General features: G+C 39.3%; 51 protein-coding genes. 33 read left to right on the top strand and 18 right to left on the bottom strand.

The window, feature by feature from the left end; all coding sequences use genetic code 11:
- The first annotated feature begins 46 nt into the window (after positions 1-46).
- Positions 47-1543 carry a carboxypeptidase regulatory-like domain-containing protein gene (locus tag VIM94_RS06255; protein ID WP_332038430.1) on the top strand — a complete coding sequence of 499 codons (1497 nt, stop codon included), beginning with the start codon at positions 47-49 and terminating at the stop codon, positions 1541-1543.
- A 113-nt stretch (positions 1544-1656) separates the two neighbouring features.
- Complete coding sequence (locus VIM94_RS06250) at positions 1657-2838, top strand: AIR synthase related protein (RefSeq protein ID WP_332038429.1); 1182 nt, start codon at positions 1657-1659, stop codon at positions 2836-2838.
- A gap of 4 nt (positions 2839-2842) precedes the next feature.
- On the opposite strand, the gene VIM94_RS06245 is transcribed toward VIM94_RS06250, so the two are convergent.
- Positions 2843-3505, bottom strand: a complete 663-nt coding sequence (locus VIM94_RS06245) for an ABC transporter ATP-binding protein (RefSeq protein WP_332038428.1) — start codon at positions 3503-3505, stop codon at positions 2843-2845.
- 437 nt (positions 3506-3942) lie between these two features.
- On the opposite strand from VIM94_RS06245, the gene prfA reads away from it, so the two are divergent.
- The 3 genes from prfA to VIM94_RS06230 all read left to right on the top strand — a co-directional run bounded on the left by prfA (position 3943) and on the right by VIM94_RS06230 (position 6706).
- On the top strand, positions 3943-5019 hold the full coding sequence (prfA, locus tag VIM94_RS06240; protein ID WP_332038427.1) for a peptide chain release factor 1: 1077 nt from the start codon (positions 3943-3945) through the stop codon (positions 5017-5019).
- A gap of 84 nt (positions 5020-5103) precedes the next feature.
- Positions 5104-5922 (top strand): orotidine-5'-phosphate decarboxylase, encoded by an 819-nt coding sequence (pyrF, locus tag VIM94_RS06235; protein WP_332038426.1) that lies wholly within the window; start codon positions 5104-5106, stop codon positions 5920-5922.
- A gap of 10 nt (positions 5923-5932) precedes the next feature.
- A complete protein-coding gene (locus tag VIM94_RS06230; protein WP_332038425.1) occupies positions 5933-6706 on the top strand; it encodes a helical backbone metal receptor in 774 nt (257 codons plus the stop codon).
- Here VIM94_RS06230 and VIM94_RS06225 read toward each other — a convergent pair.
- Together VIM94_RS06225 and VIM94_RS06220 are read right to left on the bottom strand one after the other, a co-directional pair.
- Entirely contained in the window at positions 6703-6906 is a 204-nt protein-coding gene (locus VIM94_RS06225; protein WP_332038424.1) for a Lacal_2735 family protein, read from the bottom strand. The two genes, VIM94_RS06230 and VIM94_RS06225, sit on opposite strands and share 4 nt — an antisense overlap.
- A 141-nt stretch (positions 6907-7047) precedes the next feature.
- Complete coding sequence (locus tag VIM94_RS06220; RefSeq protein ID WP_332038423.1) at positions 7048-7743, bottom strand: DUF4197 domain-containing protein; 696 nt, start codon at positions 7741-7743, stop codon at positions 7048-7050.
- A 174-nt stretch (positions 7744-7917) separates the two neighbouring features.
- Between VIM94_RS06220 and VIM94_RS06215 the strand changes: the two genes are divergently transcribed.
- Both VIM94_RS06215 and VIM94_RS06210 read left to right on the top strand, forming a co-directional pair.
- Positions 7918-11373: a methylmalonyl-CoA mutase family protein gene (locus VIM94_RS06215; protein WP_332038422.1), complete on the top strand. Its 3456-nt coding sequence runs from the start codon at positions 7918-7920 to the stop codon at positions 11371-11373.
- A 250-nt stretch (positions 11374-11623) separates the two neighbouring features.
- Complete coding sequence (locus VIM94_RS06210; RefSeq protein WP_332038421.1) at positions 11624-12238, top strand: MarC family protein; 615 nt, start codon at positions 11624-11626, stop codon at positions 12236-12238.
- Between the two features lie 3 nt (positions 12239-12241).
- On the opposite strand, the gene VIM94_RS06205 is transcribed toward VIM94_RS06210, so the two are convergent.
- Positions 12242-12643, bottom strand: coding sequence for a hypothetical protein (locus tag VIM94_RS06205; RefSeq protein ID WP_332038420.1), 402 nt, complete (start codon positions 12641-12643; stop codon positions 12242-12244).
- 116 nt (positions 12644-12759) lie between these two features.
- Here VIM94_RS06205 and VIM94_RS06200 point away from each other — a divergent pair, with 116 nt between their 5' ends.
- From VIM94_RS06200 to VIM94_RS13150, 4 genes are all read left to right on the top strand, one after another.
- Positions 12760-13206: an Lrp/AsnC family transcriptional regulator gene (locus VIM94_RS06200; protein WP_332038419.1), complete on the top strand. Its 447-nt coding sequence runs from the start codon at positions 12760-12762 to the stop codon at positions 13204-13206.
- A 180-nt stretch (positions 13207-13386) separates the two neighbouring features.
- The gene (locus tag VIM94_RS06195) at positions 13387-13584 is read left to right on the top strand and encodes a DUF1328 domain-containing protein (protein WP_332038418.1); all 198 of its coding nucleotides are present in this window, start codon (positions 13387-13389) and stop codon (positions 13582-13584) included.
- Positions 13585-13695: 111 nt separating this feature from the next.
- The gene (locus tag VIM94_RS06190) at positions 13696-15117 is read left to right on the top strand and encodes a hypothetical protein (RefSeq protein ID WP_332038417.1); all 1422 of its coding nucleotides are present in this window, start codon (positions 13696-13698) and stop codon (positions 15115-15117) included.
- Positions 15118-15384: 267 nt separating this feature from the next.
- Complete coding sequence (locus tag VIM94_RS13150; RefSeq protein ID WP_414707159.1) at positions 15385-15519, top strand: DUF1684 domain-containing protein; 135 nt, start codon at positions 15385-15387, stop codon at positions 15517-15519.
- Between the two features lie 19 nt (positions 15520-15538).
- Here the strand turns inward: VIM94_RS13150 and VIM94_RS06185 are convergent, their stop codons facing one another.
- The 4 genes from VIM94_RS06185 to VIM94_RS06170 all read right to left on the bottom strand — a co-directional run bounded on the left by VIM94_RS06185 (position 15539) and on the right by VIM94_RS06170 (position 18781).
- A complete protein-coding gene (locus tag VIM94_RS06185) occupies positions 15539-16771 on the bottom strand; it encodes an ammonium transporter (protein ID WP_332038416.1) in 1233 nt (410 codons plus the stop codon).
- Between the two features lies 1 nt (position 16772).
- The gene (locus tag VIM94_RS06180; protein ID WP_332038415.1) at positions 16773-17111 is read right to left on the bottom strand and encodes a P-II family nitrogen regulator; all 339 of its coding nucleotides are present in this window, start codon (positions 17109-17111) and stop codon (positions 16773-16775) included.
- 258 nt (positions 17112-17369) lie between these two features.
- Positions 17370-17744: a fluoride efflux transporter CrcB gene (gene crcB, locus VIM94_RS06175; RefSeq protein ID WP_332038414.1), complete on the bottom strand. Its 375-nt coding sequence runs from the start codon at positions 17742-17744 to the stop codon at positions 17370-17372.
- Between the two features lie 5 nt (positions 17745-17749).
- Positions 17750-18781 (bottom strand): SRPBCC family protein, encoded by a 1032-nt coding sequence (locus VIM94_RS06170; RefSeq protein ID WP_332038413.1) that lies wholly within the window; start codon positions 18779-18781, stop codon positions 17750-17752.
- A 408-nt stretch (positions 18782-19189) separates the two neighbouring features.
- On the opposite strand from VIM94_RS06170, the gene VIM94_RS06160 reads away from it, so the two are divergent.
- Positions 19190-20200: a Gmad2 immunoglobulin-like domain-containing protein gene (locus VIM94_RS06160; RefSeq protein ID WP_332038411.1), complete on the top strand. Its 1011-nt coding sequence runs from the start codon at positions 19190-19192 to the stop codon at positions 20198-20200.
- Between the two features lie 6 nt (positions 20201-20206).
- Here the strand turns inward: VIM94_RS06160 and VIM94_RS06155 are convergent, their stop codons facing one another.
- Complete coding sequence (locus VIM94_RS06155; RefSeq protein WP_332038410.1) at positions 20207-21274, bottom strand: branched-chain amino acid aminotransferase; 1068 nt, start codon at positions 21272-21274, stop codon at positions 20207-20209.
- 133 nt (positions 21275-21407) lie between these two features.
- Between VIM94_RS06155 and VIM94_RS06150 the strand changes: the two genes are divergently transcribed.
- From VIM94_RS06150 to VIM94_RS06140, 3 genes are all read left to right on the top strand, one after another.
- Complete coding sequence (locus tag VIM94_RS06150; RefSeq protein ID WP_332038409.1) at positions 21408-21857, top strand: DUF4920 domain-containing protein; 450 nt, start codon at positions 21408-21410, stop codon at positions 21855-21857.
- Position 21858: 1 nt separating this feature from the next.
- On the top strand, positions 21859-22533 hold the full coding sequence (mnmD, locus tag VIM94_RS06145; RefSeq protein ID WP_332038408.1) for a tRNA (5-methylaminomethyl-2-thiouridine)(34)-methyltransferase MnmD: 675 nt from the start codon (positions 21859-21861) through the stop codon (positions 22531-22533).
- 71 nt (positions 22534-22604) lie between these two features.
- Entirely contained in the window at positions 22605-23510 is a 906-nt protein-coding gene (locus tag VIM94_RS06140; protein ID WP_332038407.1) for a TIGR01777 family oxidoreductase, read from the top strand.
- 47 nt (positions 23511-23557) lie between these two features.
- Here the strand turns inward: VIM94_RS06140 and VIM94_RS06135 are convergent, their stop codons facing one another.
- On the bottom strand, positions 23558-24226 hold the full coding sequence (locus VIM94_RS06135; protein ID WP_332038406.1) for a YceI family protein: 669 nt from the start codon (positions 24224-24226) through the stop codon (positions 23558-23560).
- Positions 24227-24376: 150 nt separating this feature from the next.
- Between VIM94_RS06135 and VIM94_RS06130 the strand changes: the two genes are divergently transcribed.
- The 7 genes from VIM94_RS06130 (at position 24377) to VIM94_RS06100 (ending at position 31524) form a co-directional block, all read left to right on the top strand.
- Positions 24377-24964, top strand: coding sequence for a nucleotide exchange factor GrpE (locus VIM94_RS06130; protein ID WP_332038405.1), 588 nt, complete (start codon positions 24377-24379; stop codon positions 24962-24964).
- 30 nt (positions 24965-24994) lie between these two features.
- Entirely contained in the window at positions 24995-26116 is a 1122-nt protein-coding gene (dnaJ, locus tag VIM94_RS06125) for a molecular chaperone DnaJ (protein WP_332038404.1), read from the top strand.
- Positions 26117-26326: 210 nt separating this feature from the next.
- Positions 26327-27256 (top strand): ATP-binding cassette domain-containing protein, encoded by a 930-nt coding sequence (locus tag VIM94_RS06120; protein WP_332038403.1) that lies wholly within the window; start codon positions 26327-26329, stop codon positions 27254-27256.
- Complete coding sequence (locus tag VIM94_RS06115; protein ID WP_332038402.1) at positions 27249-28541, top strand: ABC transporter permease; 1293 nt, start codon at positions 27249-27251, stop codon at positions 28539-28541. The genes VIM94_RS06120 and VIM94_RS06115 overlap by 8 nt, the downstream gene beginning before the upstream one ends.
- Positions 28542-28543: 2 nt before the next feature.
- Positions 28544-29449 carry a mechanosensitive ion channel family protein gene (locus tag VIM94_RS06110; RefSeq protein ID WP_332038401.1) on the top strand — a complete coding sequence of 302 codons (906 nt, stop codon included), beginning with the start codon at positions 28544-28546 and terminating at the stop codon, positions 29447-29449.
- Between the two features lie 6 nt (positions 29450-29455).
- A complete protein-coding gene (locus VIM94_RS06105) occupies positions 29456-30355 on the top strand; it encodes a DUF6268 family outer membrane beta-barrel protein (protein WP_332038400.1) in 900 nt (299 codons plus the stop codon).
- Positions 30356-30357: 2 nt separating this feature from the next.
- The gene (locus VIM94_RS06100) at positions 30358-31524 is read left to right on the top strand and encodes a sigma-54 dependent transcriptional regulator (protein WP_332038399.1); all 1167 of its coding nucleotides are present in this window, start codon (positions 30358-30360) and stop codon (positions 31522-31524) included.
- Here VIM94_RS06100 and VIM94_RS06095 read toward each other — a convergent pair.
- Positions 31519-32121, bottom strand: coding sequence for a hypothetical protein (locus tag VIM94_RS06095; protein ID WP_332038398.1), 603 nt, complete (start codon positions 32119-32121; stop codon positions 31519-31521). The two genes, VIM94_RS06100 and VIM94_RS06095, sit on opposite strands and share 6 nt — an antisense overlap.
- A 99-nt stretch (positions 32122-32220) precedes the next feature.
- Here VIM94_RS06095 and VIM94_RS06090 point away from each other — a divergent pair, with 99 nt between their 5' ends.
- The 5 genes from VIM94_RS06090 (at position 32221) to VIM94_RS06070 (ending at position 36858) form a co-directional block, all read left to right on the top strand.
- On the top strand, positions 32221-33099 hold the full coding sequence (locus VIM94_RS06090) for a PPK2 family polyphosphate kinase (protein ID WP_332038397.1): 879 nt from the start codon (positions 32221-32223) through the stop codon (positions 33097-33099).
- Positions 33100-33129: 30 nt separating this feature from the next.
- On the top strand, positions 33130-34551 hold the full coding sequence (locus tag VIM94_RS06085) for a M20/M25/M40 family metallo-hydrolase (protein WP_332038396.1): 1422 nt from the start codon (positions 33130-33132) through the stop codon (positions 34549-34551).
- A gap of 133 nt (positions 34552-34684) precedes the next feature.
- Positions 34685-36043 (top strand): MATE family efflux transporter, encoded by a 1359-nt coding sequence (locus VIM94_RS06080; RefSeq protein ID WP_332038395.1) that lies wholly within the window; start codon positions 34685-34687, stop codon positions 36041-36043.
- A 17-nt stretch (positions 36044-36060) separates the two neighbouring features.
- Complete coding sequence (locus VIM94_RS06075; RefSeq protein ID WP_332038394.1) at positions 36061-36291, top strand: hypothetical protein; 231 nt, start codon at positions 36061-36063, stop codon at positions 36289-36291.
- A 3-nt stretch (positions 36292-36294) separates the two neighbouring features.
- The gene (locus VIM94_RS06070; RefSeq protein ID WP_332038393.1) at positions 36295-36858 is read left to right on the top strand and encodes a phosphatase PAP2 family protein; all 564 of its coding nucleotides are present in this window, start codon (positions 36295-36297) and stop codon (positions 36856-36858) included.
- Here the strand turns inward: VIM94_RS06070 and VIM94_RS06065 are convergent.
- Genes VIM94_RS06065 through VIM94_RS06055 form a run of 3 tightly spaced genes read right to left on the bottom strand, consistent with a single transcriptional unit; the run spans position 36855 to position 39813 of the window.
- Complete coding sequence (locus VIM94_RS06065) at positions 36855-38483, bottom strand: ArnT family glycosyltransferase (protein WP_332038392.1); 1629 nt, start codon at positions 38481-38483, stop codon at positions 36855-36857. The genes VIM94_RS06070 and VIM94_RS06065 overlap by 4 nt on opposite strands.
- Positions 38476-39099 carry a lipid-A-disaccharide synthase N-terminal domain-containing protein gene (locus VIM94_RS06060; RefSeq protein ID WP_332038391.1) on the bottom strand — a complete coding sequence of 208 codons (624 nt, stop codon included), beginning with the start codon at positions 39097-39099 and terminating at the stop codon, positions 38476-38478. Before VIM94_RS06060 ends, VIM94_RS06065 begins: the two co-directional genes overlap by 8 nt.
- Complete coding sequence (locus tag VIM94_RS06055) at positions 39100-39813, bottom strand: glycosyltransferase family 2 protein (protein ID WP_332038390.1); 714 nt, start codon at positions 39811-39813, stop codon at positions 39100-39102.
- Between the two features lie 125 nt (positions 39814-39938).
- On the opposite strand from VIM94_RS06055, the gene VIM94_RS06050 reads away from it, so the two are divergent.
- The gene (locus tag VIM94_RS06050; protein WP_332038389.1) at positions 39939-40892 is read left to right on the top strand and encodes an NAD-dependent epimerase/dehydratase family protein; all 954 of its coding nucleotides are present in this window, start codon (positions 39939-39941) and stop codon (positions 40890-40892) included.
- Here VIM94_RS06050 and meaB read toward each other — a convergent pair.
- Entirely contained in the window at positions 40870-41952 is a 1083-nt protein-coding gene (gene meaB / locus VIM94_RS06045) for a methylmalonyl Co-A mutase-associated GTPase MeaB (RefSeq protein ID WP_332038388.1), read from the bottom strand. The two genes, VIM94_RS06050 and meaB, sit on opposite strands and share 23 nt — an antisense overlap.
- 100 nt (positions 41953-42052) lie before the next feature.
- On the opposite strand from meaB, the gene VIM94_RS06040 reads away from it, so the two are divergent.
- A complete protein-coding gene (locus tag VIM94_RS06040) occupies positions 42053-42481 on the top strand; it encodes an organic hydroperoxide resistance protein (RefSeq protein WP_332038387.1) in 429 nt (142 codons plus the stop codon).
- A 21-nt stretch (positions 42482-42502) separates the two neighbouring features.
- Here the strand turns inward: VIM94_RS06040 and VIM94_RS06035 are convergent, their stop codons facing one another.
- Positions 42503-43081: a DUF2911 domain-containing protein gene (locus VIM94_RS06035; protein WP_332038386.1), complete on the bottom strand. Its 579-nt coding sequence runs from the start codon at positions 43079-43081 to the stop codon at positions 42503-42505.
- Positions 43082-43254: 173 nt separating this feature from the next.
- Between VIM94_RS06035 and VIM94_RS06030 the strand changes: the two genes are divergently transcribed.
- From VIM94_RS06030 to VIM94_RS06015, 4 genes are all read left to right on the top strand, one after another.
- Positions 43255-43800, top strand: a complete 546-nt coding sequence (locus tag VIM94_RS06030; RefSeq protein ID WP_332038385.1) for an RNA polymerase sigma factor — start codon at positions 43255-43257, stop codon at positions 43798-43800.
- A complete protein-coding gene (locus VIM94_RS06025; protein WP_332038384.1) occupies positions 43784-44398 on the top strand; it encodes a hypothetical protein in 615 nt (204 codons plus the stop codon). The genes VIM94_RS06030 and VIM94_RS06025 overlap by 17 nt, the downstream gene beginning before the upstream one ends.
- Positions 44379-45779: a hypothetical protein gene (locus VIM94_RS06020; protein WP_332038383.1), complete on the top strand. Its 1401-nt coding sequence runs from the start codon at positions 44379-44381 to the stop codon at positions 45777-45779. Before VIM94_RS06025 ends, VIM94_RS06020 begins: the two co-directional genes overlap by 20 nt.
- Before the next feature lie 74 nt (positions 45780-45853).
- The gene (locus VIM94_RS06015) at positions 45854-46543 is read left to right on the top strand and encodes a peptidoglycan DD-metalloendopeptidase family protein (RefSeq protein WP_332038382.1); all 690 of its coding nucleotides are present in this window, start codon (positions 45854-45856) and stop codon (positions 46541-46543) included.
- Between the two features lie 2 nt (positions 46544-46545).
- On the opposite strand, the gene VIM94_RS06010 is transcribed toward VIM94_RS06015, so the two are convergent.
- Together VIM94_RS06010 and secA are read right to left on the bottom strand one after the other, a co-directional pair.
- Entirely contained in the window at positions 46546-47022 is a 477-nt protein-coding gene (locus tag VIM94_RS06010; RefSeq protein ID WP_332038381.1) for a DUF4199 domain-containing protein, read from the bottom strand.
- A 110-nt stretch (positions 47023-47132) separates the two neighbouring features.
- A partial coding sequence (gene secA / locus VIM94_RS06005; protein ID WP_332038380.1) for a preprotein translocase subunit SecA occupies positions 47133-49938 on the bottom strand: 2806 nt, incomplete at its 5' end.

Below are 49938 nucleotides of genomic sequence, written 5' to 3'. Positions count from 1 at the left end.
GAATAGGCATTAATTTTTATTACTAACCCATCAAATATTATCGAAAATGAAAACCATATATAAATTATTACTTCTTTCGGTTTTAGGAATCTTTCAGGCCTGTTCCGAAGACACGATTGGTGAAGAATTAACAGGATCGGTAACCGGTTTGGTAATTGCCAAAGCTACTGGAGAGCCCATCCCTGAGGCCGAAATTACAACCAGCCCGGCTTCCACTACAGTTTTTACAGATGAAAATGGTGAATTTAAACTGGAAAATATTTTAGTGGATTCATATTCGGTTAAAGCGGAAGCCGACGGCTACGTTACTAGTTTTAAAGGTGTTGCCGTAACTACGGGAGCTACTTCTAATGTAGTGATCGAAATGGCAGAAGGAACCGGAAATAATAGGGCACCAAATCCACCAAAATTGATTACTCCTGAAGATAATGCTGAAGGTCAATCTCTTGAATTGGATTTAATCTGGGAGGCTAGTGATCCCGATGCCGACAGTTTAACCTACGAATTGGAAATTCGTAATAACCGGAATGACGACATTCTTAAATATGAAAATATCCAGGATACTATCTATAGGCTGGAAGGCCTAAATTATGGATATAAATATTTCTGGCAGGTGAAAGTAAGTGATAGCATTAATAATCCTGTGATGAGTGAAGTAAAATCCTTTACTACATTGGAACATCCGGAGTCCAGAATTTTTTATGTAAAATCGGTTAATGGCAATAATGTGATTTATGCCATGGATCCAAATGAGAACGAATATCAACTCACTTCTTCTGAAGTAAACAGTTTTAGACCGAGAAAAAATCTCCGGACAAATAAAATAGCATATTTAAAGACCGAAGCAAATCAAACCCATCTTTATACGATGAACCTGGATGGTTCACAGCAAACCCGCGTAACCGGTAATATACCGGTTAACGGATTTAACCTGGAACAACTTGATTTTTCATGGGCTGATGATGGAGCAAGTTTGGTTTATCCTAATTTTTCGAAACTTTATAAAGTAAACGTGAACGGAAACGATACTGAATTAATTTATCAGGAACCAAAAGGTAAATTTATAACTGAAGTGGATGTAAGCGAAAAAAATGGAAACATGGCGCTCCTGGTAAATAATGCCAGCGGTTATGAAGCCGAAATTTATATGATTGATCCGCAAGGTAATAAGGTTAAAACCGTGCTCTCAAATGTAGATGGGGCAGTAGGAGGTTTGGATATTTCTGTTGATAATAAATTGCTCTTGTTTACCAGAGATATTTCTGGATACGAAAGTTCAGATTACAGGAGATTAAATTCCAGAATTTTTATCTATAATCTGGAAACCTCCGAAGTTCAGGATTACAGTAGAGGCAAACTGGAAGGTACAAACGATCTCGATCCGCGGTTTTCGCCTAACGAAGCAGAGATTATTTTTGTCAACACCTCTAATGATGGTGTGTCTCAAAACGATATATATACCGCTTATTTGGAAGATCAGGATACTGATGGTTCTCATAGGTATCAAATAATTGAAGACGCTAAAATGCCCGATTGGGAATAAATGATTTTTTACGGGGGGAGCGGTAGTCTGTATAACGGGCTGCCGCTTTTTTATTTTAATTAGTTTTTTGGAAGATTTAAACTGTTTATCTTTGATGCCTTCAACACAACAACATGAGCCAGGAAACCAGTAAACGCTATGCCCAAAGAGGTGTCTCAGCCGGAAAAGAAGATGTACACAATGCGATAAAGAATGTAGATAAGGGATTGTTTCCGCAGGCCTTCTGCAAAATAGTTCCCGATCACCTTACCGGAGAGGAAGAATACTGCCTCGTTATGCATGCCGATGGGGCAGGCACAAAATCTTCCCTGGCATATATGTACTGGAAGGAAACCGGAGATCTTTCGGTCTGGAAAGGTATCGCACAGGATGCGCTTATCATGAATATCGATGATTTGCTGTGTGTTGGGGCTACCAATAATATTTTGCTTTCCTCAACTATTGGAAGAAATAAGAACCTGGTTCCGGGAGAAGTGATTTCCGCTATTATTAACGGGACCGAAGAACTTCTTAAAAGCCTTAAAGAGTTTGGTGTGGAAATCCACTCCACCGGGGGCGAAACAGCCGATGTAGGTGATTTGGTAAGAACCATTATCGTAGATTCTACGGTTACTGCAAGGATGAAACGCAGTGAAGTGATCGATAATGCCAATATTAAAGCAGGTAATGTGATCGTGGGACTATCTTCCTTTGGACAGGCTACTTATGAAAAGGAGTACAACGGCGGAATGGGCAGCAACGGATTAACTTCTGCGCGACATGATGTCTTCTCAAAGATTCTTGCTGAAAAATATCCCGAAAGTTTTGATAATGGGATTCCTGAAGATTTGATCTACTCCGGATCAAAGAAACTTACCGATGAAGTGGGAAATTCGCCGCTTGATGCGGGGAAACTGGTGCTTTCACCTACCCGTACTTATGCTCCTGTAATCAAAAAGATTCTATCAAAATTCAGCAATAAAGAGATTCACGGAATGGTGCATTGCAGTGGAGGCGCACAAACCAAAATTCTCCATTTTGTTGAAAATCTGCATATTATTAAAGATAAGCTGTTTGAAGTACCACCACTGTTTAAGCTCATTCAGCAGGAAAGCAAAACCGACTGGAAAGAGATGTACCAGGTCTTTAATATGGGACACAGGATGGAACTTTATGTAGACGAAGTTATCGCTTCAGAAATTATTGAAATCTCCAAATCTTTTAATGTTGACGCTCAGATCGTTGGAAGAGTAGAAGCTTCCGAAGAAAAGAGACTTACCATCAAAAGTGAGTTCGGAGAGTTTGAGTATAAATAGGATCCTAATTAAAGTGCCCCGGATTGATATAACCTAATTCCTCTAATTGAGAGGGGGTTTTGATAAGTTGTGTGCACCCCTTTTGCAGAAAATACAACTCATCGGCTACTTCCTGGATGTCTTTATAAAGATGATCGGTAATCACAAAAGCTTTATGTTGTTTTTCCTGTAGAATTTCCTTTTTTATAATCTCAATATAAAGCGGGGATAGATGGGTGAAAGGTTCATCAAGCAGCACCAGTTTTGCATCTGATTTTATGATCAGCCAGGTTTCTACTAGTCTCCTTTCACCTCCAGAGAGTTCTCCAATTCGGTAATTCTTTCTTAATGCGGTTGTAGGAAAGTTATCGGCAAATTCGGGCCAGTTTACTTTAAATAGCTGGAATAGATTTTTCAGTTTTATATGGGAGGGTAAATAGTTTTTCTGAGAAAGAAACTTAACCATTTCGGTAAGGTAAAACTTTTTGAGATATCCCTTTCCATCAGCCCTTACGAGCTGATTGTTTGCTGTAAGATTTCCGAAGAAAACTTTGAGCAGGGAGGTTTTTCCACAACCATTCGCTCCCAAAAGGCCGGTTACTTTTCCGGTTTCAGCCTTTAGGTAAACCCCATAGAGGATATTCTTTTCTCCAAAACTCAGTTCAATATTTTCCAGTTCAAATATCATAGAGCAGTGGGAATAATTTATAGGAAACAGCGGTAAGAATGAATTCTGCTGCAAAGCATCCCGCTAAAAGAAATCCTGGGCTTATTCCAAAATTCCTGTAAAATAAGAGCTTATCATCTTCAGGGGTAAATCTAAACCAGGCAAATAAGCCTGCAAAAAGAAAGAATTTCAGCAATAATGTGGCTTCTGCCGGGTTATTCGTAAAAACCAGAAATCCATTCAAAATAAAACTGGGGAAAAGAAATTTCCTGTAGAAAATAAAGAGGACTCTGAATTTTAAAATCAAACCGAAAGCTTTAGCGCTGTTTCTAAAGTTATGAAAAAATTGAGGGAGTAGTTCTAAAAACAAAAACACCGTACTTTTTCAAAAAAATTTCCATTACCCGAAATCGCCTAAAATATCGTAAATTTGCTTTCCTAAAATCAGTGAGGTTTATATGATTGAGAAGCTTAACATAGTAAAGCAGCGTTTTGATGAGGTGAATGATTTGATCATTCAACCTGATGTGATTTCAGATCAGAAACGATATATAGAATTAAATAAAGAGTACAAGGATTTAAAGGCGCTTATGGATGAGCGTACTAAATACCTAGAACTCACCAATAATATCAAGGAAGCTGAAGAGATTATTGCCGACGGCAGTGATGCCGAAATGACTGAAATGGCTAAAATGCAGTTGGAAGAAGCAAAAGAGGAACTTCCGAAACTGGAGGAGAAGATAAGAATGATGCTTGTGCCAAAAGATCCTGATGATGCCAAAAACGTGGTTATGGAAATTCGTGCCGGAACCGGTGGGGACGAAGCCAGTATCTTTGCAGGAGACCTTTACCGTATGTACACCAAATATATTGAAAGCAAAGGCTGGAAACATAATATGGTGGATTTTAGTGAAGGAACCAGCGGCGGATTTAAAGAGATAATCTTCGAGGTTAGTGGTGAAGATGTTTACGGAACTTTAAAATTTGAAGCCGGAGTACATCGTGTACAACGTGTTCCACAAACTGAAACTCAGGGCCGGGTTCATACTTCTGCTGCCACGGTAATGGTATTGCCTGAAGCCGAGGAGTTTGATGTGCAAATAGATCCTAAAGACGTGCGAATAGATTATTTCTGTTCCTCAGGTCCAGGTGGGCAGTCAGTGAACACTACTTACTCGGCTGTACGACTAACCCACGAGCCTACCGGATTGGTAGCTCAGTGTCAGGATCAGAAATCTCAGCATAAGAATAAGGATAAAGCATTTAGGGTACTTCGTTCCCGTTTATACGAAATGGAGCTTGCAAAAAAGCAGGAAGCCGATGCCGCTAAAAGAAATTCTATGGTATCCAGTGGAGACCGTAGCGCCAAGATTAGAACCTATAATTATTCCCAGGGAAGAGTGACCGATCATCGAATCAATTTAACCCTTTATGACCTTGGAAATATCATAAACGGCGATATCCAAAAAATTATCGATGAGCTGCAATTGGTAGAAAACACCGAAAAACTCAAAGAAAATTCAGATATATTTTAAAGTCACCTCCGCGCAGGCGGAGGTCTCTATTTTTCTATCATTGTAATTTGTCTCTAAATTTAAACTTCCCAAAAACCAGTTTCAATGTCCAATCAAGAACTAACCGATCAAATATTTAAGAAAAAATCTTTTTTATGTGTAGGTCTGGATATTGACCTGGAAAAGATTCCAACTTATCTACTTTCTGAAGAGGATCCTATTTTTAGTTTCAATAAAGCTATTATTGATGCTACCCATAAGTTTTGCGTGGCCTATAAACCGAACATTGCTTTTTATGAAGCTGAAGGTGTAGAAGGCTGGAAGGCTTTGGAAAAGACTATAAGTTACCTGCATCAGGAATACCCCGAGATTTATAGTATTGCTGATGCCAAACGCGGGGATATAGGCAATACTTCACGAATGTACGCCAAGACCTTTTTAAAGGATTTAGGTTTCGATTCGGTGACGGTAGCGCCTTATATGGGAAAAGATTCGGTGGAACCTTTCCTCGAGTTTGAAAATAAACACGCCATCTTATTAGCATTGACCTCAAATGAAGGTGCTTTTGATTTTCAAACACAACAAATCGATGGGGAAGAACTGTACAAAAAAGTAATCCGGGTTTCTCAAACCTGGGAAAATGCCGATAGGCTCATGTATGTAATTGGAGCTACAAAGGCCGAATTCCTCAAGGAGATTAGGAAGATTATTCCTGAAAATTTCCTGTTGGTGCCAGGGGTAGGTACTCAGGGAGGAAAACTCGAAGATGTTTGTAAATATGGGTTGAGCAAAAACGTGGGGCTTTTGGTGAATTCCTCAAGAAAGATAATTTATGCCTCAGAATCTTCAAATTTTGCTGAAATAGCCGGGGCTAAAGCTGAGATCCTTCAACGACAGATGGCCGAGGAATTAAGGCAACTTTAAATATGTTTTTATGGAAGTTTGGGATCAACTTCAACGAAAGATTGAATTAAAAGGAGTCCCGCAGCGGGTAGTGTCCCTTGTTCCCAGCCAAACCGAACTTCTTATCGAACTGGGGCTGGAAGAAAAACTGGTGGGAATTACAAAATTTTGCGTTCATCCGAAATATCTTCCGAAAACAAAGAAGGTTGTAGGTGGCACCAAGCAGGTTCATATAAACAAAATTAAGGATTTGCAGCCCGATCTCATTTTATGCAATAAAGAAGAGAATACTCCTGAAATGGTAGAGGCTCTGGAAGACATAGCTCCGGTTCACGTATCTGATATCATTGAAATTGAAGATGTTTTTGAAATGATGCTTCAGTATGGGGAGCTATTTGACAGGGAAGAACTGGCTAAAACGATGGTAAAAAGCATCCAGAAGAAGATTTCAGGATTAAAGAAAATCCGGAGTGCAGAACAGCCAAAAAAAGTAGCATATCTTATTTGGAAAAAGCCATTAATGGTGGCAGGAAAAAATACTTTTATCGATACCCTTTTACAGTTGAATAATTTTGAAAACGTATTTAAAGAACAAAGATATCCTGTTACAGACCTTGAAGAACTCAAAGCCAAAAAGCCTGATTTGATCTTGTTGTCATCCGAGCCTTATCCTTTTTCTGAAAAACATATGGAGTACTTTAAAAATATTGGTGCGGAAATAAAACTGGTAGATGGTGAGTATTTTAGCTGGTATGGTTCGCGCTTAATAGGTGCAATGGACTATTTTAAAAACCTGAACTTTTAATGGTCTATTTTATCATATCCCATTCTATGTAGTTCATCCAGAATCTTTTTTGCCTTATCATTTAACCTATCACTTTCTTCTTTATCGGTTAATGCGAGTTTGTAGGAGCGGTGCATGAGCTGCTTGTACTTATCGCACATGCTTTCTTCTTTTGTTCTTGTCTCAAAAATCTTAAACATAGCATCATCAATCTTAATCATTTCATCTTCTTTCGGGTACAAAGATAGATTCAGGCCTGCTTAAGTTGTACTAAGCTTTGGTTAAGCTTATTGTAAAATAATTTTCAGAAAGGCTTTAAATGTTAAAAAAATAAGGTTACACCCGGAATGATCCGGTTTAAGCTAATCCTGCAGGGAAAAAACCCGCTTTAAAAGAGCGGTGTTTCTGGCAGACACGTTTTCCCTGATTTCCTTTTCTTCAATGGCGATCATCGTGTAGACTCCGTCCAGGGCTTCTGTGGTGACATAATCAACCAGATCTGGATTAACCTTATTGGTTAGGGGTAAATTGTTATATCGGGTAATTATATTACGCCATACCTCAGTAGCTCCCACTTTATCCAGAGATTGTTTAACTACGGGATTAAAGCTGCTGTATAGTTGTTTTTCGGTCTTATTGGTAAGGTATAGAGTTGCGGCATTATCGCTTCCAAGAAGGATATTGCGGGCATCGGAGAAAGTGATTTCTCTTACAGCATTCACAAAGATTGGGGTGGCTTCTTTTACAGCATCTTCAGCAGCACGGTTCAGTATTTTCAAACCTTCATCGGCAAGCGCATCAAGACCTACATCTCTAAGCGTCTCATCTACTTTTTGCAATTCCTGCGGGAGGCCTATCCTTACCAACTGGTTACTGTAAAATCCGTTTTCTTCTGTGAGTTTCGTGACTTGCTTGTCGATTCCGTTATCCAAGGCTTGTCGCAGGCCTGAGGCTATTTCAGAATTAGTAACTCCCATTGGATATTCGCTTGCTATCTGCTGTAATTCCGCACAGGAATAAAAACTGAAAATACTAAACAGGATAAAAAACTTTTTCATAATCTGGATTTACTCCAAAGGTATCAAAAAAACCAGTGAAGATTTAAAAAGCCTGAAGGAGACCAGAAGCTGCTTTCCGTCGATCCATTTTCGAATTCTGAAAAGTGTTAATCCAAGTCTTATTTCTTTGCGATTTTCGTAAATTGCGTAACCTAAATTTCGAAATCATTACAAATGGAACAACAGAGCCCATATAAACCTAAAAATAAAATAAGAATTGTGACCGCAGCCTCCCTTTTTGATGGCCATGATGCAGCAATTAATATCATGCGCCGCATCATTCAGTCTACGGGGGTTGAGGTAATTCACCTTGGGCACGACCGTAGTGTTGAAGAGGTTGTGAACTGCGCCATTCAGGAGGACGCACAAGCCATAGCGATGACCTCTTATCAAGGTGGTCACATCGAGTATTTTAAATATATGTACGACCTGCTCCAGGAGAAAGAAGCGGGTCATATCAAGATCTTTGGTGGTGGAGGCGGTGTGATCCTTCCTGAAGAAATCAAAGAGTTGATGGATTATGGTATTACCAGGATTTATGCCCCCGATGATGGCCGGGAGATGGGGCTTCAGGGAATGATAAATGATATGGTGAAGTTGGCCGATGAAGCTCATTCAAATCTTAATTCTGAAAAGCCGATTTCTGAATTATTGAAAGATAAAGATGTAAATACCATTGCCAGACTTATTTCCCTTGCTGAAAATAAACACGATTCTTTCCTTCAGCATTTTGAGCCTCTAAGGAAACAACTTGAAAATAGCGAAATTCCAGTACTTGGAATAACCGGTACCGGTGGGGCCGGAAAATCAAGTCTAGTTGATGAACTGGTTCGCAGGTTCCTGCTGGATTTCCCTGAAAAGAATATCGGGATTGTTTCGGTAGATCCTTCAAAAAGAAAAACCGGCGGAGCACTTTTGGGAGATCGCATAAGAATGAATTCGATTAATAATTCCCGGGTTTACATGCGCTCGCTGGCTACACGGCAGTCAAACCTGGCACTCTCCAAACATGTAGCTGAAGCGGTAGAAGTATTAAAAGCTTCAGAGTACGATTTAATAATTTTAGAAACCTCAGGAATTGGACAAAGCGATACAGAGATCCTCGATCATTCCGATGTTTCTCTATATGTAATGACCCCTGAATTTGGAGCGGCTACCCAACTGGAAAAAATTGATATGCTCGATTTTGCCGATCTGGTTGCTATTAATAAATTCGATAAACGTGGAGCTCAGGATGCCCTTCGGGATGTAAAAAAACAGTACCAACGTAATCATCAGCTTTGGGACGAGAAACCCGATAACCTTCCTGTTTTTGGAACCATCGCATCTCAGTTTAACGATCCCGGGATGAATACCCTTTATCGTGAGATCATGGATAAGATCGTGAAAAAGACCAAAGTTGATCTTAAATCAGACTTTGGGGTTTCTGCAGAAATGAGTGAGAAAATTTTCATTATTCCGCCTAAGCGAACCCGCTATCTTTCAGAGATCGCTGAAAATAACAGAGCTTATGACGACAAAGCTTCCAGGGAAGCTGAGGTAGCCCAAAAGCTTTATGGAATTTTTAAAGCCATTGAATCGGTTTCGGGAATGGACCTTGATAAAAATCAGGATAAATATCTTAATAAATATGGGATTGAGCAGGATGAGATTCTTGAAAATACAGAGGAATCTCAGAAAAACCTGGTTAAACTTTTGTTTGCCGAATTTGACAGGGTTAAGATGGACTTAGATCCTCATCATTGGGAAACAATCCTGGGCTGGCAACAGAAGGTTACGAAATACAGGGAGCCGGTTTATAGCTTTAAGGTGCGTGATAAGGAAATAAAAATAGATACGCATACCGAATCTCTGGCGCATACCCAAATACCTAAAGTAGCCCTTCCAAAATATAAGGCCTGGGGAGATATTTTGAAATGGTGTTTACAAGAAAATGTGCCGGGAGAGTTTCCATATACCGCGGGATTATATCCGTTTAAACGTCAGGGCGAAGATCCTACCCGAATGTTTGCCGGAGAAGGTGGGCCAGAGCGCACCAACAGGCGTTTTCATTATGTGAGTTTGGGACTACCTGCAAAGCGACTTTCTACAGCTTTTGATTCAGTTACCCTTTATGGAAACGATCCGGACCACCGTCCTGATATTTACGGAAAGATCGGAAATTCCGGGGTTTCCATCTGTTGCCTGGATGACGCTAAGAAATTATATTCCGGTTTTGATCTTGCCGATGCCTTAACCTCGGTGAGTATGACCATTAACGGCCCGGCTCCAATGCTTCTCGGGTTTTTTATGAATGCCGCTATCGATCAACAATGTGAGAAATACATAAAGGAAAACGGCCTTGAGGATAAAGTTGAAGCCAAACTTAAGAAGCTCTACGACGATAGGGAAATAGACAGACCTGTTTACCGCGGAGAACTTCCTGAAGGTAATAATGGTCTTGGCTTAATGCTGCTTGGATTAACCGGAGACCAGGTGCTTCCCGCTGAAGTCTATTCAGAAATAAAAGAAAAGACCATTAGCGTAGTGCGTGGAACCGTGCAGGCTGATATCCTCAAGGAGGATCAAGCACAGAATACCTGTATTTTCTCTACGGAATTCGCCTTGCGTTTGATGGGAGATGTGCAGGAATATTTTATAAGGGAAAAGGTGCGTAACTTTTATTCGGTTTCGATTTCAGGATATCATATCGCTGAAGCCGGAGCCAACCCAATCACTCAGCTGGCTTTTACTCTCGCCAACGGATTCACTTACGTGGAATATTACTTAAGCCGTGGAATGGATATCAACAAATTTGGGCCTAACTTATCCTTTTTCTTTTCTAATGGAGTAGATCCGGAATACGCGGTGATTGGGAGAGTAGCCAGAAAAATATGGTCTAAAGCCCTAAAACTAAAATACGGTGCGAATTCAAGAGCTCAGATGCTGAAATATCATATCCAGACATCTGGAAGATCACTACATGCGCAGGAGATCGATTTTAACGATATCAGGACTACCCTCCAGGCGCTTTACGCTATCTACGACAATTGTAATTCGCTGCATACCAACGCATACGATGAAGCGATTACTACCCCAACTGAAGCTTCAGTAAGAAGGGCGATGGCTATTCAGCTAATCATTAATAAAGAACTTGGTTTAACCAAGAATGAAAACCCAATCCAGGGATCTTTCATAATAGAAGAGCTTACTGATCTTGTGGAAGAAGCAGTACTATTAGAATTTGATCGTATCACCGAAAGGGGAGGAGTACTTGGTGCCATGGAAACCATGTACCAACGTGGAAAGATCCAGGAAGAGAGTTTGTATTATGAAACTTTGAAACACAGCGGGGAATTCCCAATTATTGGAGTTAATACATTTTTAAGTTCCACCGGATCACCTACAGTTACCCCGGGAGAAGTAATTAGGGCTACTGAAGAAGAAAAGCAACATCAGATAAAAACATTAGAGACTCTTCATGCAGCAAAAGAAGAGTCGGCCCAGGCTGCCTTAGATAAGATAAAAGAAGCCGCAATTAATAACAAAAATTTATTTGAGGTTCTTATGGATGCCACTAAAGTTTGTTCCCTCGGGCAAATAAGTCAGGCGATGTTTGAAGTTGGGGGACAGTATAGGCGAAATATGTAAGCAGAGAGCCACTTTACCCGGCGCAAAGCGCCCGGGTAAAGTGTGCGAATCGCTTATCCCGATGAGCGATACGAGATTGGGATCTTTCATATTTCAATATAGCCCTTACAGGTTTCAGAAACCTGCAAGGGCTTTTTATTAATTCAGACTAAAATTTCAATCTTTTAGTTTGTCACTCTGAAATTTCAGCTTAGTTTTGCAGCTTCTTAAAATTAACCTGTAACTTCGTAAGTGTCTAAAGGATAAAACTATGGAAAATTTCTGGTTGTTTGCCATAGGAGTTTTTACCGCGTTTTTTGCGATAAATAATCCTGTGGGAAATATCCCAATCTTTATGAGCCTTACCAAACAGGCCGACAGGAGCCGAAAGAAATTTATTTCTAAAAAAGCCACATTTACCGCTTTTATAATTGTTTCCGGGTTTATAATTTTGGGAAAATACATTTTTGAATTCTTCGGACTTACTATTCCTGCCTTTAAAATCACCGGAGGCCTTCTAGTATTTTTCGTAGGTTTTGAAATGATAAGGGCGCAGCAATCAAGTATTGATAATCAAACTGAAATAGATTTTAATGAAGGGATTTCTATTTCACCATTAGCAATTCCAATTTTGGCAGGTCCCGGTACCATCGTAACAGCAATGAACTACACAACCACAGCCAGTTATCTTGATATGGCAGTTTTGGTAGTGGTTTTTGGACTTGTAATGCTTCTTAATCACCTTGCCTTTATTTCCAGCGATTATTTGGTACGTTTTATAGGCCAGAACAAGATTATTGTAATTGAAAAAATTATGGGGTTGATTATCGCAATAATCGGTACGAACATGCTGATTGAAGGTATAAATTTAGCTTTCCTCGGATAGGAATTAAGCCTTATTGTTTTGGAACCAGTCGGAAACCATCTTGTCGAAAAGAAGGATTTCCTTTCGTAGCAGGTTTAAAAATTCTACCTCTTTAACTCCGCAACCTTCGAGTCTCTTGCAAAGACCTTTAAGGTTTTTGGCCACTGCTCTGATATTTTTTACGCGTTGCAGTCTTGATTCTGAATTAGGAGCACAGGCAGCTGAGGCGATACCCGGAGCCAGTTGCAGGGATTCTGTTACCAGAGAACCAGCCTGGAAATGTTGGGGATTGGTAGAAATATCCATTTCAATAACGTGTTTATCATCAGAAAAATAAGCCGCGATGGCTCTGGAAATCTTAAAGATCTCAATAGCTTTCCTATATACAGGTAGATGATAAGTATTATTGGGAAATGCCGAATCCATTGTAATGATTTTTTTATTTAAAATTACCATGTAATTTACAGTTCTGTCTTTTTTTTTTAAAGCTAACTAATTAATATATCTTTGATTTTAAGGAATAAATGATAAAATAATTAAATATGCAGCTTGATGAATTAAACTGGGCTATTCTTGAAAAGCTTCAAAGAAATGCTCGCAGGTCTTTTTCTGAGATCGGCCGGGAAATAGGATTGAGTTCTCCGGCGGTGGCAGAAAGAGTAAAAAAAATGGAAGATGCCGGAGTAATTTCGGGTTATAAAACGGAAGTTTCCTATCATAAAACAGGACATCAGCTAAAGGCTATAATTACCCTTAGAGCATTTATGGGAAGATTAAAACCATTCCTTGAAAAAGTGATCGAATTCAGAGAAGTTGTGAACTGCTATCGAATTACAGGAAATGAGAATATCATTATGGAAGTCGTACTTTATGACCAGGTTCATCTCACCGAATTCATTGATAGATTAATCACATACGGTGAAATAAAAACCCACATCATTCTTTCTAATGTTATTGAGCATGCCCCTATTAAGAAACGTTTAGGTTAAAAATATTTTAAAGAGGGATACACTACACTTGTTAAAAATTGGCTCTTGACCAGAGAACCTTAACGTATTGTTGAGTTAGAGATATTCTTTTAGTTAAATCCGGACTAATTGTAATTTTATTAATAAATATACGACTAATCTGTGTTTAGATTTGTATCGAACAAAACAATAAAATTAATTATGAGAAAATATAGCCCAATTTTTTTAATACTCGCGGTAGTGACCGGGCTAATAGGCTTTACCGGCCTTAGCTTTTCCGGAATTGAAGTAGTGAGGGTGTTGTTTCTGATATTTGCCGATTTACTGGTAATATCTTTGCTTGCCAAATTGATCTTTCCTTCTGAAAAATTAAAATTACAGCACTTAAAAAATAATTAAAGAATTAATTTCTGCCCCAATAAAAAGGCTTTCCTCTTACATAGATGAAGGCTTTTTTTTATGGAAATAAATTAAATTTCAAAATGTGTATCTTTATATTAAAGGATTAATATGAAACGAGGTTTATTCTTAGGTTTTTTAATAGGTATTCTTTCTTTTGGCCAAATATGGTCGCAGGAAGCGCGTATAGCCAAGGGAGTAGTTGTTGATACTCTTCAGGTGCAGGATAGTATTTCTGAAACCTATTCAATTTATATTCCAAAGGATTTTGAGAATGGTGAAACCTGGCCTGTTCTTGTTATTTTTGACCCGCTAGGTCGTGGAAGATTAACAACCCAGCTTTTTAGAAGTATTGCCGAAAACCAGGGCTATATTATTGCGGCTTCTAATGAAGTTCTAAATAAAACTTCATTACAAACAAATCTACAAGTAGCCAACAGGCTTATAGCCCGTTTGCTATATTCAATACCGGTGAATCCAGAATTGGTGTATGTAGGGGGGATACAGGAAGGTGCTCAACTCGCTTCGGCAACTCCGCTAATCTACGATGATATTCGTGGGGTACTGGCAGTTGGAGATGCCTGGGTTAATCCTGAAATGACCGAAAAGATGAAACCTTTTTTCTTTAGTGCGATAGCTGGTGATGAAGATGCAAATCTTTTTAAAATGCAGGCTATCGTGAATTTTTTTAAGGAGAAAAAAAATCCGGCTGAAATAAATTATTTCGATGGTAACAATAAAGAATGGCCTGATACTTTTGTCTTGAATAATGCCGTATCTGCTTTTAGTTTAGATGCGATAGCCAAAGGGCTTCGGGACGAGGCTCAGGTATATGTGCAAAGTTTATTTGAAAAAGAATTGGAATCTGCCGAGTTCCTTAGACGCCAGAGAAATTATCTCCGGGCATTTGAAAAACTTGAACAAATGGAAGATAAATATGCACTCTTTGATGTAAATCTCGATGAATTGAATGAGCGTATGAAATCTTTAAGTCGGAATAAAGCTTATAGACAACAACGCAGAAATTTTAGGAAAGCAGAGAATATCGAGGCAGAAAAGCAGGAGGAATACCGCTACCTGATGGAAATGGATATCTTAAGTGCCAATTTTGAAAATATCGGTTGGTGGGAATACCAAATGGAAGAACTTGAGGAATTGAATGAGAAAGGCGGTATGGCTGAAAAAAAAGTATATAGCAGATTACAGGATTTCCTGAAAAAACTTTCCTTAAGCCATTTTAATAATGTAATGCAAAGCCAGGCCGGGATCGATATTAAAATTTTTGTGAGTGTATTGAGAACCGTCCTCGATAAAGATGACCCTGAAGCATATTTAAAAATCATCTCCCTTGCTGGTCACGATGGAGATCATCAAACAGCACTCATGTATTTGGAAGACCTATTGAAAACCGGTTATGATAATATGGAAGCTTTGTATAATATAGAAGGAATTCTTGATTTGAAACTAAGCGAAGAGTACAACGATTTGATTAAAAAATACCTGGGAAAATCAAAATACTATAAGCAATCCTAAAATTGAAACAATGGGTTTTTCCCTGCCTTAGGTTTATCATATTTGTACAGCCCTAGAGAGGACTATAGCGAGCAAATAAAGCAACAAGCGATTGATTAAAATTTGCAAATAGATAAAGAGTCTTCCCTTAAAGGAACCGGTTTTAGGATTTTATAAATTGGGATTACTTATTCAGACCAAATTTGTAAGTACACCAACTACGCCTTTATTGGCTATGCCTAATACAACTTCTCCAATGCTGAAACCACCTACTCCGGCAGACGGTATTTGGACTTAAGGATACCGGAGGGTGATTCCATTATTTTAGATTTCAATAAAGCATATAATCCATACTGTGCTTATAGTGGATCATATTACTACCCCCATGGTTCCGAAGGAAAATCACATGGGAATATCTCTTAATGCTGGGCTTGAGCTTTAATCAGCTTTCATTTATTCCCAGGCTGGTATAAGCTGCTGTGCCGTGTTCATGGGCATCCAGTCCTTCAATTTCTTCAATTTCTGTAACTCTTAAACCAATGCTTTTCTTTAATCCAAATAGGATTATAAACGAAGAGGCAACACAAAACAGACCAACGGCTAAGATCCCTGTAATTTGGTTTATTAATTGTGACCAGCCTGCCAATTCGCCGAATATGCCTACGGCCAGAGTACCCCATATTCCACAAACCAGATGAACTGAAATTGCACCCACCGGGTCGTCCAGTCTCAAATTATCAAGAAATGCCACAGCCAAAACTATTAGTACTCCAGAAATGAAACCAATAGCAAGGGCATCAATAACGCCCATCAGGTCAGCACCAGCGGTAATTCCTACTAATCCACCAAGGACACCGTTAAGAATCATACTCAGGTCATTGTCGCGATACCTAAGATAAGATATCACAAAAGCTCCAAGACCTCCCGCCGAAGCAGCAATACAGGTGGTAACCAGTACAAGGGAGGTAGTGGCAGGATCGGCCGAAAGCACAGAGCCTCCATTAAAGCCAAACCAACCAAACCAAAGTAAAAAGACTCCAACTGTAGCGAGTGGGATACTATGACCGGGAATCACACTTATCTTCCCTTCTTTAAACTTTCCAATTCTGGCACCTAATAAAGTAATACTGACTAAGGCTGCCCAACCTCCCACAGAGTGAACCAGGGTAGAGCCCGCAAAATCGTAAAAACCAAGTTCATCCAGAAAACCGCCGCCCCATTTCCACATTCCGGTTATGGGGTAGATGAAGCCAACATACAATATTGAAAAGATTAAAAAACCAGAAAGTTTGATTCGTTCGGCTACTGCGCCAGAGACAATAGTAGCGGCCGTTGCTGCAAACATTGCCTGAAATAGAAAATCAGTATAAAAAGTATAAGCACCATCGGCATAATCGGCAGACAGACCGTTGGAGGGTAAGAGCAACCCAAAATTGGAAAAGCCAAAAACCGCTCCGGAAAAAGTTTCTCCCGGGTACATTAAACTAAAACCAACAAGAGTATAAGAAAGAATCCCGATGATTAGAATCATAACATTTTTAAAGAGAATGTTGATAGTGTTTTTAGCTCGGGTAAGACCGATTTCGAGTAAAGAGAAGCCTAAATGCATTATAAATACAAGGGCTATACAAATCATCATCCATAAGTTATTGGTGGTAAAAACAGCCTGATCCATATTAATTAAGAGATTTTATTCCGGTTTCCCTGGTTCGTATTCTGTAAACTTCTTCGACAGTGGAAATGATTATTTTTCCATCGCCCACATTTCCGGTATAAGCAGTTTCTAAAAGAATATTTACCGCTGCTTCAGTAAAATCGTTGCTAACCACCATAGAAAGCATACGTCTTTGAATGTCGGTGGTGCTATAGGCAACCCCGCGGTACACCTTACCGTGTTTTTCATTTCCAACTCCCGTGACATCCCAGTAGGTAAAGAAATTCACATCAATTTGTTGAAGAGCTTTCTTTACTTCGTCGAATTTTGATTTCCGGATTATTGCTTCAATTTTTTTCATTTAAAGCTTGTCTTTTCGTGTTCATAAGTACTTCTCCTTTTGCTAATCGCATTTCTGTCGAATTACGCTCTTACTATCTTGTAAGATCAAATCGACTATCGATTTGATCCAAAAGTAATAAATAATTCTTCAGAATAACTTATTAAAGGGGGTTTGAGTCTTGTTTCTATTTAAATATAAAAATAAACCCCTAAAAAATCAGGGGTTGCTTGTGTGAAAGTGTATTTTTTGCGAATTACACATATTTGTTTTAGGGGTCTATAATAATTTGGAGAATAAAAGACCTAAAGTGATTGCAAGAACACCCAGGATTATACTACCCAGGGTATAAATTAGGAAATGAAGATAATCTCCCGATTTTAGAAGGGATTGATTTTCAAAGGCAAATGTCGAAAAAGTAGTAAAGCCTCCGCAAAATCCTACGGCAAGAGCAAGATTAATATTTGAATTTAAGGCATTGTTCTTAATGAGCCAGCCAAGAATGATTCCCAGGAGCAGACTACCTACAATATTGACGGTTAGGGTACCGTATGGAATGCTAACATGAGCTTTATTAAGGTATTTGGTAACCAAAAACCTCAAGGCGCTACCAAGGCCACCTCCTAAGAATACAAGAATAATTTGTTTACCCATTAAAACTATTTAATAGGAAAATGAATTTGTGTAACCCAATTTGCCGGGTTGGGGCTACTTTTAGGCCCGGTAATATAGACTTCAAAGATATCTTCTTCTTCGTTCAATTCCAGGCTGTTTTCTTCAATATAATCGAAGGCAGTATCCCAGGCTTCCTGTAGGTTTTTATAATCACCTTTAAGGCTTGCTCTTAGAACTTTTTGCTTGGGGAGATAACCATTAAGTATCCTACTATTATTTGGCGTTATTACCTGGCTTGGAGTAAATATCCCGGCTGAAAAAATTGTTGTGCCGGCACTTTCATCCCTCTCATTATAAAGAGTAAAAGGTTTCCCGCTTATTTCTATATTATTTTTTTCCATATAGGTTTTTACATCTTCAATCATTTTTTGCACACGTTGATTAACCTGGGATGTTTTGCTGGCTGTAGTGGTGTACATATAGTAGCCGCCACCATGCTGTATCACTCCGTCGATATTGATGGTAAACTTTTCCATTTTCTTTAGCACCGAATTTTCCAGGTTCTCTAAACCTTTTGTGAACATTGGTCGCATCATGCTGCTTAAGGTCTCAGACTGAAAACTAAAAGCGAGTTTTTCCATGAAACTCTGGGTACCTTTCATTCCCCAGGTAACTTTTGTGCTGTCTTCCATTTTGTTGAATTCCCAGTAAATATCACTTGTAGAGGTGCCAAACTGGGTGTCAAAGCTAATTTGTTGGTCTATGCTTGAGAAAGGTTTAACATCCAGGGTTTTGATCCTGCCGTCTCCTATCTTTTCACTCTTCCAGGAATAGCCGGCATCTTTACCCCGGGTTTTCTCATTATATTCAAAAACCATATCCTCGGCCTCCTGAGACCAGGGTTCCCAATTTTGCCAGTTATGATATTCATTCACTTCATTAAAAACCACTTCAACCGGAGCCGGAATTATTCGGGTTTCTTGAATGTGATATTCCCCATCTTTTGTAGCGATATAAATTGAACCGGCAATTACAATAATAAGAAGTAAAAAAAGAAGATATTTAAATATTTTCATTTTTGGCAGTAGTTGATTATACTGCTAATATAAAGAATTTAACAAACCAATTTTCCCTATTTCCGGTTAGATTAATGACCGAGCCATGATTTCAGGAAAAAAAGAAGAATTATGAATGCAATAAAACCAATTAATACGTAAATACTGCCTTTATAATACTTTTTGTGCAGTTTGGTATCTTTTCGGTAGGAAATGATAATTATTGTAACAAATGCTAAGATAAAGAGGGCAGCAAATACTAATTGTCCGGTGCTAAACATTCTGTATAGTTTGTGACAAAGTTACATTTTTATAGTTTTATTTTCTCTAATTATTACAGAACAAAAAGGAAACTAATTGATCATTAAAGTCAGGATCATCTAATTAAATGGTTCTTTCGAAAACCTGTGCAAATATTAAAAGAAAAATATGAAATACACTCTCTACATTTTAGTGGTTTTTTTGAGTTTTTTATCTTGTAAAGAAAAAACCGAAAAAGAATCACAAACCACTAGAGACACTAAAAGTAGTGCGGTAAAAAGATCTTCCAAACCATATAGTTCAAAAGATTTCCAGCTTGTGTTTAAATTTCCTGAAAATTATGAGGTCAGAGAAGATAGCCTTGCCGGGCAGACGCCCGTGATAAATGTATTCAGAAAGAATAATACCGGGACTCCTCCCTACGGAATTCATGAGGATTTCGAAAATGCTTATATTTCGTTTCTTCCTCAAGGCTATGGGGTAGACGGCCCCACTGGTGCTCAAAAATCCATTGAGGAATTCGGGAACCCACTACCTATTTCCTTTACAATTGATAAAAGAAAATCCCGGGTTTATTTACTGAATAATGGGGATGTTTGGGGTTTTTACCTTCGCTTTGAGACCCCTCTGGAAAGCTGGACTGAATATGGCGGTATTTTTATCAGGTATAAAGTACGCGATTTCACAGCCCGTTGTATTTCCTCCGGCAATAAAGAAAAGCCTATGGAAGAATGCGATCCCATGGGTAGTGATAGGATTAAATATTTGGGGGAAGTTGATGCAAAATCTAAAAAAGAGATAAATCAAATTTTGAAGAGTCTTTGGTTTTCCCGAAAAAATTATGATCGTAAGGAAATCTCCAATTTAATAAGGATTGAAAAACCGGCTTCAGGAAAAACGATAGCATCTCCTCTCCAGATAAAAGGGGAAGCTCGCGGGAGCTGGTTTTTTGAAGCTACAGCTCCCGTGGAACTATTGGATGGGAATTTTCAATTCCTTGGTAGAAGCTACATAGAAGTTGTGAATTCCGATTGGATGACCGAAGATTTTGTAAGCTTTGAAGGAAGTATTGATTTTAAAAAGTCGGATACCGAAAACGGTTTTTTACTGTTTAGAAAAAACAATGCTTCCGGAAAGCCTGAACTGGACCGGACACTTAGAATCCCCGTTAAATTTTAAAAAGGCTTATTTTACTTCGTATCTCCAGCCGTATTTATCTTCCGCTTGGTTATACTGGATTTTCATCAGTTTATCCTTAAAGAAATCAGCGTAAGAATCTTCTAACTTTGGAAGTTCAAATTTTTCACCTTTGTGACCAAAACCAACAATTGGGTTGATTACGGCTGCAGTACCGGCACCAAACATCTCTTTTAGCTCTCCCTTTCTTGCTGCTTCAACAATTTCTTTTACGCTTACTTTTCTAACTTCAACAGGGATATTGAATTCTTCCGCCAAAGTAATAAGACTTTTTCGGGTAACCCCATCAAGGATTCTGTCACTAGTAGGAGCAGTGAGCAATTTATCTCCAACTCTGAAGAAAATATTCATGGTTCCTGCTTCCTCGAGGTATTCATGAGTATTAGCATCTGTCCAAACTATTTGCTGGAAGCCTTCTTCTTTTGCCAGGTTTGTAGGATGGAACTGCGCAGCATAGTTTCCTGCTGCCTTGGCATATCCTACCCCGCCATCGGCAGCACGGCTAAAGGTTTCAGAAAATTTCACTCTTACTTCTCCGCTGTAATAAGCCTGTGCCGGAGAGCAAATAATCATGAATTTATATTTGGTAGATGGCGCCGCAGAAACACATTCTTCTGTAGCGATCACAAAAGGACGGATATACAGGGAATTCCCAAAACCTTTCTGAATCCATTCCTTGTCTATTTTTAACAACTCTTCAAGACCATTGAAGAAATAATCCTTCGGAAATTCGGGAATGGCAAGTCTTGCACCAGAAACATTTATGCGCTTAAAATTCTCCTCTGGCCTGAAAAGCCAGATTTTATCATCTTCATCTTTAAAAGCTTTCATTCCTTCGAACACCGCTTGCCCATAATGGAAAACTTTGGCCGATGGCATAAGTTCTATTGGACCATAGGGTTTTATTCTTGGGGTCTTCCACTTTCCATTTTCATAATCACACTCCAGCATGTGATCGGTAAATATTTCACCGAATACGAGCTTGTCTAGCTTAGTTTGGTCAAGTTTTGAGGTGGAAGATTTTATAATTTCGAGAGAGGAAGTGTTGGTTTTCATTGATTTAAATTTAGTTAACAAATTTACCGAAATAATGGCAGAATAAAAATCAAAAGTTTTGGTAAATTAGTTTTTTGCTAATCACTTAAGCCCATCCACAATGAAAAAAATGTTTTCTGTAAGCTCCTTATTTATGGCCTTATTTTTATGGAATATGAGTTTTGCACAAAATTCTGTAGCTGCTTCCTACTCTTCTTACGGAGAGAAAATTTCTCATGAAAAGACGATGGAGCCCCTAAGGGCCCAAACAAAATTTGACCTTTTGAAGATTGGAGATACAATAGATCTTAAGTTTTCGACTAAAGTGAAAAGCGTTTGCAAGATGAAAGGCTGCTGGATGGTACTCGAACTACCCGGAGATGAAGTACGAGTAACTTTTAAAGACTATGGTTTTTTTGTTCCAAAAGATATCCAAAACAAAGAAGTAATTGTTGCTGGTAAGGCTTATCTGGAAGAAATTTCGGTGGAAGATCAAAAACATTACGCAAGGGATGAAGGAAAAACGCCAGAGGAAATTGACCTTATCAAAAAACCTGCTTTAACCCGGTCTTTTGTGGCCCACGGAGTGTTATTAAAAGAATAGTTTGGAAAGAAAGATTATAAAAACCGCCGACGGATCGGTTACTATTCATTTACCGGAATGGGATGAACAATATCATTCCAAGCACGGCGCGGTGCAGGAAGCCCAACATGTTTTTATCAAAATGGGGTTGCATCATTTTTTAAAACAAAACCTTAAACCTCAAATTTCTATACTTGAAATAGGGTTCGGAACAGGGCTTAACGCTTTTATCACTTTTCTGGAAGTTCAAAAGCTTCCATTGCAATTTAAATATACAGGAGTGGAAGCCTACCCTGTTACTTCTGAAGAAATCGCTGCTTTGAATTATGCTGAAAACCTTTCCGCAGAAAAGGAAAATTGGGCTTTACAGAAAATGCATGATAGCCCCTGGGAAAAACCGCTACAAATTAGTGCCAATTTCTGCTTGTTGAAACTTCAGCAGAAATTTGATAAGATCAATTCAAAAGATGAGTTTGACATTATTTACTTTGATGCATTTGGGGCCAGGGTACAACCTGAACTATGGACTGAGGAAATTTTTAAAATCATGTACGCAGCTTTAAAAAAAGAGGGAATCCTCGTTACCTATTCGGCAAAAGGAAGTGTTAGGCGTGCTCTGCAAAGTGTAGGTTTTATCGTTGAAAGACTTCCCGGCCCGCCAGGAAAACGGGAAATGTTAAGAGCGACAAAAAATTGAAATGGAAACCTGTTAAACCTCTAATAAAGTCTTGGGGTAGCCCGTGGCAAGTGCTTACCTTGTAAAGAAAAATGCGTGTATTAATTACCGGAGCTACCGGCCTTATTGGAACAAGGGTAACCCAAATATGTCATGAAAAAGGTATTAAAGTAAATTACCTTACTACCACCAAAGACAAAATTGAATCCCAATCTGATTATAAAGGATTTTACTGGAATCCCGAAAAAGGTGAAATGGACCCTGAGGCTTTTAAAGGGGTTAGTGCTATAATTAATCTTGTTGGAGAAAATATTGCTAAGCGCTGGACGCAAGAGCAAAAGGATAAGATCTTGAGCAGCCGGGTAGATACTGCGGCCCTGTTGCATAAGAGCCTTCAGAATAACAATCATCATATCACTCATTTTATTTCTGCCAGTGCTATTGGGATATACCCCAGCTCTCTGGAAAAACTTTATACCGAAGATAATGAGGCTGTAGATGATTCTTTTGTAGGGAAGGTGGTCGTCCAGTGGGAAGAAGCCGCAGATAATTTTCGTGACCTGGGGATGGAAGTGACTAAGGTACGAATTGGTCTTGTATTGGCCCGCGAGGGTGGTTTGTTGGAAAAGCTTAAGGAACCTGTAAATTTTAACGTGGGCTCTCCGCTAGGCAGCGGAAAACAATGGCAATCATGGATACATATAAATGATGTAGCAGGAATTTTTGTGCATACCCTTGAAAATAAACTTGAAGGTACTTATAATGCTGTGGCTCCCAATCCTGTGACCAACAAGGAATTGGTTAATCAGGTTGCTTCTAAAATGGGGAAATCGGTTTGGTTGCCGAATGTTCCTGCAATAGCAATTAAAGCAGTGCTTGGAGAGATGTCAAGACTTGTTTTGTCCAGTCAGTTGGTGAGTAGCAATAAAATAGAACAAGCAGGATATAGATTTGAATATACTAATGTAGCAAAGGCCCTTGAAGATCTTATGCAATAAAAAAAGCCACCAATTTTGGTGACTTTTTATTGATATTATTAGTGATTTCAGGATTTTTCGGCAACTAGCCTTAGCCTTAAATTTATATCATCGTAAACAAAGTTATCTCCAAGACCGTCAAAAACTGATTTTGATCCGAAATTAACTTTCCAGTTGGTGCGATCAATGCTGAATTCATTACTTGAAATTTCAACCTGATCTCCGCGATTAGTAATGTTAACCGGAAAGCTTATATTTTTGGTCTCTTCTTTTATAGTAAGATTACCAGAAAGCATTGTCTGCCCGTTTTCTTCGGTTATATCGGTGATTTCGAAAGTAGCTTCAGGATATTCTTCGGTATTAAAAAAATCTCCTTCCTTGCCTTTAACGGTACCTTTTAGATGGGCTTCAAGGTCAGATCGATCCTTACCTTTTAGGTCGCTTACTTCTATTGATTTCATGTCAATTACAAACCTTCCACTTTCAATGGTACTGTCGTTTGCCTTGAAGGAGCCTTCTGCGAGTTTTATAGTTCCTGTATGAGTGGCGGTAGGTTTTCGGCCTTTCCAGTGAATAACAGATTCGTCGGTTTTCACTTTAAAAGTTTCAGCTTCAAGAGTGGCTTCTCTGGCATCCTGGGCATCACCGGTTTTGGCCTTATTGTTTTCGTTTTTACACCCTGTAATAGCTAAACCTAGAAAAGCAATAATAAATGTTTTACTCAAAAGTTTGTTCATGTTTAGTCGATTTAGTTGTGAATTCAAATTTAAGCTTTCTGTTATACGAGATTCTTAAAACATTATTAAAAAGAATTTGTGACATTTTGACATTTGATAAGAATTGGCAATACTTTTGACCGTTTGTGCCCGTATTTAAATGCTGAAAAAATGAGTAAAAAGAAAACAGATAAAACCAAAGATCAGGTAGAAGATAATTCGGTTAAAGATAAAGTAGAAGACGTTATTGATGAGGCTATTGAAGACCTTGAAGAAAATGCTGATAATAAGCAGGACGATGACGACTTTTCTGAAACCGATAAACTAAAAGAAGAGGTTCAGAAGGAAAAAGATAAGTTTCTGCGTCTCTTTGCTGAATTTGAAAACTATAAGAGACGTACTTCAAAAGAAAGGCTGGAATTGTTTAAAACTGCCAACCAGGAAGTAATGTCAGCAATGTTACCTGTGCTGGACGATTTTGACAGGGCATTAAACGAAATTCAAAAAACCGAAGATAAAAATCTGCTTAAAGGGGTTGAACTTATTCACAATAAGTTGAGGGAAACCTTAAAGAACAAAGGGCTGGAGCCTATGAATGTAGAAAAAGGCGACTCTTTTGATTCAGATCTGCATGAAGCGATCACCCAGGTTCCGGCACCTTCAGAAGATCTTAAAGGCAAGATTGTTGATGTAGTGGAGCGTGGTTACAAACTTGGAGAGCGTATAATTCGCTATCCTAAAGTAATTACCGGGAAATAAAAGCATTTTTTTGAATCGCAAAAACACCAAATGAAAGAAGATTATTACGACATATTAGGAATTAGTAAAGGTGCTTCTACTGCCGAAATAAAAAAAGCATATCGTAAGATGGCTATTAAGTATCATCCGGATAAAAATCCTGATGATCCTAAAGCCGAAGAAATGTTTAAAAAATCGGCAGAGGCTTATGAAGTTTTAAGCAACGAAGACAAGCGTGCCCGTTATGACAGGTTTGGTCACCAGGCTTTTGAAGGTGGCGGCGGCTTTGGCGGCGGCGGAATGAATATGGATGACATCTTCAGCCAGTTTGGCGATATTTTTGGCGGCGGTTTTGGAGGTGGAGGTTTCTCTGGTTTCGGAGGAGGCTTTGGCGGCGGAAGACGTCGGGCCAAAGGCAGTAATCTTCGTATTCGCGTTTCGCTTAGCCTTGAGGAAATTGCTAACGGTACTGAGAAAAAGATTAAAGTTAAACGTAAAGTTCAGGCTCCCGGAACTACTTATAAAACCTGTAGTACCTGTAACGGTACAGGACAAGTGACCCGGGTGACCAATACTATTTTAGGAAGAATGCAAACCGCATCTCCTTGTGGTACCTGTAGCGGTTCTGGCCAGATTATAGACCAGAAACCTGCCGATGCCGATGCTCAGGGACTTAAAATGCAAGAAGAAACTGTTTCCATAAAAATTCCTGCAGGGGTAGAAGAAGGAATGCAGCTTAAGGTTGGAGGTAAAGGGAATGATGCTCCCGGAGATGGAGTTCCAGGAGATCTTCTCGTTGCAATAGAGGAGAAAGAGCATCCAAGTTTACAGCGTGAGGGCGACAACCTTCATTATGATTTGTATGTAAGTCTCTCTGAAGCCGTGTTGGGAACCTCGAAAGAGATCGAAACGGTTAATGGAAAAGTTCGTATTAAAATAGATGAAGGTGTGCAATCCGGAAAAATCCTAAGATTACGCGGTAAAGGTATTGGTAACCTTAACGGCTATGGAAAAGGAGATCTTTTGGTGCATGTAAATGTATGGACCCCTAAAACTATTAACAGGGAACAGAAGGATTTCTTTGAACGAATGGCCAATGATGAAAACTTCCAGCCAAATCCGGAGAAATCTGATAAATCCTTCTTTGAAAAGGTTAAAGATATGTTTTCTTAATACTCCCATTTTAAGAAATTATTTATATATTTGATTATCACTAAGTCTTTTGGTGATAATTTTTCTTTTTCATAGCAATTTTTTTCCCATCCTTAATGAAATTAAGGGTGGGTTTTGCTTTTTACACGGGATAGTAAATTATAAATTCTTCTTAATTCAAAACCTCTCTCCTGCCATTTCAATATCTTTACCAATAACGAAACCTTACGTATGGATAACCTCTTAGTGGCAGAAAATATTTACAAATCCTTTGGAAATTATACTGCGCTAAATAATGTTTCTATAAATGTTCCCCGAGCCAGCGTTTTTGGTCTTTTAGGCCCAAATGGTGCCGGAAAGACCACGCTCTTAAGAATTATTAACCAAATCACTATGCCAGACCGTGGCACTATTTTTTTGGATAATAAACCCTTACATGCTAATGACATTCAGTATATAGGTTATCTGCCGGAAGAAAGAGGGCTTTATAAATCCATGAAAGTAGGGGAGCAGGCTCTTTACCTTGCACAATTAAAAGGACTTTCTAAAGTTGAAGCCAAACAGCGTTTGGAATACTGGTTTGAAAAACTTGAGATTTCTGGATGGTGGAATAAGAAGATTCAGGAGCTTTCTAAAGGAATGGCCCAAAAGGTGCAGTTTGTGATTACGGTGCTTCACCAACCAAAATTGCTGATTTTTGATGAACCTTTTAGTGGTTTTGACCCTGTTAATGCAAGGCTTATTAAGCGCGAGATTCTTCAATTAAAAGAAGAAGGAGCAACCATACTTTTTTCCACCCACCGTATGGAAAGTGTAGAGGAACTTTGTGATTATATGGCTCTTATCCATAAATCGAATAAGCTGCTGGATGGTCGCGTTTCTGATATTAAAAAGGAGTATAAGTCAAATACTTTTGAAGTGGGAATGGAAGCCAGGAATGAACCTGAATTACTGGCAGAGCTTCAGCAAAAATTTATAGTGAGTAATGCTACTTTTAAAAGTATTCATGCCGATCTGAAATTAAAAATACAACTTCAGGATAATGAATCGGCAAATGATTTATTGGAATTTCTTATAAATCGTGCACAGATAAATCATTTTGTAGAGGTAATTCCTTCAGTAAACGATATTTTCATCCAAACTGTTACCCGGGATGCGTAATTTGAAATTAATCATAAGGCGCGAGTACCTTGCAAGAGTAAGGAATAAAACCTTTATCATCATGACATTTTTAAGTCCGTTGATTTTGGTTGGGATGTTTATGCTGGTAGGATATTTAAGTATGTTGAATAGCAGCGAGCAGCAAATAATCGGGCTTTATGATGAGACCGGTATTTTTTCATCTGATTTTAAAGATGGAAAACAGGTTCAATATCTTGATTTCTCAAATCTTTCCTTCGAGGAAGCCTTGCTTAAGGTTAAGGAACAGGAATATTATGGTTTGATTTATATTCCTGAAAAAGAGAATGGGGAAGTAGGTCAGGTTCAGTTTTTTGGTTTAGAACCCCCGGGGTTGGGTACAGTACAGGTCGTGAAGAATACCATCTCTGAAAGGCTTACCAAGAGGGAATTGATGCAGCGGGGGATAGACATTAGCGCTATGGAAGCGGCAGAAGTAAAAGTGGATGTTGAAATTCAGAATTTTTCCGGACAGCGAACTTCCAAGATGTCCGTCTATATTAAGATGATCTTTGGAGGTATTGCCGGTTATTTGTTAATGATGTTCATTATCATTTATGGAAATATGGTGATGCGCAGTGTGATTGAGGAGAAAACCAATCGCATTATCGAAATAATAGTATCTTCGGTAAAACCCATACATCTTATGTTAGGTAAAGTTTTGGGAACTTCTCTCGCAGGATTAACCCAATTCAGTATCTGGGTAATACTGGGAGCAGTATTATTGTGGTTAGCTAGCTTCACCCTGGGAATTGATGTTTTATCCGCTCAAAAGGAACAGATGGAAATGATGGGGCAAATGGGCCAATCTGATCTTAGCCTTTTTCTTGCTGATATATATAATTTACCATTGCTAAGCTTGTTTGTATTTTTTGTGATCTATTTTCTGGGGGGATATTTTCTATATAGTTCCATCTATGCAGCAATTGGTGCTGCGGTAGACAGCGAAACCGATACTCAACAATTTATGTTTCCTGTAATTCTCCCGTTAATGCTGGGGATTTACGTTGGATTTTTTGCAGTGATTGAAAATCCCCACGGTACTATTTCAACCGTTTTTTCCATGATTCCCTTCACCTCCCCAATTGTTATGTTAATGCGTATTCCTTTTGGAGTACCGTGGTATGAGCTGTTATTTTCTTTAATCTTGCTTTTAATTACTAATTTAGGCGTAGTGTGGCTTGCTTCAAAAATTTACAGGGTTGGAATATTGATGTATGGTAAAAAGGCTACCTATAAAGAATTATTCAAATGGCTTAAATATTAAAAATGCAGGATCAAAGCGCAGTAGAAAATATAAAAGAGGTAATAGAACAGGATATCTGGGGGCTAATTAAGGATATCTGGAACCATGTATTGTTTTCTTATGACCTGGGGGGAGATAGGATTCATATCACTGTTGGATTGATTTTACTAATAATTTTAGTTTTTGCTCTTACCAGTACCATCCTTAGAGTAATAAGAACTTTTGCTACAGGAAAACTCGGTGAAGAGGATAAGATGAAATTTATAAGTGTCTTTAAATTCATAAAATATTTCATCTATGTTGTAGTAATTTTAATAACCCTAAGCTCTGCAGGGATAGATATTACAATACTTTTAACAGCATCGGCGGCCTTATTTGTTGGTTTAGGATTAGCTTTACAGGAGTTATTTCAAGATGTGATAGGAGGAATATTTATCATTCTGGACAAATCACTTCTGGTTGGAGATGTCATTGAAGTTAACGGGCGGGTAGGAAGAGTATTTGAAATTAAACTGCGAACCACTAGAGCAATTACTCGTGACGATAAAGTGATGATAATTCCCAATCATAAATTCATGAGTGATGTGGTATATAACTTTACACAAAATCATAAAACCACTCGGGAAATGGTGAAAGTGGGTGTGGCCTACGGAAGCGATACGCAATTGGTTAAACAAATCCTGCTTGAGTGTGCAAAGGATAATAATAGTATTCTTGATACTCCAGATCCCTTTGTCCTTTTCGAAGATTTTGGAGACTCAGCATTATTGTTTGCGGTACATTTTTACGTGAGCGATAGTTTTGTTGACCCCAAGATAAAGAGTAACCTGAGGTTTAAAATAGACAAGGAATTTAGAAAGAATAAGATTACCATTCCATTCCCGCAGCGGGATGTACATATTTTTAATGACAACCTATCTAAAAAATAGAAAGAGATGTGTAGACCTGTGATTTTTTTTGGTTTATTCCTGTTGTTGGTAGGAGCCACTACGAAAGTTTCGGCTCAAACAACCGATCTTGCCAGAATTGAATATACTTATTTCCCGCAATCAAACTCTGATAATTCCTTCAGAAGATTTCGCAGTTTCGCCAATTTCCCAATAAGACTTAACGAGAAAGAAGCTTATCTTATTCCGGGGGTGGAGTACCGCAATGTGAACTTTATGTATGAAGATTCTGAAAATTTTAATACTCAAAATCTGGATCGCTTCCATTCGTTTAAAGGGAATCTGGCTTATACTTTTAAGTTAAGTGAAGATTGGCGGTTTGCTGCAGAGGCAGGTCTAAAGATCGCCTCAAATCTTACAACCGATAAAGTGATCAATGATGACCTTATTTATATAGGTTCAGTTTATTTCGTAAAGATAAAAGAGGATGAACGCTATGTAGAGCCCTGGCGATTAATTCTGGGTTTAAATTATTCTACAACCACCGGGTTTCCTTTCCCGCTGCCAATTGTGAATTATTATAAGAGATTTCATCCCAACTGGTCTTATACCGTAGGAACTCCAAAATCTAATTTAAAACATTATTTTAATGATAAGCATTCCATGCAGGCTTTTGTGACCCTGGATGGATTTTTCGCAAATATTCAGGAGAATTTTCGTGTACAAACTCCCTCAAATGGAATTGCCGAAAGTATTTCCATGACAATTCTTCTTAGCGGTTTGGGATATGAATATAACTTTACCGATCATATTTCATTTTATACCTATGCAGGTTATACCTTGTTGAATGATATTCGTTTGCGGGATAAAGACATGGAAGATCTATACACAATTAATAAAACCAATACGTTTTATGCCCGTGGAGGTTTAAAATTTAGTATATTATAATTATGGCAAAAATTTTATTGATAGAAGACGAAGCATCTATAAGAAGGGTTTTGGTAAAAATCCTTACTGAAGAAAATTCAAAGTATTCCGTAGTTGAGGCTGAGAATGGCCTGGTGGGAACCGAAAAGATAAAAGACGAGGATTTTGACCTGGTTCTCTGTGATATTAAAATGCCCAAAATGGATGGAGTTGAAGTCCTTGAAGCCATTAAAAAAATAAAACCGGAAGTCCCTGTGGTAATGATCTCCGGTCATGGAGATCTGGATACCGCTGTAAATACTATGAAGATGGGAGCTTTTGATTACATTTCTAAACCACCAGACCTTAATCGCTTGTTAAATACCGTTCGAAATGCTCTGGATCGCAAAGAACTTGTGGTGGAAAATACCCGCCTCAAGAAGAAAGTTAGCAAGAACTTTGAAATGATAGGTGAGTCTGAAGCCATCCAACATATAAAAGACCTTATAGAAAAAGTCGCCCCTACAGATGCCCGTGTTTTAATTACCGGGCCCAATGGTAGTGGAAAGGAGCTTGTGGCGCATTGGCTTCACCAGAAGAGCGATCGTTCTTCAGGGCCTATGGTAGAGGTTAATTGTGCCGCTATACCTTCAGAATTAATAGAAAGTGAGCTTTTTGGTCATGTTAAAGGGGCCTTTACCTCGGCTAATAAAGATCGTGCAGGAAAATTTGAGCTTGCTAACGGAGGTACTATTTTTCTGGATGAAATAGGGGATATGAGCCTCTCGGCGCAGGCAAAAGTGCTGCGGGCGCTTCAGGAAAGTAAAATATCAAGGGTAGGAAGCAGTAAGGATATAAAAGTAGATGTTCGCGTGATTGCTGCTACTAATAAAGACCTGAAGAAAGAGATTGAAGAGAAAAGATTTAGAGAAGACCTTTACCACCGGTTGGCTGTAATTTTGATTCAGGTACCAGCTTTAAACGACAGGCGTGAAGATATACCGCTTCTGGTGGAGTATTTTGGCGAAAAGATAGCCAATGAACATGGTACAAATAAGAAACAGTTCACTCCTGAAGCCTTAAAACTTTTGAAGGAATACGACTGGCGTGGTAATATTCGGGAACTGCGAAATGTTGTTGAGCGCCTTATTATTTTAGGAGGAAACGAGGTGACCGAAGACGATGTAAAGGTTTTCGCAGGGAAATTATAAACGCTGGTCTTTAGCCGGCGGGATATATCGTAAAAAATACATGGTATCCCCGCTGGGGTGGTTCCACTCGTGAAAAAGTTCAAATCCGAAACGCTGGTATACAACAGAATTCTTACGTATTCGGGTTTCAGCATAAAGAGGAATTTGGTATTCCCGGGCTTGCCGGTAAAACTCATCCTTCATCTCTTTACCAACCTGGGTATCAGCGCCTCTGGAATCGGCAAGGATTCCCCAGAACCAACAGTACAGGTAGTCACCTTCGGCAGGACGCTGCTTTTTGATATAATTCTGATTTTTAATAATGCTTAGAGCATTTTTTATTCCCGTAACATTAATAACCAGGCCTAACTGTGTCCAGATATCCTTCCAAAAGCTATCGTCTTTACTGTTGGTTTTAAATAAAATGGCTATTCCTTTTCCGTTTTTAGAAATAATAAGAGCATCTTTTTCTATTGCTTTCTCCACCATATGGGTAGCGAGATATTGAAAGCGTTTATGCCTGTTTCCACCTTTTTTAACGATATCCATTGAAGAAGGAATCTCCTTTAAAAGGCTGGTTACTTTTTCTATTATCTCCTGTTTTTCTTCCTTTTTCAAGCCAAAGTATTTTAATGGGCGAAGATAAAAAAAATGTTTCTTAAAGATTGTATCTTTCGTTACCCAAATAAGAACTATTAGCTTGTTATTTTTAAAACTATGAAAAAGGTCTATCCCGGGGATTTTAAAATCACTTCAAAAGTAAACCTGGATGAAATTTCAACCAAATTTGATCTTGAAGTAGAAAAGAAGAAAGTAAAAAAAGCCATGGTATCTACCAGGGAAGAGCTTGGGGAGTGGCAGGATAAATTATATGCTCATGGCAAATATGCCGTGCTGGTATGTTTGCAGGGTATAGATACCGCCGGAAAAGATAGTCTCATAAGGGAAGTTTTTAAGGATTTTAATACTCGTGGGGTAGTGGTGCATAGTTTTAAAGTTCCCAACTCTCTTGAGTTAAAACACGACTATCTTTGGAGACATTATATTGCATTGCCGGCCAGAGGTAAGTTTGGTGTTTTCAATAGAACACATTACGAAAATGTGCTGGTTACCCGTGTGCATCCTGAATATTTGCTAAACGAAAATCTGCCGGAGGTAAAGAGCCCGGAAGATATAACCGAGGAATTCTGGGAAAAACGTTATGAACAGATCCGGAATTTTGAAAAACATATTGTAGATAACGGGACCATTGTTTTTAAGTTCTTTCTTCATATCTCAAAGGAAGAACAACGGAAGCGCCTCCTGCGCCGACTCAATAAACCCAATAAAAACTGGAAATTCTCACCCGGCGACCTGGAAGAGCGGAAACTATGGAAAACCTACCGGAAATATTATCAGGAAGCCATTAACAAGACTTCTACCGAAAAAGCGCCATGGTATGTTATCCCTTCAGATTCCAAATCGACGGCACGTTATTTGGTTGCTAAGATACTTTACGAGGAACTCATTAAATATGAGGACGTAAAAGAACCCGAATTAGCTCCTGAAATCTTTAAGAAATTAGAGGAATATATTGAGGAGCTAAAAAAGGAATAGTTATTTTCGTACTAAATCATAATTTTATCAATGAAAAGATTACTTAGCCTATTTTTTATCAGCTTAACATTTTTAACTGCGAACTCTCAGCAAGCCTCTTTTAAGGAAGATTCTTTACAATTAAGGAAGATATATAATCACGCCCTTTTAGAAGGAAAAAGTTATGAGTGGCTGGACCACTTATCAAACAAGATCGGCGGAAGGCTTTCCGGATCTTTAAACGCTCAGCAAGCGGTAGATTACACCAAAGCCGAACTGGAAAAAATCGGTTTGGATAAGGTCTGGTTACAACCGGTTATGGTTCCTAAATGGACCCGTGGAGCGAGGGAGTTTTCTTATCTCCAAACAGCTCCGGGGGAAACCCGGGATCTAAACATTACTGCTCTTGGTGGTTCTGTATCGACTCCTGAGGGTGGAACAAAAGCCCAGGTAATTGAAGTACAAGGATTGGAAGACCTTGCAGAACTGGGAAGGGAGAAAATTGAAGGGAAGATCGTATTCTATAATCGTCCTATGCAGCCAGAATTAATCCATACTTTTGAAGCCTATGGTGGTTGTGTTGACCAGCGTTATTCTGGGGCAGAGGAAGCAGCCAAATATGGGGCTGTTGGTGTAATTGTACGTTCGTTAAGCCTAAAACAGGATGACTACCCGCATACAGGTTCCATGAGCTACGGAGATACTCCTGTTTCGAAAAGGATTCCTGCAGCAGCGATAAGTACCAACGATGCAGATTATGTAAGTGGAATGCTGAAAATTTCTCCTGATCTTAAACTTTATTTTAAGCTGAATTCTGAACAGCACGAAGATGTACTTTCCTATAATGTGATAGGAGAAATCACGGGAAGTGAATATCCCGATGAAATTATGGTGGTTGGAGGTCATCTGGATTCCTGGGATCTTGGTGACGGTGCTCACGATGATGGAGCTGGAGTAGTGCAATCTATGGAGGTACTAAGGCTTTTTAAGGAGATGGGGTATCAACCAAAACGAACTATAAGAGTAGTGCTTTTTATGAACGAGGAAAACGGTCTACGTGGGGGAAATGAATATGCAAAGCGTGCCCGTGAAAAAGGAGAAAATCACATCTTCGCTTTAGAAAGTGATTCAGGTGGATTTACCCCAAGAGGCTTTTCCTTTGATGCCGATGAGGCCCAGTTTGCCCAGATAAGAAGCTGGCAACCTCTTTTTAAACCTTACCTGATCCATTATTTTGAGTTAGGTGGAAGTGGCGCAGATATTGGTCCATTAAAAGAAGGGGATATGGTACTTGCCGGACTTCGTCCTGACTCTCAACGTTATTTTGATCATCATCACGCTGCGACAGATACCTTTGAACACGTTAACAAGCGGGAATTAGAACTTGGAGCTGCTACGATGACTTCGTTGATTTACCTTGTGGATAAATACGGAATCAAACAAATCAATACTCAGTCGCAACAGAAATTCTAACGAAAATATATTTTATCATTACAACCGGACTTTTTAGTCCGGTTTTTTTATGTATCCTGGTTGTGGAATTTTACTCCACTTTCAATTTTTATGGTGATAAAACATTCTATATTTGCAGCCTAAAAATTTGAGCTTGCAATTAACCGCATATACTAAAGAATTCAGCAGAAATCTAAATATTGCCTTTCCGGTAATGCTAGGGCAATTAGGGCACGTGCTGGTAGGCCTTGTAGATAACCTGATGATAGGAAGACTGGGGGCTGCACCCCTTGCTGCGGTTTCTCTGGGAAACGGGATGGTTTTTATTGCTCTTTCCCTTGGGATTGGGTTTTCCTTTGCAATAACTCCGCTTATAGCTGAAGCCGATGGTGCTAAAGACATAGATAAAGGCCGTAGTTATTTTCATCACGGCGTTATTCTCTGTACCTTAAATGGTATCTTTTTATTTATTGCCCTGTTACTGGCAAAACCGGTTTTACATTATATGGACCAGCCGCCCGAGGTGGTAGCCCTGGCGATTCCTTACCTGAACATCGTAGCCTTTTCAATGATACCGCTAATGATTTTCCAGGCTTTCAAGCAATTTGCAGACGGGCTTTCTCAAACCAAGTATGCAATGTATGCCACGCTTATTGCCAATGTGGTGAATGTTGTGTTCAATTACCTGCTTATTTATGGAGTATGGATATTCCCACGCCTGGAGTTGGAAGGAGCAGCAATTGGAACGCTGATTTCCCGCTTTTTTATGCTGTGGTTTGTGTGGGAAATTCTTAGGAGGAAGAAAAAATTCGCTGAATATTTTAAATGGAGCAGGGAGCAATTTCTTAAACCAGAAATTTTTAAAAGATTGTTGGCTTTGGGTTTTCCAACAGCGCTACAAATGCTGTTTGAAATGGCTATTTTTACGGCTACTGTCTTTCTTGCCGGGACTTTGGGTACCAACCCTCAGGCTGCCAACCAAATTGCACTTAACCTGGCTTCAATGACCTTCATGATTGCTGTTGGCCTGGGAGTTACTGCCACCATCAGGGTAGGGAATCAAAAAGGCCTTGGGAGGTTTAAAGACTTACGACGCATTGCTTTTTCCACATTTTTACTGGTGTTCCTTATCGAGGCTGTTTTTGCAATAGGTTTTATTTTACTTAAAGACTGGCTACCTACTTTTTATATCGATAATACTGAAGTGATCCTTCTTGCCGCTCAATTACTTGTTATTGCCGCTCTTTTTCAGCTCAGCGATGGATTGCAGGTAGTAATTCTAGGCGCCTTACGCGGTCTCCAGGATGTGAAGATACCCACCATTATTTGTTTTATCGCATACTGGCTTATCGGCTTTCCGGTATCCTGGTATTATGGTCAGGCCGAGCAGTTAGGAAGTATGGGGATTTGGTTGGGATTGTTGGCAGGCCTTACTGCTTCGGCATTAATGTTGTACCTTCGGTTCAACTTTTTGAGTAAACGTTTAATTGAAAAGAAAGCCGTACTGGCTTAAAATTAAATATTTTTGATATGGATTTTCCTAAATTTCTTCTTGGCGATAATACAGATTATCCCAATGCTGTTTTTGTAGTACATACTGAATTCCCCCGCTTTATTATTAATCTTGAAAATGATGAGGTAGAATGGCTGGAAGAATTTGATACCGCAGACGAAGATGAACTTGCAAACGAGACTGAAGCTTTAATCAAAGAGGCTTCTGAATTTTATGATCGTGAAGTTTCCCGCTACGAAGAAAATTAATCTATGGATCAACTTATCGAATTTGATCACGAACTTTTCCTTTATCTTAACAACCTGGGAAATGAACAATGGGACTGGTTCTGGTTACTGGTAACCGATAAATGGACTGCTATCCCTCTTTATGCTATTCTGATCTATTTACTATTCAAAAAATTTGGTTGGAAGGCCACCTTGCTAAGTTTGGTGTTAGTTACTCTTTTGATCACCACCACAGACCAACTAGGGAATATTTTCAAAGACGGTTTTCAGCGCTTACGACCTTGTGGGCAGGAAGGGATAAAGGAATACACTCGTTTCGTCGCAGTTAGATGTGGAAAATATGGTTATTTTTCAGCCCACGCTTCCAATTCTTTTGGGGTGGCAGTTTTTCTCGGACTTATTTTTAAAAGACATTTTCCCAAACTAATCTATTTACTGCTTTTTTGGGCGGCTTTGGTAGCTTATAGCAGAGTGTACCTTGGAGTACATTATCCGGGAGATATATTAACGGGTGCAGTTATAGGAGCCATTTTTGGTTTTTTATATTATCTGCTTCAGAAATTTTTACTGCATAAACTTTCTCTTTAATCTTTTCTTTTCAGAAGATAGAATGCCCTTATCAACCGGTCTTTATAACCACCAGCTTCTGGATTCACGTAGTTAAGGTCGTAACGTTCGCGTTGTTTTATTTCAAAATTCTTGAAGTTGGATTTTACCTGGAGACTGTCTTCTTCCATAAATAATATTCCAAAGGCATCTTCGTTTTCCAATGTCTTTAGATCCTCAATTAATGGGATGGGAGATCCGTATTCCCAAATAAGTTCGGGGGAGAATGTTCTATATTCGTAAACCTCAAAGTTTTCTTCTTCGGCTAGAAGATTGAGTTTTCTAATATTGTTGAAATCAGGGTTTTTTAAAAAAGAATACATCAGTGGGAACCCAAATAGAATAATTCCGGCGATAAAGCTGACGGCAAGGTAGAAAACCGGAGAGTACTTCTTTTTCCAGAGGAAGTAAAAAATCATTAAACCAATTCCGAATAAAGTGATTGAAGCAGCTATGTACCAAAACCAAAATCCGGTGAGATCGAGATAAAAGAACGCGGCAAGAGGGAATATAAGCCCGATAATGGCTATGAGCCCGTGGTTAAAGTAAACTACCCAGCTTTCAGACTTAGAAAGTGAACTGAAATTCCGAAAAAGATATTCAATATAAAAGCCGGTGTTTATGGCCATAGGGATAAGTACCGGCAGCAGGTAGCGTGATTTTTTTTCAGGAATAACAGAGAGTAATATAACTGCGGCAATCGTCCATAAAAAGGAGAATTTATAAGCCTTTTTGTTGGATACTTTATTCCTTAAATAAGGATAAAGTAGAGCTACAAAGGAGGGAATGGTCCAGATACCGCTTTGAACAAAAAAGCTCCAGTAATAATAAAATGGTCTTATATTATAATTAGCCCAATTTGAGGTTTCTCGTGTAGCGATCTTTAGAAAACTTTCAGGATCTGCCAATCTCACATAAATGAACCACCAGGTGCCAAATGAGATCCCTAGAACAATAAAAAGGAGAATAGCAAGCCGTTTTCCATTGAATCCCTTGTAATTATAGGTCAGGCCATATGCGATTAAAAATGGCAGGAAGAGTGCATACAGAGAAACCGGGCCTTTACTTAACAGGGAAGCCCCAAAGAATAGTGCAGCCAAAAGGGCATTCCTATATAGATTTTTAAAATCCTGAAAGATCTTAACAAGGAAAAAAATACAACCCATCATAAAAGTGTGGGTGAAAATATCCCATTGTCCATCTCGTCCTGAAAAAACTATGTAAAATGAAGTTACCAGAATTAAGGCACTTATAAAAGCCTGCTTTTTTTGAATTTTAATTAAACCCTGGAAAGCATAAAAAATAAATAACAGCATTAGGCTTGTAAGAGCAGCCGGTAGACGCATTACATACAGATCGTAAGTTCCAAAAATACCGGCGCTTAAAGCAGTTAGCCAGGTAGGTAATGGGGGCTTTTGATAACGGGGGAGATCATTAAGGGTAGTGAGAAGCCAGTTTTCTTTTTCAAGCATTTCACGGGCTGCAATAAAATTGCGGGCTTCCATGATATTTACATACAAAACATCCAGCTGGGTTAAAAATATTACGGAACCAACCAGGAACAGTATCAGGAGATAATTACCGGTAATTTTTGGTAGTTTAGGCATAGGCTTTTAAACTAAGAACAATGTTTCTAACATAAATAATACTTCCTAAAATATGTCCTATAAAAAGTACAGGATCTTGCCTCAGAATCGCATAAAAAAGAATAAGGCTGGCTCCAAAAAGGCTTAATACCCAAAATCCAAGCGGTAGGACCGATTGTCTGATTTTTTCAGAATAAAACCACTGATAAATAAATCTTAGGTTGAAAACTATCTGGGCCGAAGTTCCTAAAGCGAGTAACCAGAAAGGAATATCTTCATTAAAGAACAATTTATCGATATGGAAGCTTTTGAAATTAATGAAAAAGCTAATTACTCCAATGGGAAAGAGGTAAAGGAGCCACTGTAACCAGGAGGGTAGTCGCTGCCATGTGTTCTGTAGGTAAAGATTTCTTATATAGATAAAATAGGTGATTCCCTGGCCAAACATTATAGCAAAGTCATCGCGCAAATACCCGTAAACAAATAAAAGGAAAGAAGCAAAGAGGCTAAGTTTCCAAAACAGGCTAGGGGTGACTACCATTCTTAGTTTTTCTGAAAGTAGCCACTGGTGCAGTAACCTGGCAGAAAATAGAATTTGCGCAGTAAAACCTATAGCATAAATCTGCCAATTTTCCATCTATCCCTTTTTCTCAATCTTATAATTGATATATTTCTTTTTCATCCACAAATAGGCAAAACAATCTATGAGAGGTCCGCCCAGCCTGTTCCAAAGATGATATTTCGGGCTTCCGGCGAGTCTGGGATAATGTCTTACCGGCACCTGTTTTACTGTCCCTTCCTGTAAAAGGATCATTGCCGGTAAAAACCGGTGTAAACCCTGGAACATTGGGATATTACGTGCATAATCGGCTTTAATAACCTTGAGGGGGCATCCTGTATCTTCCATGCCATCCTTAGTGAAACTTCGCCTGATATTATTGGCGATCTTTGACGAAATATTCTTGACAAAGCGATCTTTTCGGTTTGCCCTAACCCCTGTAACAAGATCATAATTCTCAATTTCGGCTAAAAGAAGATTAAAATCTTCAGGGTCTGTTTGTAGATCGGAATCTATATATCCAATCAAAGGAGATTCGGCGTGATCAAATCCCGCTTTTATAGCTGCACTTAAGCCGCGGTTTTTATCGAAAGAAATATACCGGAAGTGTTCCTGCCTGCTGCAAATTTCCTCAATGAGTGTAAGACTGTTGTCTATAGAACCATCGTTTACCAATAGCACACTGCTCGTTTTTGTTGCCTTATTTATATAATCACTTAGGGCCTGTTCAACTCTTAAAAGGTTCTCCTCCTCGTTAAAAAGTGGAACAATAATGGTGAATTCGTATTGCATATGATGGATTAAACAAGCAGCAAAGGTATTAATAAAATACAGGAGAATTAAAATTTCTATGGAAGGCCTTTAGGTCTAATTGAATTAAGATTGTAATTTGCGCCAGATAATTCCAAATTGTTTATATGAGAGTTCTAATCACCGGGGTAGCTGGGTTTATCGGTTCACATATGGCCGAAAAACTTGTAGACCTGGGGTATCAGGTTACTGGAATTGATAATTTTTCCGATTATTACAATGTAGCCTTGAAAAGACAAAATGCTGAAATCCTTCGAAAAAAGAAGGTAAAGGTTTTTGAAAAAGATTTAAGGAACCCCAAAGATTACCGGGATCTTCCCCGGGATTTCGATTTTATTTTTCATTTTGCCGGTCGCCCGGGTATCTCAGCAAACAGTAGCTTTGATGATTACTTTTCAAATAATGTTTACGCGACAGGGCTTTTGCTGGATTTTTCCCTCCAGAATAAAAACCTGAAACACTTCTTTAATATTGGAACATCTTCCATCTACGGAAGGGAAGCCACTTTTACCGAGACTGAGGTTCCACGCCCGGTTTCCAATTATGGCGTTAGCAAACTGGCAGCTGAACAATTAGTGCTTTCCCTGGCCAGAAGTGAAAAGATAAAAGCTTCTTCGCTTAGATTATATTCGGTTTATGGGCCACGGGAAAGACCAGATAAACTGTATACAAAACTAATGCAGTGTGCCAGTAATGACAGGGAGTTTCCGCTATTCGAAGGCAGTGAAGAACACTTAAGGAGTTTTACTTATGTTGGAGATATTGTAGATGGCATAGCGAAAGCTCTGGGTAATTATGAAAATCTCAATACGGAAATTATTAACCTGGGAAGTGAAGAAGAATTTACTACCCGTGACGGAATTCAATTTATTGAAGATATCCTGGGAAAGAAAATAAGAATTAAACATTTGCCAAGGCGACCCGGCGATCAGTTAAGAACGCGTGCTAAAATTGATAAGGCCCGGGAGCTTATAGATTACGATCCGAAAATCTCACTGTACGAAGGATTAGAAAAACAGGTGGCATGGTATAAAGAATTTATGATGCCTCAAATTTCCTGATGAGTTCATGTGCAGCGGCGAAAGCGGTGGTCTTGTTTTCTTCTATGGCTTTCAGTTGAATTTTTAAAGCTTCCTTGATGTTGGGATCTCTGTAGAAACGATTTTTAATATGCTCATCTATGGTTTGGAACATCCAGAATTTATTTTGTTCCCGGCGCTTGTTTTCAAAGTATCCATTCTCTTTTGTTTGCTTTATATATTTAAGGATCATTTCCCACACCTCAGGAATTCCTGTGTTTTCCAAAGCACTGCATAAGTTGACCCTGGGCTTCCAGCCACTTTCTTTGGCTGGATAAAGGTTTAAAGCCCTTTTAAATTCCATTTTAGCTTCACGGGCCGCCCTAAGATTATCGCCATCGGCTTTGTTAATGACTATAGCATCGGCCATTTCAATGATCCCGCGTTTTATTCCCTGTAATTCGTCTCCTGCGCCTGCCAGTTTTAGAAGCAAAAAGAAATCGGTCATACTATGCACGGTGGTTTCGCTCTGGCCAACTCCCACGGTTTCGATTAAAATCACATCAAAACCCGCAGCTTCGCATAACAAAATGCTTTCCCGGGACTTCCTGGCTACTCCACCCAGAGATTCTCCCGATGGCGATGGTCTTACGAAGGCGTTTTTCTCTTTCACCAGGTTTTCCATCCGGGTTTTATCGCCCAGGATGCTTCCTCTGGATACAGTGCTGCTGGGGTCTACCGCTAGTACTGCAACCCTTTTGCCTTGTTTTACCAGGTAAGAACCAAAACTTTCAATAAAGGTGCTTTTTCCAACTCCGGGGACTCCTGTAATTCCTATCCTTACCGATTTCTGTGCATGGGGTAGGGCTCCTTCAATGAGAATTTCAGCTTTCTTTTTATGTTTTGGCTGATTGCTTTCTATCAGGGTAATGGCTCTGCCCAGGGCCGCTTTATTTCCTTCAAGAAGTTTTTTAAGCAAATCTTCGGAAAGAATGTTTTTTCGCCGGGCTTTAAATTTTTCAGCAGCATCAGAATTCACGCTTACCGAAGAGCTTTCCGAACTTGATTTGTGTAGAGCTGAAGGGGTTGTTTTTTTAGCCAAGCTGAGTTTATTTATGACAAATTTATGAATTCATTCTTTGCGCCGGTATTTTTTGCTTGTTATATTGAAGCAGACAATAAAGTTAATTAAAAACAAGAAGATGAAAACATTGTACACAGCCACCGTAACGACAAAGGGAGCCAGACATGGCCACACTTCCAGTGATGATGGCGTTTTAGATATGAAATTAAGTATGCCTAAAAGCCTGGGTGGCGAAGGCGGAAAATTTACTAATCCCGAACAACTTTTTGCTGCGGGATATTCTGCCTGTTTCGGGAGTGCTCTGGAGGCGGTTGCGAAGAATCACAAGGTAGATCTTGGTGATTTTAGCGTAACGGCTATAATAGACCTTGGTAAAACTGAGGAAGATGAGCTTCAGCTTGCAGCAATCCTGGATTGCTATATTCCCGGAGTTGATGTAGAAACCGGCGAGAAACTTATTAATGAAGCCCATGAAGTTTGCCCTTATAGCCGAGCAACACGTGATAATATCGACGTAACCCTTAATTTGCTGGTAGACGAAGAATAATAAAGTATTTCCTTACGAAAATCAAGAGCCGTTGGAATACGGCTCTTTTTCTTTTATAGGTACTGCAACCCTGGTTTTATCCCAGGATAATACCATAAAAATAAGGTCGTTGGCTTCCTCAAAGAGAATGGTGAATTGTTCAATTGTAGTTTCCGAAATACTTACAGGTACTTCGAGGACTAGTACATCGTATTCCGGATCTCTATAGGCTTTTTCCTCTAGATCAATTCCCCAGGGATACATTTTAGAATTAAAGATTACTTTCCAGGAAGCTTTCATAGGGATAGTCCAGAGTGTATAAGTGCCTGCTTCTAATTCAGAACCATCTACAAGGATATCTTTATTGGTCGTAAAGGTGGTAGCCTCATTGGCACCGGTTCTCCACACTTCATTATAAGGGACCAGCTCTCCAAAGATAACCCGGTCTTTTTTGTAAGGCCTGTTATAAAATACCTCCAATTCTAAATTTCCTTTTGAGAAAGTCACGGTTTCCTCAGGACTATGCGTCTTTGTTGTAATTCTAAGAAAATATATTATCGCAGCCGATAATAGCAGGATAATACCTAAGATCTTTAATGTGGTTTTGAGGGTAGAATTCATTGCAATTTTGTTCCGAAGAAAATCAAATTAGTTTTGTTCCTATCCCGATTTTTTCCTCTATCATTTTAAATTTAGGCATTATAAGTTGATTTTGATTAATTTCAAAAAAAATAAAAAGGTCTGCAACATAGTAAAAGACCTGTCGTCTTTATAGTAACCAATCAGTTTAAATTTTGATACAACACCAATTAATAGAGGCTTGTAAACAAAATGACCGCAGGGCCCAGCTGAAGCTTTACAATAAGTACAGCCAAGGTATGTTTTATGTGGCCTTCAGGTTTATGAAAGATCGTTTTGAAGCCGAAGACGCGATGCAGGAGGCATTTATTAAGGCCTTCGCGAAGCTTAATCAATTCACCGGAGAGGTTAGTTTTGGTGCCTGGCTTAAGAAGATAGTTATCAATAAATGTATTGATAAGTTGAAGGCTAAGAAACTGGAACTGGTGGCCATTAATGAACAGGTACTTAGCTCGGTAGATGAGAATGATAATTGGAAAGTAGAAGAAGGGATAAGTCTGGAACAGATTAAGAAAAGCATGGAAAAGCTACCCGAAAAATACAGATACCCATTGATGTTGTTTCTGATGGAAGGCTATGATCATGAAGAGATTTCAGAAATAATGGAAATAAGCCAGGTTGCCTCAAGAACATTGGTGCACCGGGGAAAGAAAAAATTGCAGGAAGAATTAAAATTAAAAAGACATGGAACAGGATATTAGGGAAATGTTTAAAAACGAAGCCCCCCATACTCCCGAAAAATTACCGAAGGGGCACAAGAAAAGATTTGAAGCCAGGCTGGATAAAGAGTTTCCGGGAAGTTCAAAGAACAATCAGCTTTATTTCTTTATGAAAATAGCCGCTGTGTTGGTAGTAGCCCTGGGAATTGGTTTTTACCTGCTTCAGCCTAATAATCTCACCAATGAGCCCACTGTTGTAGGAACTGAGGTCGAGGAACAGGAAGAACAAAATGCAGCTGAGATTCCCGCAGAGAAACAATTTCAGCTAAGTGAAGTCTCACCGGAATTCAAGAAAATCGAGAATTTTTATCTGGCGAGTTTGAATATGGAACTGGCTAAAATTGATATCAATGACGAGAACCGGGACCTTATCAATTCTTTTATGGAACAACTGGCCGATCTGGATGAAGAATATCAGCGCCTGAATATGGAAATAAGCAAGAATGGTCCCAATGAGCAAAGTATAGATGCCATGATTGGTAACCTCCAGCTTAGGTTGGAACTGCTCTATAAATTAAAGAATAAATTAAAAGAAATCAATCAATCAAAAGACGAGCAATATGAAAACTATCAGGTATAATTTATTCGCGATACTGGCATTCATCAGTGCCGTCGCGTTTGCCCAAACCAAGACCTTAGATAAAACTTATAAGGTTAACTCTGATGCAGAAATAAAGATTAACAGCAGTCATACCAACATTGTGGTAGATTACTGGGATAAGAATGAGGTAAGAGTGGAAGCTCTTCTGGATACCGAAGGGATCGATGAGGAAGCCCGGAAAAAGCTTAGCGAAGACTGGAAACCTCAAATTAAAACTTCGGCAGGAAAAGTAGAGATTAACTCAGGACCCGTGGTTGTTAATTGGGAAAAGAGTATGCAAGCCCTGGAGGAGCCTTTAGCGCAATTGCCTGAAATGCTCGGGCCGCTTTTGGAAAACCTGGGTCCCATGCTGGAAAGCCTTACCGACAATCCGCTGCCGCCTGAATTTGCCGAAAGTATGGGCAATATTAAATTCGATTATGAAGCCTATAGAAAAGACGGCGATAAATATCTCGAAAAATTTGAAAAGGAGATGGAAGAAAACTTTGGTGAGGATTTTGAAAAGGCAATGGAAGAATGGGGACAGCAGTTTGAGAATAATCCGGATATGAAGAAATTTGAGATGGATATGGAAGTCTGGGGAGAGAACTTCGGAAAGGATATGGAAGCCTGGGGCGAAGAATTTGGGAAGAAAATGGAAGCCTGGGGGGAAACTTTTGGGCAGGATATGGAAAAATGGGCTGAACAGTTTGAGGCAGATATGGAAGCCGGGAACGGGGAAGCAGGAATGATCAAGGTGCTAAAAAGTAAGGATGGAGGTGCTAAAAAGACCCTGAAGCTCAACATCCCTAAAAACGCCAAATTAAATCTGGATGTTCGCCACGGTGATGTAAACCTTAGCGGAACCACCAAAGATCTAAAAGCCGATCTTTCTCATAGTCGCTTTACAGCAAATACTATTGGCGGGAAACAAACCGAAATCAAAGTAGCCTACACTCCTGTGAAGATTAAAACCTGGGATTATGGGGTGCTGAGTACAAGATATGTAAAAGACTTTAAAATTGATAAAGCCCGAAGCATAAAACTCGACTCCAAATCCAGCGATATCTTTTTTAATGAGATAGGGGAAACAGGGATTCTTAGTGGAAGTTTCGGGAAGTTAAAGATCGGGAAATTGCAACCCGGATTTAAAAATCTGGATGTAAGCCTAGAGAACAGTGATATGGAATTGTCTTTGCCAGATGCTGCTTATAATTTTAGTTATAATGGGACAAAAAGCAAGATCAAAACGCCTTCAGCTTTAAAGCTTAAAAGTAGCAGCTCTTATGATAACCAAAGCCTAAATGGATATAATAAAACCCGGGATGCGAATGCTTCAGTAACAATTAAAGCAAGTTTTAGCGATGTGTTGCTAAATTGAAATCCAGCGCTTACATTTGGAAAACCAAAACCTGCAGCTTTTGTTGCGGGTTTTTGATTTTAAAAAACAAGAAGATGGAGAGAACAGGATTTGAAAAGTTTATTTGGAACCTTACACAGCGTTTTACCAGTGTATTGGATACCAGTTTTACACCAGAAGATTATATTGCTATAGATCTTTCTGAAACTAATGAAGACCTGGAGAAAATCGATATTTCCTCCTCTGAATCTTTTGCTGGATTTATAGATAATTATCTTAAGAACACAGGTAAAAAAGTGGCCTTTGGAGGTTATTCTGAGATAAGGAAACTCTATAAGCGCAGTGAGCTTTTTAGTCATCTTGAGGATGCCCGGGATATTCATATGGGGATGGATTTTTGGGCACCGGCTCAAACCGCTGTACTGGCAGTTTTAGACGGGAAAATCCATAGTTTTAAGGATAATGCAAATTTTGGAGATTATGGCCCCACCATAATTCTTGAACACAGCCTGAATGGCGATAAATTTTATTCACTTTACGGACATCTAAGCCGGAAATCACTGGAAAACCTGGAACTTGGCCAGGAATTCTCGCAAGGAGAAAAAATAGGGGAGCTGGGAACTGCAGAAGAAAACGGGGATTATGCACCGCATCTTCATTTTCAGATCATCGGTCACCTGGAAGATAAGATAGGAGACTTTCCGGGTGTAGCTTCAAGGCGCGACCTGGATTTTTACCTGCGCAATTGTCCGGATCCGGACTTATTACTAAAATTGAGACACTAATATTATTTCCGCTTTAAAATAAGCGCAGCAATTGCTGAGGTGACTACGCCCATCATTAGCGCTCCCGCTACCGATTGGATGATGTAAGATTGTAGGTTAAAATAAGCTTCGGCATCTTCCTGTTCCATCCGACTGTTTTCTGCACTGTAGGCGATGGCATTTTCAAAATAATTTGGGGTGATGAACTCGTGGGTAATGTATTGTCCAAGAGGTGAAAGTATGGCGACAATAATGGTAAGAATCACCCCGGAAACGAATCCCTGTTTCCAGCTCATTTTCCCCTGAAAATAATTCTTCCGTTTATCGTAAATAGCAAAGAGATAGATCGCAATAGCAAAAAGCCCGAAGAAATTGGTGTAAATAGCATGTTGGGAAATTAGGGTATCATGCCAGCCCATGGCTTTTTCAAAATACATCCAAAGTAAGGAAACAACAAAAAATATGAATCCCCATTTGATCTCGATAGCGTAATTCTTCATTTTTTTGATTGGTTAATTGAGCTAAAATTAAGGAAAAAATGTTTTGTAACTAAAAACAAAAATCCCGAAGCCACAGCTCCGGGATTCTTAGGTATTTATTTTTAAGAAAACTAATGGTCTACCAACACCCAATCTCCTTTATCCAAAAGCGGGATGGCTTGTTTGAACTTCATAGTCTTATTTTCTCCACTCATCACGTTTTTAATAGTTACCTTATCGTTACGGCCAATTTTTGGTTGGTCTCTCGTGATCGTTTCGGTAACCTGGGGACGGCGTTGTTGAGTTTGACCTGCTGCACGGTTTTGAGCCGCACGTTCATCCATATTAGGAATCTCGTCTTTCTGGGTTTCCAGATTTTCTTTTTTCTTTGGTTGTCTTGCCTCAGAAATATTAGATACATTCCCTTCCGGAATTTCTCCCTTGAAAAGGAAAGAAATAACATCCCGGTTCACCTGGTCTATCATGGCTTTGAATAATTCGAAAGCTTCGAATTTATAAATAAGCAACGGATCTTTTTGTTCGTGAACTGCTAACTGAACACTCTGTTTTAACTCGTCCATCTTGCGAAGGTGAGTTTTCCAGGCATCATCTATAATAGCCAGGGTGATATTTTTCTCAAAATCTTTTACAAGCTGTGCGCCCTTGGTTTCATAAGCTTTTTCCAGATTGGTAACTACCTGAAGGGTTTTTTGCCCATCGGTAAAGGGAACAGAGATTCGTTCAAACTTGTTATCCCCTTCATATACCTGCTTAATTACGGGGAAGGCCTTTTCGGCACTGTTCTCCATTTTCTCCTGGTAATGCTTATAGGCATTTTTATAAACTTCGCCGGCGATCTTCTGTACACCCATCTTCTCAAATTCTTCCTCGGTAACCGGGGAACTCATAGAGAAATAGCGTATAAGCTCAAACTCAAAGTTCTTGAAATCCTGAGCTATTTTATTTCCTTCGGTGATGGCCTCAGAGGTATCAAAGATCATATTGGCGATATCCACGCGAAGGCGCTCCCCAAATAAGGCGTGGTAGCGACGCTTGTAGATCACTTCCCGCTGGGCATTCATCACATCATCATACTCCAGCAATCGCTTACGAATTCCGAAGTTGTTTTCTTCTACTTTTTTCTGTGCCCGTTCAATGGATTTGGAGATCATGGAGTGCTGGATTACTTCGCCTTCTTCCAGTCCCATTCTATCCATGAGTTTCGCGATTTTTTCTGAACCAAATAAACGCATCAGGTTATCTTCCAGCGAAACATAGAACTGAGAACTTCCGGGATCTCCCTGCCTACCGGCACGACCCCTTAACTGCCTGTCTACACGTCTTGAATCGTGGCGCTCTGTACCAACAATGGCCAGACCACCCGCTTTTTTAACATCAGGGCTCAATTTAATATCGGTACCACGACCTGCCATGTTGGTGGCGATAGTTACGATACCCGATTTACCAGCTTCAGCAACAATATCGGCCTCTTTTTTATGCAATTTCGCGTTAAGCACATTATGCGGAACATTACGAAGTTTAAGCATACGGCTTAGTAATTCTGAAATTTCTACAGAGGTTGTACCTATAAGCACCGGTCTTCCTGCGTGGGAAAGTTCAGTAACGTGGTCTATAACCGCGTTATATTTTTCACGTTTAGTCTTGTAAACTAAATCTTCTTTATCATCACGGGCAATAGGACGATTAGTTGGAATTTCTACAACATCCAGTTTGTAGATTTCCCAAAGTTCCCCGGCTTCAGTAACGGCAGTACCCGTCATCCCGGAAAGCTTGCGGTACATCCTGAAATAATTCTGAAGGGTTACTGTAGCAAAGGTTTGGGTGGCATCTTCAATCTTTACATTTTCCTTGGCTTCAATCGCCTGGTGCAGCCCATCGCTGTATCGGCGGCCCTCCATAATACGACCGGTTTGTTCATCTACGATCTTCACCTTGTTATCAATCACCACATACTCGGTATCTTTTTCAAATAGAGTATAGGCTTTGAGTAATTGGCGAAGGGTGTGTATACGTTCACTCTTCACGCTGTATTCGCGGAAAAGTTCTTCTTTTTTCTCAGCTTCCTCTTCTTTTGAGAGCCCTTCTTTTTCAATTTTGGCGATTTCCATACCTATTTCAGGCATCACAAAGAAATCGGGATCATCTTTCCCTGAAAGGAACTCAATACCCTTATCGGTAAGGTCTATCTGGTTATTTTTCTCCTCGATAGTAAAGAGCAGGTCTTCATCAACTTTAGGCATTTCCCTGTTGTTGTCCTGCATATAGTGATTTTCGGTTTTCTGAAGTAGCTGCTTGATCCCTTCTTCACTTAAGAATTTAATAAGCGCTTTATTCTTCGGAAGCCCTCGGTATACTCTAAGTAATAAGAAAGCTCCATCTTTAGTGTTTCCTTCTTTGATAAGTTTTTTAGCTTCAGCCAATACCTTTGTAAGGTGGCTGCGTTGCTTTTCAACAATAGAGGAGATGGCAGGTTTCAGCTGGTCGAATTCGTGAACATCTCCTTTAGGGATAGGTCCTGAAATAATAAGCGGGGTACGGGCATCATCTACCAGTACCGAGTCCACCTCATCGACTATAGCGTAATTATGTGGGCGTTGTACCAGGTCATCAGGCGCATGAGACATGTTATCCCGCAAATAATCAAAACCGAATTCATTATTGGTTCCGTAGGTAATGTCGGCATTATAGGCTTTTCTTCTGGCTGCCGAATTAGGGCGGTGGTAGTCTATACAATCTACGCTTAAACCATGAAACTGAAAGATAGGAGCCATCCATGCGCTATCACGCTTGGCCAGGTAATCGTTTACCGTTACCAGGTGCACTCCGTTTCCGGTTAGGCCGTTAAGGTACATTGGGAGCGTAGCCACAAGGGTTTTACCTTCCCCGGTTTGCATCTCTGCAATTTTTCCCTGGTGC

The sequence above is a fragment of the Salegentibacter sp. genome, from assembly GCF_036568425.1.
Lineage (GTDB): Bacteria > Bacteroidota > Bacteroidia > Flavobacteriales > Flavobacteriaceae > Salegentibacter.
This window is presented reverse-complemented; position numbering and strand designations above follow the sequence as displayed.

Bases quoted from the DNA above. Each gene is read 5' to 3' on its own strand.
- VIM94_RS06255 (WP_332038430.1), top strand. From the start codon at position 47: ATGAAAACCATATATAAATTATTACTTCTTTCGGTTTTAGGAATCTTT.
- VIM94_RS06250 (WP_332038429.1), top strand. From the start codon at position 1,657: ATGAGCCAGGAAACCAGTAAACGCTATGCCCAAAGAGGTGTCTCAGCC.
- VIM94_RS06245 (WP_332038428.1), bottom strand. From the start codon at position 3,505: ATGATATTTGAACTGGAAAATATTGAACTGAGTTTTGGAGAAAAGAAT.
- prfA (WP_332038427.1), top strand. From the start codon at position 3,943: ATGATTGAGAAGCTTAACATAGTAAAGCAGCGTTTTGATGAGGTGAAT.
- pyrF (WP_332038426.1), top strand. From the start codon at position 5,104: ATGTCCAATCAAGAACTAACCGATCAAATATTTAAGAAAAAATCTTTT.
- VIM94_RS06230 (WP_332038425.1), top strand. From the start codon at position 5,933: ATGGAAGTTTGGGATCAACTTCAACGAAAGATTGAATTAAAAGGAGTC.
- VIM94_RS06225 (WP_332038424.1), bottom strand. From the start codon at position 6,906: ATGATTAAGATTGATGATGCTATGTTTAAGATTTTTGAGACAAGAACA.
- VIM94_RS06220 (WP_332038423.1), bottom strand. From the start codon at position 7,743: ATGAAAAAGTTTTTTATCCTGTTTAGTATTTTCAGTTTTTATTCCTGT.
- VIM94_RS06215 (WP_332038422.1), top strand. From the start codon at position 7,918: ATGGAACAACAGAGCCCATATAAACCTAAAAATAAAATAAGAATTGTG.
- VIM94_RS06210 (WP_332038421.1), top strand. From the start codon at position 11,624: ATGGAAAATTTCTGGTTGTTTGCCATAGGAGTTTTTACCGCGTTTTTT.
- VIM94_RS06205 (WP_332038420.1), bottom strand. From the start codon at position 12,643: ATGGATTCGGCATTTCCCAATAATACTTATCATCTACCTGTATATAGG.
- VIM94_RS06200 (WP_332038419.1), top strand. From the start codon at position 12,760: ATGCAGCTTGATGAATTAAACTGGGCTATTCTTGAAAAGCTTCAAAGA.
- VIM94_RS06195 (WP_332038418.1), top strand. From the start codon at position 13,387: ATGAGAAAATATAGCCCAATTTTTTTAATACTCGCGGTAGTGACCGGG.
- VIM94_RS06190 (WP_332038417.1), top strand. From the start codon at position 13,696: ATGAAACGAGGTTTATTCTTAGGTTTTTTAATAGGTATTCTTTCTTTT.
- VIM94_RS06185 (WP_332038416.1), bottom strand. From the start codon at position 16,771: ATGGATCAGGCTGTTTTTACCACCAATAACTTATGGATGATGATTTGT.
- VIM94_RS06180 (WP_332038415.1), bottom strand. From the start codon at position 17,111: ATGAAAAAAATTGAAGCAATAATCCGGAAATCAAAATTCGACGAAGTA.
- crcB (WP_332038414.1), bottom strand. From the start codon at position 17,744: ATGGGTAAACAAATTATTCTTGTATTCTTAGGAGGTGGCCTTGGTAGC.
- VIM94_RS06170 (WP_332038413.1), bottom strand. From the start codon at position 18,781: ATGAAAATATTTAAATATCTTCTTTTTTTACTTCTTATTATTGTAATT.
- VIM94_RS06160 (WP_332038411.1), top strand. From the start codon at position 19,190: ATGAAATACACTCTCTACATTTTAGTGGTTTTTTTGAGTTTTTTATCT.
- VIM94_RS06155 (WP_332038410.1), bottom strand. From the start codon at position 21,274: ATGAAAACCAACACTTCCTCTCTCGAAATTATAAAATCTTCCACCTCA.
- VIM94_RS06150 (WP_332038409.1), top strand. From the start codon at position 21,408: ATGGCCTTATTTTTATGGAATATGAGTTTTGCACAAAATTCTGTAGCT.
- VIM94_RS06140 (WP_332038407.1), top strand. From the start codon at position 22,605: ATGCGTGTATTAATTACCGGAGCTACCGGCCTTATTGGAACAAGGGTA.
- VIM94_RS06135 (WP_332038406.1), bottom strand. From the start codon at position 24,226: ATGAACAAACTTTTGAGTAAAACATTTATTATTGCTTTTCTAGGTTTA.
- VIM94_RS06130 (WP_332038405.1), top strand. From the start codon at position 24,377: ATGAGTAAAAAGAAAACAGATAAAACCAAAGATCAGGTAGAAGATAAT.
- dnaJ (WP_332038404.1), top strand. From the start codon at position 24,995: ATGAAAGAAGATTATTACGACATATTAGGAATTAGTAAAGGTGCTTCT.
- VIM94_RS06120 (WP_332038403.1), top strand. From the start codon at position 26,327: ATGGATAACCTCTTAGTGGCAGAAAATATTTACAAATCCTTTGGAAAT.
- VIM94_RS06115 (WP_332038402.1), top strand. From the start codon at position 27,249: ATGCGTAATTTGAAATTAATCATAAGGCGCGAGTACCTTGCAAGAGTA.
- VIM94_RS06110 (WP_332038401.1), top strand. From the start codon at position 28,544: ATGCAGGATCAAAGCGCAGTAGAAAATATAAAAGAGGTAATAGAACAG.
- VIM94_RS06105 (WP_332038400.1), top strand. From the start codon at position 29,456: ATGTGTAGACCTGTGATTTTTTTTGGTTTATTCCTGTTGTTGGTAGGA.
- VIM94_RS06100 (WP_332038399.1), top strand. From the start codon at position 30,358: ATGGCAAAAATTTTATTGATAGAAGACGAAGCATCTATAAGAAGGGTT.
- VIM94_RS06090 (WP_332038397.1), top strand. From the start codon at position 32,221: ATGAAAAAGGTCTATCCCGGGGATTTTAAAATCACTTCAAAAGTAAAC.
- VIM94_RS06085 (WP_332038396.1), top strand. From the start codon at position 33,130: ATGAAAAGATTACTTAGCCTATTTTTTATCAGCTTAACATTTTTAACT.
- VIM94_RS06075 (WP_332038394.1), top strand. From the start codon at position 36,061: ATGGATTTTCCTAAATTTCTTCTTGGCGATAATACAGATTATCCCAAT.
- VIM94_RS06070 (WP_332038393.1), top strand. From the start codon at position 36,295: ATGGATCAACTTATCGAATTTGATCACGAACTTTTCCTTTATCTTAAC.
- VIM94_RS06065 (WP_332038392.1), bottom strand. From the start codon at position 38,483: ATGCCTAAACTACCAAAAATTACCGGTAATTATCTCCTGATACTGTTC.
- VIM94_RS06060 (WP_332038391.1), bottom strand. From the start codon at position 39,099: ATGGAAAATTGGCAGATTTATGCTATAGGTTTTACTGCGCAAATTCTA.
- VIM94_RS06055 (WP_332038390.1), bottom strand. From the start codon at position 39,813: ATGCAATACGAATTCACCATTATTGTTCCACTTTTTAACGAGGAGGAG.
- VIM94_RS06050 (WP_332038389.1), top strand. From the start codon at position 39,939: ATGAGAGTTCTAATCACCGGGGTAGCTGGGTTTATCGGTTCACATATG.
- VIM94_RS06040 (WP_332038387.1), top strand. From the start codon at position 42,053: ATGAAAACATTGTACACAGCCACCGTAACGACAAAGGGAGCCAGACAT.
- VIM94_RS06035 (WP_332038386.1), bottom strand. From the start codon at position 43,081: ATGAATTCTACCCTCAAAACCACATTAAAGATCTTAGGTATTATCCTG.
- VIM94_RS06025 (WP_332038384.1), top strand. From the start codon at position 43,784: ATGGAACAGGATATTAGGGAAATGTTTAAAAACGAAGCCCCCCATACT.
- VIM94_RS06020 (WP_332038383.1), top strand. From the start codon at position 44,379: ATGAAAACTATCAGGTATAATTTATTCGCGATACTGGCATTCATCAGT.
- VIM94_RS06015 (WP_332038382.1), top strand. From the start codon at position 45,854: ATGGAGAGAACAGGATTTGAAAAGTTTATTTGGAACCTTACACAGCGT.
- VIM94_RS06010 (WP_332038381.1), bottom strand. From the start codon at position 47,022: ATGAAGAATTACGCTATCGAGATCAAATGGGGATTCATATTTTTTGTT.